Consider the following 57,671-nt stretch of genomic DNA (forward strand, 5'->3'; position numbering starts at 1 on the left):
CAGGACAATCCGAAGCCCCACCAACCACGCTCGCTCAGCGTTTACGCCGCGAGCCGATCCACTACTGCCAGAACAACTCCAACAGCTACAAAAATTACGCTGGACGACCAACACTCATGCAGGTAAGGGCGCCGTGTCATCAAGGGTGGCTACGGTGCGTGCTGGAGCGCGGGCAGCGACGGCCCCAACCGCGCGTTCTCTGCGGCAGGAGAGGTCGGCCGGCGTAGCAGACGATAAGGGAATAACGTGGGTTGTGGTCGTGCACAGTCAGGGCGGCGGCCCGTAAACCCGTCGGCACTAGCGCGACTTGAGGACGACAATTACCCTGCGCCAGTGGATGTTACGACGTTCGTTGTGCCCTTCTGCGCGGCGCTCACCTTCGTGGGGGTCTCTATTCGCCGCGCCGGCCGGAATCCCGCACCGGGCATGCTCAACCGAGCTGTAAAAGGCGCCGTACTAGGTACCTTGGTGGCACTCGTCCTGGCCTGGCCGATCATTTCGCAGTACCAGCAAGAGCTGCGAGCGACCCCGCCGCACTCGGCACCGGAGCTCACTGGTGTGCAGATCAACGGCCTGGCTGCCTACGTGGCGGTCGTACCCCTGGCCGGCTGGGTGGGCCTACGGATGCTCGCTGTCCGCCCGGTATGGCTGGCCAATCTCGGCGCCTGGGGCCTCACCGGCATCGGCCTGTTCATTATCGCGGGAATCGGCGGCAGCGTTGGCGGTCAGCTCTGGGTCTACGCCGTGCTCGGTTTTCTCTCCTTTGGCGTAGCCGCCGCCGTGCCGCCGTCACCACAGTCATTGCCGAAACCATCCTTCTTACATGCCTGAACGCACTCTCGTCGGCAGATCCGCGCACGCCATCACCGTCCCGCCGGTACGGAGCGTGACGACGGCTCGGCGGCCGGCCCGCACGGACGGCGGCAAATGAGTAGATCGCCTCCCAGCAAGGTCCGGTGGCCACCGAAGGCGAGGGACACATTGATCCCCATTCGGCGCTGGTTGCGGGGAGAGGCGGACAACGGCCATGTGGGCGTGCGGTTACAAGGCGGACCTGAGGCAGGAAGGGCCAGCGGATCAGTTCGTCCGGAACTATTGATTAAGTTTGCAAGATCGGCGCCGCTATGATGCGGCGTGAAGTTTTACATGACGGTGTTTCTCGCTCCCACCAGCCAGGAACTCGTCGTTCCGGCGCTGACGGCGGCACTCGCCCCGTTCGACTACAACGACTATCTCCGCGAGCCGTTCGACCCGGACGAGGCATGGGACCGATGGCAGCTGCCGCAACGAAACACGCTGCCGCTGCGACCCGAGCACATCGACGACGCACGCGCCCTACGCGTCGGCGATGGCGTTCAGGACGAGGTCGTGGTTGCCGCCCCCAAAGGGATAGTCGATTTCGACGCGCTTCGTCAGTCTTCCCGGGGCCACGCGGCAGGCGCCTGGGATGCGTGGGCCAAGGTCGTCAGTGCTTATCCCGGAACGTTGCCGCGCGGGCACTTCGAGGAGCTCCACGACGATCCTGGGAAAGCCCAACGAGATTGGATCCTCCAGCCGGCCGTCCAGGAAGTCGCGCAGGCCGCGGCCACTCAGGAACACCCGTACTTCAACTTCTCGCTCCTGAACGCGGATCCCGTCGCGGTCTTCGCCGGCGGCCGCGACCGTTTCCTTGCCCGCGCGGCTGCCGAGGCCATCGCGACGCATGCCTACCTGACGTTGGACGGGCGATGGCTCACCCAGTACACCGATGATCGAGGATGGGACACCCATATCCTGGAGATGGCCGATTACCTCGATTCGCTGCCGGACGAGGGTGTAATCGCCCGCGTCTGGTGCCATATCTGAGGCGCCGCATTGTTGTGGCGCACGGCAGTCCCGGACGAGTTTCCTTGAGGGGTTCGGTAAGCCGTGCAGCTTCAACGCGGCCCCGGCAGCGCGCCCCGTCGGGATTGTCATCCGCGAGTCTGCTTGATGAGCAGGGCGACGAATCTAGCCAGCCCTTCGGCGGCGCGTGGGTCGGACGCAGGCCAGCGGGTCATCAGCAGTGGTGCCGCCCGGTCGAGCACCACTGCTTCGCGCGCAAGGACGAAGTACAGCGCAAGCGCCGCCGATCGCGCATTGCCATCGGCGAACGGGTGGAAGTGCAGCACATCGAGGTACACCCGCGCGGCCCGCGACGGCAGCGGTATGGCCGGGTCGGTGGCTTCGGCGAGACATGCCTCAAACGCCTTCGGCAGCTCATCGCAGTACGGGTAGCGCTCCAGGCCGGCCCTTGCCCAGGCGGAGGTCGTACGGAACGGTGCAGTGGCCACCGCAAGTACCCTCTGTTGCCAAGCTTCAAGGCGCGCGAACGTGAGGGCGCCGCCCTCGGCCGCATCCACGCGCACGAGGTCCAACGCGGCAAGGACGCGCTCGGCGCCGTATTTTCGTCTCGCGAGGTGCTCGGCGACGCCGTCGCGTGCGGTGCGCGCCGGTCCGGAGGCGTGTTCGGCGGCGCGCTCCCACCGGGCCATCTGCCGCACCTGCCGCCAGATCGCGAGGGCGTCGGGAACCGGTGGTGGCTGAATCCGCGGCGCCCGGGCGGCGGCGGGTAGCTCGGTGCTGCGCCACTTCGGCCAGTCCTGCGGCCAGGTGTCGGGCCACGTGTCGTCCGGCGGCGACGTGATGCCGGTCAGCCTCGCCGCTACTGACTCCGCAGCGTCGGCCACCTCGGCACCCAGCGGTGACACGGAGCTCCAGAACCGCCCACCGATCGCCTCGTCGATGATCGCGTCGTGGTCCTCGCCCGGCACCTCGGCGACGGCGAGGAACCACTTCAGGGCCAAGGTGCAGACGGGGTACCAGTGCTCGTCCGCGCCGGATCGCGCCGCCACCGTTGCGACCAGGGAGGCAACTGTGGCCTCCCAGGCGACGGCTGCCACACGGGGGTCGGCGGGTAGCGGTAGGTATCGGGTGAAGATCTCGGCCAGGTCCTCGAGGAACATCCGCCAGTCCAGCAGCGCCCCGGCGACGGCGCCGAGCGTCTCCTCCGGCGTTGTGATCGAGTCCCGCGCACCGGCCCACCGCAGCACCAGCGCGCCGTCAGCCGTATGGCCTGCTATCTCGGCGAGCCAGCCGCTGGCCCAGGAGCCATAGCGTTCGACGAGGGCGACAGTCATCTTCCGCTGCCAGTTCCAGCGTGCCAGTTCGGCGGCGTTGTCGAAGCCGCGGACCGGGTCGTTCCGGTATGGCTCGGGCACACCGCCCGCCGGAGCCACCGCTCGCACCACATCAAGCACGGTGTCCGGATCGAACGGATGTCGATCCGGGTCGACGTCCGCCCAGGTGAGGGCGTCAATCCGCAGCCGCGGGTCGGGTGCCTCGATCGTCATCGCCGGCCATCCTGCCACGGTGCCCCCAAGGCAGGCGACCTGATATCGACCCAGCAATTCAGGTCATCGGCCGACAGCCCTTCGGCGTGTTCGTGGAGATCGATGGCGTGTCCGATCGACTTCTGCCTCGCCCAGTATGACTTATTGCAAATGATAGGCAACTACAAAATATTGGCCTTAAGGGCGGGGGTGTTGCTAGGCCGTGACCCACCCGCCCGGGGGCGGCGCGTGCGCCGTTGTCGACACCGAAGGGCGTTTCGGCCCGCGATGATCCACGCCACCGGAACGCCCTTCCCCGGATGCCGCAACCCGACCAGCCGCTGGACGATCGCACCCGCGAACGGCACCAGACGGTCCATGCGCTGCAAGGCCAAGGCCATGGCCTGCTGGAATGCGCTCGAAGGGCGGCTCGGGCACCGTGCGGGCGCGAGGCTCCCCCACTGCGGGGCCTTCACCTCCGTGGAGTCCTTGGCTCAATGTTTGTTCGTCGGCCCGGGGCGACGTCCGCACGGTGCCCCGGAGCAGGCGCCGTGCGGGTCACCGGTCACATGACGATGGCCGTGTGCGGGCCGGGGTACGTCTTGACGAGGGGCGGGACCGTTCGCCGCCGGGTCGGGGATGTCTTCTTCGCTATGGTCAGTTCCCTAAAAGGGTGGCAACAAGCCGGCGACGACCGGCACGGCTGTAGCGGCTCCCAGCCGTTCCAGGATCCATGCTGCGAAACCGATCGTCACGGTGGTGGCCCCATAAATCGCGATTACGCGTGAGGTGGGCATCGGTCGAGGCTGCAGGTCCCCGGTGACTTCGCTGAGTAGCTCGTCCGGTAGCAAGGCTCCCGGGCGTTCTTGATCCATGCCGGCAAGGATCTGCGCGACGATACGGGCGCTCTGCTCGATGGTGTCCTGGTCGTCACGGCTGTGCGAGCCCGTCGTCGCCTGCCGTACCGTCGCGGCGACCTGATGCAGGTGACGCTGAGTCTTCTCGTTCAGGCCGCTGCAGTCGAACGGGAAACCCCACGTCGCGTACATGTCGAGCCGTCGAGCCAGCGCCATCGACGTGGCGGCCAGCAGCTGTTTGCGTGTCCTGCTCCGCCTGGTCTGCGGAACATTGGCGTTGGCGCTGAGAAGCAATGCTTCGAGAGCCTCGCTGATGACCGCATTGCGGGAGAGCTTCCGTTCAGCCAGGCGATGGTCTATGTACCCAAGCCCCCTGCAGCCACGAGGATCACCACGGCGAAAACGCTGGGGCAAGGTCGGCGGTCGCCTCGTCGAGCTGTCCTAACCATTCCAGACCTGACACGCGTCGGCCATGACGACGAGCAGGTGTTGCAGCTCGCGGTGTACGGCGTAGAGAGTCAGGCCGGCGCGGACGATAGCCCCTGGCTGGTTCACGAACGCGATTCTTGGCTGCTGCCCCACCGACCCAGCACCGCGAGTAACTGCTCCTAACACGATCTCGGTTCGGTCCAGTTGATCAATCTGCGCCAACAGATCAGGACGCAGGCGAGGCTGACGAAGCCGTCGTGGATATCGAGACGGCGTTCCCAGCGCACGGCGAGGCGGCGGAACTGGTGGAGCAGGGCGAAGGTCTGTTCGACGACGTAGCGCAGCTTGCCCAGGCCCTTGATGCCCGGCGTCTTGGGCTTGGGAATGATCGGTTCGGTGCCGCGTTCGCGGCAGGCCTGGCGGAAGGCTTGGCTGCTGTATCCCTTGTCGGCCAGCAGTGTGTCAAAGCGGCGCCGGGGCCGGCCCGGCCGGCCGGCGATCGGCGGGAAGCAGTCGAGCAGGTCGAGGGCACGGCTGATGTCGGGCACGTTCGCACCGCTGGTCAGCACGTAGATCGGGGTGCCGTTACCGTCGCAGATCTGTGATGTTTCGACCCGGGTTTGGCGCGGTTGACCGGCGACGGGCCTGTCCCGGCACCCCCTTTTTCGCGTCGATGTGACTACCGTCCATCGCCGCCCTCGACCAGTCGATCCGGTTCGCCGCGTTCAACCTGGCCAGCAGGATCTGATGCACCTGGTCGAAGACTCTCGCCTCGGTCCAGCGTTCCAGGCGCCGCCAGCAGGTCATGCCCGAGCCGAAGCCGATTTCCTGCGGCAGGTCTTCCCAGCCGATGCCGGTGTACAGCACGTACAGGATGCCCTGCAGGCAGAGCCGGTCCGGGATCGGCTTGGGTCCCGGCGCCTTCTCCGGCCACGGGGGCAGGACCGGCTCGATCAACTCCCACAACGCGTCGTCGATGGTCCACGGCTTGCTCACGACCAGGGAACGAGACTGATCTTCACCTCGTAGCGCTGATCAGCATCGATTCAGCAGATCGTGTTAGGAACTTTTATGGCTGCCGACAGGCCTCGGCGGTCGCGGCGAGCAGGGTGATCGGGTCACGGACGTAGCGCCAAGCGGTGGCCACGCCTACCTGGAAGCTGGCGGCCAGGCGGGTGAACGTGTCGTCGTTGCGCAGGGGGGTCGGGGCGAGCAGTGCCTGGCGGGCGGGGTCGAGGCGACGCCAGTGCGATCGTCGCTGCTGACGATGGGCGCGGATCAGGTCGGCAAGGTGGTTCAACGATCGGTTGGGATCGTGGCGGGGGTAAGACAACAACGAGGCTCCCGGAAGGGCATCATCTGGGGTCGATTGCTCGTCTTACCGGGAGCCTCACCTCACCCGCAACCCACTCGGGAAGCGCCTTCAGCTGCGCGAACCCAGTTGGAAAACGCTCAATGGAGTCCGGCGGCGGCACCAAGAGGATCATCCCGTCGCCGCGGTCGAGCACCTCGACGCAGGCCAATCCGGGCGGACCCGGCGCAGAACGGCATGGCCGACCTCGTCCCCTACCGCGCCAGAGCGTCGTAGGTTCGGGTGCCGAACTGTCCGCCGCGATAGGAGAACCAGGCGCCGATCGCGATCGCGGATCCAACGGCGAAGACTAGTGTTACGGCAAGGGCCACCGGCGCCGCGACCACGACGCCGACCCCGGCCACGACGCCGAGCCCGAAGGCAGCAACTGCGACGCCGAACGACATTCCCACCGAGGCACCCACCGTCCCGCCGATGAAGCTACCGGCCTCGCGGGCCGCCACTCGCCCGCGCTGGCCCTCCGGAGCGTTGAGGACTTCCCGGACACCGAGGCCGCCGCCGACGGCAACGCCAATGGGCCCCACGAACCGCCCGACCTTAGCGATCGTCTTGATCACGCCGCGGCTTTCGCCCGCGGCCACAGCCACCCGGCGGGCGATCTCGTAGGCGGAGCGAGTGCTGCTCTTGGTGCCGCCCTCGACGCGGGGCAGGCGTGTCGAGTATTCGGCGGCTCGTTCGACGAAGTCGGGCGACTTCTCGAGCAACTCCGACAGCGCCCGGCCCCCGGGCGACAGGCGTTGCTGAGTGGCGAAGCGCCGGACGTCCCGCAGCTTCGACACGGTCTTAGCTGCCTCCCACGCCTCAACCGCGTTGCCGGCCTTCGTTGCGGCCTCGATTCCCTTCTGCGCGGCCTGCGAGGCGGCACGGTTCTCGGCGACGTAACCACCACGCTGGTTTGAGTCCCACCACGTGACCGCGGACTGCCCGGTGGGGCGGAGCACTCCTTGATCCTCGACTGGAGGGGCCGCCTCGCTCTTCTTGCCGGGATGGAACTCGCCCGAGCCGTGAATGATGATGTGCACGCCTCCGCCGGCATCGGTGTAAATGTCCGGGCCCTCGCACACCTCACCCGCGGGCGCTGCCGTGTCCTTGGACAGCCCAGTCCGGTCGGTGTGCCGAACAGGGTTGTTCCCCGCGTACGTGTACAGGTTCACCCCGTCGACCGCGCCGGCTGGGTCACAGCTGATCCAGCGTCCGGAGGCAGGGGCGTAGTAGCGGGCGCCGTGGTGGCCGAGGCCGCTCTCCTCGTCCCGCTCTTGGCCGGTGAACCGATACCGCTTGAATTTGAATCCGCCGAACGTCGTCTCGCCAAACGGCGAGTACTCCTCGCGATTGACCCACTCGCCAGTCTCGTCGGTAGTCACTACGGCGCTGCCCAGGTGGTCGCCGAACTCGTAGCGCACTGGTGGGCCCGCTTCGTGGGGGTACGCCGGTCCGGCACGGACCGTGGCGACCTGGCTGGCGTCGTCCATGACGTGCAGCAGCGTGTTTCGCATGCCGGACCACTGGTGGCGTTCGAACACGGTGCCGATGTAGACGGTGCTCTCGTCACCGCCGCGGCGGACCCACTTCTTCACCCGTTCGCCGTCCGCACCGTACAGGTAGCGCGCCGAAACCGACGTCCCTGCTCCGGCGAAGATACGGAAGGCAACCAAGCGGCCGGCGTGGTCCCACTCGTATGCGCGAGACTCACCCTCGCTGACGAGGTTTCCCGTCTCGTCGTAGCCGACGGGCATGGTCGTCGAGCCGGTCAGCACGCTGGTGAGCCGGTTGCCGGCCGCGCCTGCTTGCTGACCGGGCTGGGCGCCGCCGCAGCCGTACCGGCGGCGCCAGGCCGCACCGGTCGTCGGCACGTGGCGCAGATCGATGAGATTTCCCGCCGCGTCGTAGATGTACTCCTCCCGGTACCCGGTGGTGAGGTCGGGTGCATTGCCCTGGTTCGGCGCATTCGGCGGACGGGCGTACGGGGCCTCGTAGGTGCCACAGTCGATGGTCGCGCACTCGCGGCCGGTCGCGGCGGCCAGGCGCCCGAAACCGTCGTAGTGGAATCTGCGGATCAGCCGGTCGCGGCCGTCGGCGGTGTTGGCGACACCGCAGCCCGGGGTCCGATCCTCGATCGTGGCTACGTTCCCGGCCAGGTCGTAGGTGTAGGTCAAGTCCTGCACCGCGGCGCCTGATCCGGTCCACGTATCGCCGGCGGCGATGGCACGTTCGGTCCGCATCCGAACCAGCCGAAACGTGTCCGGGTCGTAGGCGTACCGGGTCATCATCCCGTTGCCGAGCACGCGAAGAACGCGCTGGCCGCGGGCGTTGCGCGCGAGAAGGCGTACATCATCGACCGTGTCCCGGCGCACCGATACCAGCGCGCCGGAGCGGCCGTAGGTCGCGCGCAGCCGCGCCCGGTGCCCGTCAGTGTCGATCGGGGTGGTGATCTCGACGGCCCGGCCCAGTGCGTCGTGCAGGGTCGTGACGTGCTCGGCCAGTGGGTCGAGCACGGTGGCCGGGTGAATCGTGGACCAGTCGGCGATCCAGTCCCCGTCGACGGCCGCAAGCGTGTTGTCGCTGACGACCTCCCGGACCTCCTCGGTCACGGCGCCGGTGAGGTCGTACCTTCCGGCCGTGATCCGGCCGGCCTCGTCGAGGTGGATCCACAGCCTGCCGAGACGCCCGTCGGCGCGCGCGGCAGCCCTGTCCGGATCCTCCTCGCCGTAGGCGCGGCGTTCGCGCAGCGTCATCGGCCCGTCGGCCCGGTCGCGGGCGAACACCTCAACCGGGCGGTTGAGCGCGTCATAGGTCCGCAGGGTCTGCGCCCCGCGCGCATCCCGCGTGTGGCAGAGGTTTCCGGCCGCGTCGAGTACCGAAATGCGCCGGCCTGCGTCCAGGGCATCCGTGCGTAGCGGCCGGTCGAACAAGTCGTACGCGCGGCTCAAGGCGGTGCGTCCCAGCTGATCGGTGATCGCCAGTAGATTGCCGCGCAGGTCGCAAGAGGCGCGGGTGATCTCCGTCGTGGCGTCGCGGGCGATAGTGCAGACTGTCCGGCCGAGCGCGTCCTGGACGGTTGTGGTGGGCGTGAAGTGCAGTCCGACCCGAACGCGGGCGGCGAGAGACGCGCCGCTCGCGTCGACGCTCAGTGGCGCGAGGTCGTTCTCGTCGTAGCCGGTGACGGCCCACGGCGTCGGCTCGTAGTTGTCGGGGTCGGTGAGGTCGTCGGGCACGCCGAATACCGTCCGGCGCTGTGAGCCGTCAGGGTTGAGCAGCCGGACCGGCCGGTTGACGGGGTCGTAGGTGATCCGCACCGATCTCAGTCCGGGCGGGCCGGTGCTCTCCTCGTACGCGCCACCCGTCGACACGAACGGTTCGTACTTCTCGACCACCCGGCCTTTGGCGTCGTAGACCTGCCAGCCGCTGACGACGACCCGGTGCGGGTCTCGGCCGCCGACCGCGGACCTGTCCGATGCGAGTCCGATGTCGTCGAACGCGAGTTCGTCGGCGGAGGCGCGCTGCTGCACCACGCGGCCAAAGCCGTCCAGGTACTCCCAGGACTCGAGGGCCTCGTCGGAGATTCGGTCCTGGATAGACGCAGTTGCCCGGCGCCGCTGGACATTGTTCGGCGCGGTGCGGCGCTGCCTTGACCACCCCGTCTACTCTCCGTCGATCATCGGTTCAGGCACACCGAAATCATCGTCGCGGTGCTCCCACGAGCTGACGCGAACGGCCGTTGAGTTGCTCAAACATTCTCGCCGACGGGAACTACGCCGCTCCCCTCGTTGCACAAGGTCTCGGCTCGTTTCTGGAAGACCGCCCGGCCGGGAGGACCGGCCTCCCATCGGAGCCGGGGAGTCCCTCAGTAGGGAGCACGTCCGGAGCACAAGGCCGCCAGCCGGTCAGCCCAGCGGAGTCCATTCACTATCTCGCTGCACCCCTCGCCAGCGAGGTATTCGCCCCCGGGGGCAGGCGCTCAGAGCGGAGCGCAGGCATCCGTAAGAGCAGGCTCGCGGGCATCACAGAGCCGACGGCTCTAATCCTGGCTTCAGGTTGACCGGGGAGAATGAGCGGCAAAAGCTTCTACTGGAAGGGGGGCGGGTCGCGTGCGGATCCTGATCGCGGATGATGACGCTGCCATCCGTGAGTCGCTGGAGCGGGTGCTCCAGGTCGAGGGTTACGACACCAGCACCGTCGCCAACGGTCTCGCCGTGCTCGAGGGGGTCGCTGGGGCCGGCGGTGACTCGCTGGATCTGCTGATCCTCGATGTGATGATGCCCCGCCTCGGCGGGTTGGAGACCTGCCGCCGGTTGCGGGCCGCGGGCCGTGATGTGCCGGTGCTGATGCTGACCGCCCGTGACCGGGTCTCCGACCGGGTCACAGGGCTGGACGCGGGCGCTGACGACTACCTGCCCAAGCCGTTCGCCACTGAGGAGTTGCTGGCCCGGGTGCGGGCCCTGCTGCGCCGGCGCACACCGGGCGACGGCGAGTCGCAGATCCTGTCGTTCGCCGATGTCCGGCTCGATCCCGACAGGTTCGAGGCGTGGCGCGGCGGGCGGCCGCTGCGCCTGACCCGGACTGAGTTTTCCCTGCTGCAGGTTCTCCTGCGCAACGCGACCCGGGTCTTGACCCGCGATGCGCTGTTCGAGGCGATCTGGGGCTTCGACATGAGCACCACCGCCAACAACCTCCAGGTATACGTGAGCTACCTGCGCCGCAAGATGGAGGCCGAGGGTGAGCCGCGATTGATCTACACGCTGCGCGGCCTGGGATACACGGTGCGGGAGACTCCCCCGTGAGCAGGCACGCCCAAGGGGAACCGCGTCGGCTGACCCGATGGTGGCGCCGGCGGTCCCTGCGGACCAGGATGACGGTGATCGCGGCGACGGCCATCGCGGTCAGCGTGTTCGTGGCCTTCCAAGTGGCCAGCGAGCTACTGGACTGGGAGCTGCGGAACACCGCCGAGGATCAGCTACGCGCCGACTCCCACTTCCTGGCGATGAACGCGGAGCGCGCCGGTCTGGCGCAAGTCCATCTACCGCCGTATCCGGGATCCGGTCGGCTGGTGCGGGTCATCCTGCCCGACGGCTCGACCAGGACGCCGGTCGGCCAACCCGCGCTGCCCCCGGTCAGCGAGCACGCAGGGCGCGTGGCGCAGGGCGCGTCAGCCGACCTGATGGAGTCGAAGGATAGCGACGAAGACGGCCACCGCATCTACACGCTGCGGGCGGGAGACGGCGCGGTGCAGGTGGCCCTCGTCGCCGACGACAGCCCGATCAACCGGTTCGGGCTGGGCATGTTGCTGATCGGGCTGTTCTGCGTGGTCGGCGGCGCCGTTGTCGGGCGGACCGTGGCGCGGACCGGGTTGGCACCGGTGGACCGGCTGACCGCCGCCGCGGTACGTGTCGCGAACACCCAGGATCTCGACGCCGACATCCCGGATGAGGGCGGTGGGGAGATCCGGCGGCTGATCCAGGCGATCAACGACATGCTCGCCGCGCTCCGGGACTCCAGGCGTGCCCAGCGGCTGCTCGCCGAGGACGCCGCCCACGAACTCAAGACCCCGCTCACCAGCCTGCGCCTCAACATCGAGTTGCTGGTCCGGCTCGACCGGCGCGGCACCCTGGAGACTGCCCTCTCGGCGGAGAGCCGGACCCGGCTGCTCAACGATCTCGGCGCCCAGGTGGCCGAGTTGAGCACCCTTGCCGCCGAGCTGACCGACCTGGCACGCGGTGACGTCAGCGACGAGACCACCGAGCTGCTCGACCTCGCCGACGTGGTGGTGGCCGCCGCGGCCCAGGCGCATTCCCGCGTGCCCAACATCGAGGTCGCGCTCGACGTGACCTCCGTATGGGTGAGCGGGCGTCCCGCTGCGCTCCAGCGAGCGGTCCTCAACCTCATCGACAACGCCGGCAAGTGGTCCCCCGCGGACCAGCCGGTCCAGGTCCGGCTCCGTGCCGAGGGCGCGTCGGCGGTGCTCGAGGTCGACGACGCCGGGCCGGGCATCGCCGCCGCCGACGTACCGCGGGTGTTCGACCGGTTCTACCGTGCCGACAGCGACCGGGCGTCGCCGGGATCCGGTCTTGGGCTGTCGATCGTGCAACGGGTCGTCCACGCCCACGGCGGCCGGGCCGCTGTCGCCCGCTCCGCACGCGGTGGCGCGCTGCTTCGGGTCGACCTTCCGACTGCGGCCGCGACCGCGCGGCGCGCCACCGGGGAGGACACCGCGGCGTGCTGACCCGCCCGCGCCGCGGCCCAGGACAAGGGCCCGCCACCGGGCAGGACATCACGGTGCGCCGACTCCAACCCGGCGTGCAGCGCAGGACCGAAGAGCGGCGACCGCCGGCCCAGGACGAGATCCGGGACGGACCCGCAGTCCCCGTCCCGGATCTCGTCCGTGCCGCCGTGCTCACCGTTGCAGCGCGAGCTCCTCGTCGTCGGTCAGCGAGTGTCGCTCTCCCGGCGACGCCGCCGTCGGACGGGACAGCCGGCTCGGCCACCAGATCCGCCGGCCGATCAGCAGGGTGAGGGCGGGCACCAGGACCGACCGCACCAGCAGGGCGTCGAGCAGCACGCCGAAGGCGACCAGGAACCCGACCTCGATCAGCATCACCAGCGGAAGCGATACGAGGACCGCGAACGTGGCCGCCAGGACGAGACCGGCCGAGGTGATGACGCCACCGGTGGCGGAGAGGGCTTTGAGCATGCCCTCCCTGGTGCCGAGACGCACGGTCTCCTCACGGGCCCGGCTGGCCAGGAAGATGTTGTAGTCGACGCCGAGCGCCACCAGGAACAGGAATGCCAGCAGCGGCACCGAATAGTCGACACCCTTGAACCCGAGGATCGTGTCGAAGACGAACACGCTGCCGCCGAAGGCTGCGGCGAACGAGACAATCACGGTGGCCATCAGGACCAGCGGGGCCACGATCGCGCGCAGCAGCAGCCCGAGGACGATCAGGACGACGGCGAGCACCAGCGGGATCACCAGCTTCTCATCGCGGCTGGTGGTCACCTCGGTGTCGAAATTCTCCGCACTCGGCCCGCCGACGATCGCCTGCGCCCCGTTCACCGCGTGCACGGCGGCGCGTACCCGCTTGATCGTCTCGTACTCTGCGGCGGTGTCCGGCGAGTCCGTCGGGAACACGGAGATGTCGGTCCAGCCGCCGCTGGTCTGACCCGGGACGGCCACGGCCACACCGCGAGTGCCCTTGACGACGTCGAGCACCCGCTCCTGGTACGCCGGCCGCGTGTAGATCGTCATCGGCTGGCCACCTAGCTCCGGGAAGTGCTGGCGCAGAACGGCGAAGCCGGTGACCGACTCCGGCGCGGACAGGAACTGGTCCTGCTCCCGCAGGGCGCCGGTGTTGCCCACCAGCCCGACGGCGAGCACACCGAGGATTCCGAACGAGCCGAGCATCGCCAGCCACCGGCGGCGGCTGATGGTGGTACCAAGCCGTCCCCACAGCCCCGGCTTCTCCTCCACCGCCGCGCTGAACCGCGGGATGGCCGGCCAGAAGATCCGCCTGCCGAGCATCACGAGCACCGCCGGGAACAGTGTCAACATGGCCGCCAGCGCGCACAGGATGCCTGCTGCACCGATAGGGCCCAAGCCGCTGGTGCTGTTCAGGTCCGCGACGAGCAGGCAGAGCAGGCCCGCAACCACGGTGGCCGCGGACGCGACGATGGCCGGCGCCGCGCCGCGTAGCGCGTGCACCATGGCGACCCGGACGTTCTCGTGGTGGTGCAATGTCTCCCGATACCGAGCGATGAGCAACAGCGCGTAGTCGGTGCCGACGCCGAATACCAGAATCGTCAGCAGCGCCGAGTTCTGGTCGTTGACCACGATGCCGAAGCCCTTGACGAGCAGGTAGACGGTCGCCATCGCGGTCAGTGCGGCTACGCCCACGACCACCAGCGGGACGAACCACAACACCGGGCTGCGGTAGGTGAGGACGAGCAGGACCGTGACGACGATGACGGTGGTGAGGAAGACCTGGAGGTCGATGCCGTCGAACACGGCGTCCATGTCGCCGTCGACCGCGGCCGGGCCGGTCACCTCGAGTTCCAGGCCGGCGGGGCGGTCCTTCGCGGCGTCGCGCAACGGGCCGACGAGGGTCTCCGCTGCGCCGTAGGTTGTGCTCACGTCGAGGGTGAACATCATCGCCTTGCCGTCGGTGGACAGACTCGCCGGTGGACCGTCGTCGTCCTCGCCGGCCGCCGCCGTCTTCGGCGGGTAACGCTTGGCAAGGGTGTTGTAGTGCCGCTCGACCGTCGCACGGTCGGCGTCGGTGAAGCCGTCAGCGCGGTGGTACACGAAGACGAACGTGTTGTCCTCACCGCCGGGGAGACTGTCCTCCAGCACCGCCACCTTGGTGGACTCGGCGCCGGCCGGCAGGGTGTCCACGGCTCTGTCGGTGGTGACCGAACTCAACTTCCCGCTCAACGGCACCATGACCGCCGCCAGCGCCAGCCACAAGCCGATCACCAGCCACGGCACCCACCGGCCCGCCAACCGACCGGGCGGCGCTTCCCTGGACGGCGCTGCGTTGACTGCCATCAATAGCCTCCTGACGAGTTGCATCGCTTGCCTGAGACCGAATTCGTACCGAGCGAATCTGAGACGACCGTTAATCCGCGGCTCAGGCCGGTTGGCAAGGCCCAGGCGACACAGCCGTCGGACCGGATGAGCAACGCGGCACGGCTCTCGTGCGGGTGCCGAACGGCGCTCCGGGAGTAGTACGGCGGTGCCGCCTCCCTCCCGAGAATGACGACCGCGGTACGACGAGCCAAGACGGAATCGGCCCTAGCGTTCGGGCTATGAGGAAACCTGACAGTCCACGGTGGAAGTTCGCGATAGGCGGCATGACGCTGGTGACTGCATTCGCTGCAGTCGCCGCCTGCGGGTCGGACGCCGGCAACCATGCGGCGCCCCCAGCGGCCGGCCCGCACAGCGCGCACGCGGGCGCGTCGTCGGCTCCGCCGCAGCCGCTACGCGCCGGCGAGCGGTTCCTTGACCTGGCGATGGCCGAGGCCTACACGCCCACGCCGCCGGAGGGCGGTGGCTCGGACGAGTACCGGTGCCAGATGATCGATCCGGGCCTGACCAAGACGGCGTTCCTCACCGGCACTCAATTCGCACCAGAGAACGTCGCCATCGCGCACCATGCCATCGTGTATGCGGTGCCGCCGGGCGGCGCTGCCGCGGTGCGCAAGCAGGACGCGAAGACCCCTGGTCTCGGCTGGCGGTGTTTCGGCGGAACCGGCGTGGCCGGCGCCGAGGTCGAAGAGGGGGACGCGGCGTGGGTGGACACCTGGGCACCGGGTGCCACCGAGACGCTGCTCGACCAGGACGCCGGCTACAAGCTGGAGCCGGGCGGCCTGCTCGTCCTCCAGATTCACTACAACCTGCTCGCGACCGACGGAAAGCCGACCGGGTCGGACCGCTCAGCGGTGCGGCTGCGGCTGACGGACGGCACGCCCCAGACCAGGGAGCTCGAAACGTGGTCCGTCGACGCGCCAACCGAACTGCCCTGCGCCGCCGACGAGTCGGGTCCGCTCTGTGACCGGGCGGCCTCGATCGCGGACGTGACGAAGCGGTTCGGGTCGGAGGTCGGCGGAATGGCGGACGATCAGGTGGAGGAATGCGGCCGGGGCAAGCCGAAGCCCGGTAACACCCAGACCTGCGACCACGAGGTGGAGGCGCCGATGACGCTGTTCGCCGGTTTCGGCCATATGCACATGCTCGGGCGGTCCATCAAGGTCGAACTCAACCCGGGGACGCCGAAGGCCAAGGTCATGCTGGACGTGCCGCAGTTCGACTTCGACAACCAGCGGCTGGTCAAGTTGCCGTCGCCGGTGGAGGTCGTTCCGGGGGACACGGTGCGGGTGACGTGTACGCACGACGCGGGGCTGCGCAAGCTGGTGCCGCAGTTGAAGAAGCTGCCGCCCCGCTATGTGGTGTGGGGTGACGGCACCAGCGACGAGATGTGCACGGGCATCATGACGGTCTCCCCCCGCGAGTCCTGAGGAAGCGTCGAACGTGTGTGAGCTCACCGATGTCGACGAGCCGATAGAGGCTCTGAGCTCATACACGTCCGCACTGAACGGGCGGTGACGTGGGCGGCTGCAGCCGGACCGGCAGCGGAGCGGCTCGGAACTACGGTCGCGCCCTCGACGGACGCGCGAGATGAAGTGCTAAACCGGCCGGGTGAGTCTCAGGTTGTAGGCGAAGATGACGGCCTGGATCCGGTCCCGTGCGCCGATCTTGGCGAGGACCCGCCCAACGTGGGTCTTCACCGTCGACTCCGACAGCGTGAACCGTTGCGCGATCTCGCCGTTCGTGAGGCCGTGGCCGATGGCGACGAGGACCTCGCGCTCGCGGTCGGTCAGCAAGTCCAGCCGGGCATCCTCCCGCATGGGCCCACAGAGGTCATCGTCGAGCTGGTCGGCGAACGCGTCGAGCAGGCGCCGAGTCAGTGCCGGTGCGACCACCGCGTCACCAGCGGCGACGGCCCGGATGCCGGCGAGAAGTTCGTCCGGGCGGATGTCCTTGAGCAGGAAACCGCTCGCCCCGGCCCGCAGCGCGGCGAACGCGTACCGGTCCGAGTCGAACGTCGTCAGCACTAGGACCCGCGAACGCCCACCGGCAGCGACTATGCGCCGGGTGGCCTCGATCCCGTCGACGCCCGGCATACGGATGCCCATCAGCACCACGTCGGGACGCAGCTCGGTGGTCCGCCGAACGGCCGCGGCGCTGTTCTCGGCCTCGCCGACGATCTCGGTGTCGGGGGCGCTCTCCAGCAGCATGCGAAACGCGAAGCGCCGCAACGGCTGGGCGTCCGCCACGAGCACAGAGATCATGAATGGCTGCCTTTCAGGGTCGCGTGGACAGGTTCAGCCGCCGTCCGATGCGGGGCCGGCGCTGACTATGCCCCGTAGAGCGCGGGCATTCGGTCATGACGGCGAGGTCCCGACCCGCGTCGCCCGGCGGTGCTCAACTTCATACTGAGCGAACCTGAGACGACCGTTAACGGGTCTTCTGACGTTTTCGTGGGCCGGTTTTCATGCTCGCCCGGGCAGAGGTGGGCAGAGGCCGCCACGGCAGAGCGTGGCCATGGTGATCAACCGCTCCGTGAGAGCGGGGAAATCATCTCCATCAAACCCGGTGCGGAACACAAGCTGAGCTAGACGTCGACGAGTACACCTATTGATCTCGACAGTGTTTCCTCAAGTGACGAACTCTTCCACGCTGCCGAACGCCTTGGCCTCGTTGTAGAGCTGGCCGGTGGTCAGGCACTCGATGTCGTGGTCGCTCATGCCCGTCGGGCCGAGGACCGCCGGCGCCTCTTCCGCGCTCAGCTCTTCGAGCGCGATTGGCAGCCCGGTCGCGTCGCGCAGCGCCTGCACACGTTCGGCGGCGCTGATGGGCTGGCCGGCCACATCGACTCGGCGGCCGTCGAAACGGTCGTCGAGCACGACATGGGTGATGGCCTCGGCGAGGTCGCTCTCATGGATCATCGGCATCCTGGCGTCGGCGTACGGCACCCGGATGGGCCGCTGCCGTGCGATCTCGCTGACCCAGCTTCCCGCGGCCAGGGATACACGCCGGTCAACGTCGCGGCCATCACCGCGGACGGGACGATGTGGGTCCACGCCATACCGGACCGCTCCACCACTACCTCCACGGCCAGCCAATGCCAGTATTCCGGTGGCAGCGCGATCTCGATGTCGGGGCCGTGCGACGACAAGTCCACCACCTTGGCGACACCACGGGATCGGGCGAGATCGAGGGCGCCGTGGACAGTGGCCGGGTCCGCCCCTGCCAGAAACACCGCGCTGACCCCGTCGAAGACCGCGGTGACGGCCCATCGCGGAAACCCGGTCCGACTTTCCGGGCGGCGCGGTGGAGAAGCGATCCATCGATGCCGCCGCCTGTGCCATCAGAGGATTATCCTTCCCGCACGATCCGGCGCAGGCCGGCCGCCGCAACGGCGAGCCAGCCGACGTAGGTCCACACCATGACCCGCTCGGCGAGACCGGTGACGGTCGACCACGCTCCGACCGCCAAGGAGGGGCCGCCCATCACGTCGAAGAACGTGATCATGAATAGCACGAACGCGGCCACAGACAGCCTCGCCGTAACGGCCAGTCCACCGGCGACCGGACGCCACCGGGGATCCCGGCGCCACACCCGGCTGAGCACGACAACGGCTGCGGGCAGTGTCGTGAAAGCGAGCAGCGCGGCGACGCCGTGCAGCGTGCTGGCCATGGTCGGCGGTTGGTCCCACTGGCCGGGCGGGTCGGTGGGGAACACGCCGGCGACCAGCAGGCCGGCGGTCCAGACACCGAGCAGTGCTAGACCGGCGCGGCCACCCCGGGTGTACGCGGCAGCCAGCCACGTCAGCGTCCCCGAAGCGGCAGCCATGACCAGCGTGCCGAGCGGAATCAGCCACCCGCCGTGCGGAGCGTGCACGTAGTGGCTGATCATCGCCTCGGCTGGACTCCAATCCGGGTTGATCAAGTCGGCTACGGCAAAGCCGATCAGCGGCAAGGCCAGCCCACCTGAGACGCTGTCCACGGCGATCCGGCGGCCGGTACGCGGCGAGGGCGGCGCCGTGGCCGGATGGACCGACTGCGATCCACGAGATGGCGACGACATACTGGCCGGGTCGGAGCTGAACATGGAGCCTCCTCAATCGGGGATGCTCCGACGCTATGGAAGTCCCGGCCTGTGCCGCGTCGTCCTGCGGATGTCACCTGGATCGAAGCCAACCGGGTACCGCCTACACCAATTGGTGTAGGCGGTACCCATTTCCTGGCACCCCAGCCCGACAGCCGAGTACCGGGTCAGTCACCACCGGTGTCACCCGACAACAGCGCTGCGGCGGCCAACTCGACGCCGAGGTGGGCGTTGTAGGCGTCCGACCAGTTCGTGCACCGCGATGACTTTCTCCTGCGCGGACTCCGGATGAGTGACCTGCCAGCCCACCACCCGCCGCGCTTCGTCCTGGGTCCACCGGCGCGTTCCGGTGCGTTCGTTCAGCGGCGGCTGTTCGATCTTCGCGAACCGCGCTTCGGGATCGGCCATCGCGGCGAGGATGCCGTGGATGTAGTGCGGCACGGCTGCCCGGCGCTGTTCGGCGGGCCACCGCGACGAGATCCACCGCCACCGCCCGTACGGTCGATCGTGCACCCGGTGTCGTCGGCGAACATCTGCAGCGTCTCCGTGAACGAGTACGCGACTTCGCTGCGGGCCGGATGGCTGCCACCATGCGGCTGCAGAGGTTCGAGATCTTTACCGACCGCCAGGACCGGTGAAACGAATCTGGCCTGCGGCGATTCATAAAGTACATGTCCATGACGACGTGGATGGGGCAGCCGCTGCAGTTCGTCCGGGTGGCCCTGAGGACGGGCGGTCGGCAGATGGAACGGAGGGCCGCGCCTCGAACTCGCCAGTTACGCGACGTAATGTCAGGCGGAACCGCCAACATCCGGATCGGCCGATGGTCGTGCCCACCTTTGGCGTCGTCGGGATCGCCGGTACTGTGCGTCAGGTGCTGGACGTGGCGAAGGGGATCGCGGGAAATCCGGCCGCTGACACAGGGGTGCTGCTGCGCCTGCTGAACTCGGGTGTGCATTCGCTGTATTTCACGGTGATCTACCGGAGGGATCTTCCGGTAGCTGTCTATGACGCCGTGGTGATACATGCCGATCCAAAAGTGCGTGGGATCCTTGCGGATTGCTGGAATGCCCCGGCCAAACAGCGGGCGCGGCTGGCGAGTGATCCGGACCCGGCTGTCCGCGCTGTTGTGGCGATAGGGCCCGAACCGTTCCGGATGGTCGTGGAGCCGCTGCCCGAGGAGATCTACGTGCAGCCAGGGATCCCGACCGCAAAGTCAGGCTCTGGCTGACCGAGACACGGATGCTGCCGCGCGTGATCCACCTGCAGTTGCTGGCCGATGACGACCCGAAGGTACGGCTGTCCGCGCTGGGCAGCTGGCGTAGGTCGCTGCCTACCCATCTCGCCGACGCGTTGCGAGTCGACCCGGATCCGCAGGTGGCACGTCTGATGGCCGAGCGGATGAACCCGCTGGCCCCCACGCCGCTGGCCGATCTCGTCAACGATGCGAGCCCGCAGATCAGGCTAGCCGCAGCGCAGCATCCCGATCTGCCACCCCTGCTCGTGGCCGTGCTCGCCACCGACACCGATCCTGGGGTACGCCTGGCTGTTTCGATGCGACCCGAGCTCACCGAGGAGCAGCGCGCCGCGATCGACTACGAGGTGCGTCCCGAAGACCGGCTGGTGATGCCCGATGCGATCCGTGACCGCCTCGACGACATCGCCCTGGTCCGCCGCATGGCACGCTCGTCTCACACCGGCCTGCGACGTTTCGCAGCGTGTAGCCCGCATCTTCCACCGGATCTGGTGGAGGTGCTCGCCGATGATCCGGACTTCGCGGTCCGGCTGCTGCTCTGCGAAAACCAACCCACAGTCTCGGACGAGTTGTTGCTTCGCACGTACCTGGAGGCGAAGGTCGTCACAAGTAGCTTCTTGCCGATGCATCCCAACTTCCCGCGCTCGAAGCTCTCGGCGGGCGCCACATCTGACAGGCCCGAGTTGCGCTCGCTCGCTCTGCTGGACCCCGCCACCACAGCCGAACAGGCCGAACGGCTCAGCCACGACCCCGACCCGCACGTGCGTGCACTCGCAGCTCGCGACCAGCGCCTCACACCGAACCGGGTCCATGAGCTACTGACCGATCCACACACGGCCCCGTGGGCCGCGAGCAACCCCGTGCTGTCGATACCGCACATGCTCGAACTCCTGACCCAGGCCGGCATCGCCTGGCCAGGAAGCACCCAGCGACGAACACCCGGTCGTGCACGCCGCGGAGCCTGCCGGTAGAGGGCTTCGTCAGCCGGGACCGGCACGCGGGTATGGTCTGCGCGTTTGCCCTGCGGTGCGGCCGTGGGCGGCGCGGCCGCTGACCCGAGCCCGTAGCAGGCTTGACGGCCGGCGTGGTGTGCGTCAGCGGGTCCAAATGCGTTGCAGGCCGGTCGCGATGGCGGTGATGTCGGTTTCAGCGGCGTTGCAGCTGACCGCGATGGCGGTGCGACGGTCGGCGGTGACTCCGAACAGGGTCGCGTAGCCGGCCCACCCGCCCTCATGGCTGAGGGTGCCGTCCGAGTTGACGGCGATCCCCGCCGCGTATCTCGGTCCGGCGGGCTGGCCAGTCGGCACGGCGCGGTCGAGCTGGGCCTTCAGGAGCGTCTCGCCGCCGACGGCGCCGGTGCGGTAGTTGTCGGCCCAGCGGACCAGCTCGCCCGGGGTCGTCTGGACGGACCCGTCGCCGATCTGGGTCCATGCGGATCCAGCAAGCTGCCAGGTGCCGTCCGGTGACTTCGCATAGGGCAGGGCGGTTTCCGGGCCGCGTGCGGCAGGCACGAGTGTCATCGCGAGCCGCAGCGGGCCGAAGACCTTCGCAGCCAGGAACTGTGGCAGGGACTGGCCGGAGACGGCCGCCACGACTTCGGCGAGCAAGACGTAGTTGGAGTTGGAGTAGGCGAACGTGCCGGAGGTGGGTGGCGGTGACTTCGCGATCGCCTCGAGAGCCTGCCGCTGCGTCGCTGGGTCGGTGAGGGTATGACCGGCGGCGGTGAGCAGGTGCGTGTAGTCGGTGATGCCGCTGGTGTGGTGGATGAGGTGGTCGATCGTGACGGTCCCGGCCCAGCCGGGCAGGCCCGGCACGTGCTTCGCGACCGGGTCGGTCAGGTCGAGGTCGCCGGCACCGGCGAGCAGGAGGACCGCGGTGGCGGTGAACTGTTTGGAGACTGAGGCGATGTCGAACACCGACGTGGTGGTGAGAGGGCGTCCGGTGGTGGTGTCGGCGACGCCGCGAGCACCGGACCAGGCGACGACGCCTTCGATGCCGACGGCGGCGGAGCAGCCGGGCTGGTCGGTCTTCAGCAGCCGTTCCATGAGCTCACCGCTCTCGGCGGGCCGGTCCACGGCGGCTAACGTCGCCCGGGCCGCCTCCGGCGCCGACGTCGTGGCGCACCCGCCGGCGGTGAGGACACCGGCCATCGCGACCGTGAGAAGGCGGTACTTCATGAGGAGGTCCTCTCAGTGGGAAGGTTTCGCCGCAGCACGGAATGGGCCGCCGCGAATGCCGCGGCCGATCGGCGCTGGAGGACCGATCTCAGTGCCCGGTCAGGACCTCACCGGCGGCGGCGGTCAACGCGCCACGGTCGACGCCGAGCACCTTCAACGCCCGGGCCACGGTGCCGCGCTCCTGGTCGCCGGCGGCGGCGACGACATGCGCCCCGCGCAGCGGTGACCGGCGGCCGGCTTTCGCGAGCCGCACCGCAGCCTGGAAGACCTCCTGCCCGGGGGCGGTCAGCCGGTAGAGCCCGCCGGCCGGGGCGGCCTCCGGCAGGGGCCGGCTCGGACCTGCCGCCAGGACGCCGATGTCGCGCATCGCCTGCCGGTGCGCCTCGTCGATCGCCGCCTGGAACTCCGCCGGGTCGGTGCCGGCCCGCTCGAACGCCCGCCGGGCCGTGCCGTCGGGCAGGTCGAGCGCGGCTAGCAGGAGGTGCTCCGGGCCGGGCAGGCCGTCGCCGGCCCGCTGGGCCTGGGTCTCCGCGGCGGTCAGCAGCATCTTGATGGTGCGCATGTCCTGGATGGCGCGGGGAAGCTTCACGTGTCGTCCCTTTCCTGTGCGACCTTCTGGGCGAGTTTCTTGTGGGCCGCCTGGGCACTGATGCCGAGCGCCTGGCCGATGTGAGCCCAGGTCCACCCCTGCCGGAGCGCCTGGTCGACCGCGGAGCGCTCCAGCTGGCTGGCGAGGCGTCGCAGCGCCACGACCGCGGCCAGCGCGGCCTCCGGGTCCTCGGGTGACGGAAGCTCGACCATGTCATCAACTTTAGTTGATAGGGAGATCATCCGTCAACAAAAGTTGATGACCTGGATTGGTTCGGATCTGATCGCCCCAGCGACAGGATTGGCCAGAAGTCCCCCCAGGCGGGTGCAGCGCCTACGCCTCAGACCGGCGCACCGCCTTCATCGCCGAACACCAACGACGCCCCGGCCGGGTTGGCCCACACCCGGCCTGGACGCCCCAAATCCTGCGCCTGCTGGAGAAGCACGACGTCCCGGCACTGTTCTGCATGATCGGCAATCAGGTCCTCGGCCACGAACCCACCGCCCGCGACGTCGCCACCTGATCGCCAACCACACCTGGTGCCACCCGATCAACCTGGACAAGCTGCCGTCCCACACGGTGCTCAACGAGATCCACCGAGCCCAAGACAAGATCTACAGCACTACCGGGTTCACCCCGAGCCTGTTCCGCGCCCCCCCCGGCGACGCCTAGTCCTAGGGGCTATCAGAAATCCGGAACGGCCTCTCCAGATAGGAGATCAATTCCCCGCGCCACGCCTCGATGAAGGCGTCGACCGGCCTCGTCGTGGTCACGCAACAGCCGCAGCACCGTCGCGGGGGACGGGTGCTGGCCCTTTCATCTTGCCCTTGGTGATGACCAGCTGGGCGGCGATGTCGCGCAAGCTCAGCTCCTGGGCGCGAAGGTGCAGGGCCATCGGCAGCATGGTGTTGTCCGTGACGCTGGCCCCGCCAATGGTCTTGCCTCGGATCCGCGCGGACTCGCGCCCTTCCAGGGTCTTGTCCCGGATGTACTCGCGTTCCATCCCCGATAGGGCTGTCAGGTTCCGAGGTCGCCTGCACGGGATGTCCGCGGTCCTCTGCACAGGTTCACCATCTATCGAGCGTGGGGCCGCAGTGGCCGTCTCGAATCCGGGCTCAGGTGGCGCGGTAGGCGGTGAGGATGCGCATGGTCTCGGTCGCACCGTCGTGGACGACGGCGATGTCGTGGTCGGTGAAGGTCCGTGGAGCGATGTCGATGACGCAGTGGGCGCCTAGGACGTGGCCGGCGTCGTCGATCAGGGGGGCCAGGGCCGCAACCTACTGGCACGCGTCGCTGACGGCGCGGTGGTGCCGCTGCCGATACGCTCTGGCGCGGTCGCGTTCAACCCGCGCCGCGACGCAGGGGACATGACCGTGATGACGGTGGATGGTCCGACCGGCGACTTGGTCATCTACGACTACGACCTGTCGAACGACAGGCTGACGCAGCGGAGCAGGTTGGCCTCGCCGACGGGATTGCCGATGCGTGTCCGGGAGCTGGCGATCTCGGCACGCGGCGAGGCCGCCGTCACCGCACCCATCGGCGTCGCTGGTCTCGACCAGTTGCAGCGGGATGGTGTTCACATCGCGGCGTATGTCGACATCGATGCGGGTGAGATCGAGCCGGTGCTCAGCGTGTCGTTCCGGACCCCCGGCGCCCAGCGGCGGCACACCAGTCCCCGGTGGTGCGACGATCGTGGACTGGTCGACGCGACACCGCTGAGGATCGCGGACCGCCTGTCGGAGCAGGCCACGGCGAGCCGCTGCTCGCCGGACTCGCCGCAGATATCCAACGACCTCGCCGACCGGTGGCTCGAGGGGATGAACGGCATCCAGACAGCTTGGCGGTCGGGCGCCATTCCCGACCACCGGTTCGCGCAGGAGTTCGTCCAGTACTCCCTGAGCTGCATGGCATTGGACCGAACTCGGACGGAGGAGGTCCTAGCGGCCGTGCGGCAGCGTGCTCACCGCGACCTCGCCGCTCGGGAGGTGATCCAGCGGATCATGACCGAGTCCCGAGGGTGGGTCGGCCCGTCGTCGGTGGGCATTCCAACGCCAGAGTCCGCGCCCGTCCCGGCACCGGACCAGGACACTGCGGCAGCGGTCGAGCGAGCGGCACTCGACCTGGTGGCCGCCCGTCACCACGCCGAGGCCGCCGACGCGATCCGGTCCCTGCTCGCCATCGCGCAACGAGCGCGGCAGTTGCCGCCGGATGTATGGCGATGGCTGGCGACTCTGGCAACTGCGGCTATGGCCCACGGCGAGTATCTGCTCGTCGTTCGCATCGCGCTCGCCACTTGTCTCTGGCACACCTTCTTCCTCCCCCAGGACCCCATGCTGGGCAACTTGAGGCTGCCTTCGGCAACTCGGCCGGAGCTGCTGCCGTTGCTCGCTGACGGCTTCGAGGCGGCCACGCACCTCCACCAGCGTCAGATCGTCGGCGAGGACGGCGACGCCAGCTTCGACGCCGAGGCCGTTCGCCACATGTGCCAGGAGCTGCTCGCCGAGCTTCCACTCGACGAGTTCCTCACAAGCACGCGGCGGCCGACCGCACGCACCGGCGAGCTTCCCGTTGCGCTCGATCCGCGCCTCACCTCCTACCGGAAGGAAGAAGCCGTCAGGCCATGGTCGGCGCGGGCTTCGCGCTCGGATACGCCGCCATGCGGAGCCGCCCCTCCTCGGACCGCAGCCACAGCAGGAGCTTCTCCCAGTAGTCACCGACCGGCGCGTCCCAGTCGGTGAACCCGTCGTCGGTCAGGACGGCTTGCAGGAAGCCGAGGAAGTCGGCATCGGATCGCACCGTGTCGGCCAGCCGATCGAGCTCCCGGTAGGCATGCCCCGACGCTCCCAGCGCCGACGAAGGCGATCGAATCGTCTTGCGAACGCACGGTCTCGTCGAGGCCGACCATCTCATCCTTCGAGGCTCCGTAGAAGAAGCGATCCACGTCAGCCACCGTGACATCCGGTGCCGCCAGCGCTGCCAGACCGGGTTCCGTGTCGAAGACAGGAGCCTGACTCGGCCACCGTGGTCCACCTCCGTGTTCTTCGTGTGCCTCTTCTTCGAAGTGAGTCGATCCTGTCTCACCCCTTCGTCTTCGGCCTCTTCGTACGAATCGGCCTTGCGGTGATCTGGTGAGCGAGCAGGCGGCGGCTGTCGAGCGTAGACGTCCGCCCACCTTCCTCGAAGGTCCGGATCGGCGGGATCCGCTCGGTCAAGGCGCCGCTCGTCGCCGTCTCGGCTCAGCCTGCCGCTTACATGATCAGCTTGTCTCCCCTGTTTCTGCCAGGAACGCGTACGCGGCCGGATCTACACCGGCTCTTTCCGGAAAAGTGCCCAGCAGACAAGCACCCGACCGATTCTGCTGAACCGTCCGAGGAGATATCCGTGCGCACCCCCTCTCGCGTCCCGGCCGCCGTGGCTGTCCTCTCCGGGCTGCTGCTGACCTCGGCCTGCGCCACCGCCGACAACCCCTCGGGCGCGGCCGCCCCGGCAGCCTCCGGCGCTCCCACCGCCGCGTCCTCGCCGGTGGCGCCGCCTTCGTCCCCGGCCTCCCCCAAGTCGCCGGCTTCCACCTCGTCACCCACCAGGAGTGGCAGCGGCAGCGGCAGCGGCAGCGGCAGCGGCAGCGGCGATGGTGTCTTCAGCGGCACCCGTCAGGTCAACCTGCTGCCCAAGAACAGCGAGGCGACCCTCGGCGTGGTTCAGGGCGGCAAGATCGGGCTGTCCGAGGCGTTCGGCGACGCGGAGCTGTTCGTGCTGACCGCGGTGAAGCCCGGCGGCGACCAGTACTGGATCCGCACGGCCAAGCTGCGCAAGGGCAGCGAGCCGTTCTGCCTGTCGGCCAAGCTCGGTCCCGGAGGTGCGCCTGCTGCAGTGCTGACCACCGCGTGTGACGCGTCGGCAGCCGACCAACTGTTCCGGTTCCGCAAGACAGGCGAGTCGAACGGCAAGCCCACCTACACGATCCGGACCGGCGAGGACACGTACATCATCCAGGACCCTACCGGCAAGATCGCCTCGACCGGCACGGGCGTGGCCGCGGTGACCATCGGCGAGGGCACCCCCGACATCGACACCCCGTTCGTGCTCGCCGACAAGGGCAAGGCGTCGATGCCCGCCCTGGATTGACGGTCCCGGCGCTGCCGGCCGCCCTCACAGGATGTGCGTCGATGATCGCATTCCGTGCGGTGGCTGCTGCCGGGTCGTGACGGGTCGAAGAACAGAGGGGCTCGGCTACGAGTGCCCCGGTGGATCGCCTCGTCCAGCCAGGCCTACTCGTCGAATCCGGTGCCCGTGACGTCATCACGCACCACCGGGACAGGCGTAGAGCTCGACCAGCCGGTGCCGAGCCGCCTGCAGCCGGTCGGCGGCAACGGCAAGGAACCGAGCGTCGAGTTGCCGCCCCAGATCGATGTCGGCGGCCAGCACAGCGCGGACCCGGGCCGCGTCGAGCTCGAGCGCGCGAACGTCCTCGGCGACGACCGCGCCGAACCGCCAGCGGTGCGGTGCCAGTAGCCACGACCAGCCCACCATCGCGCCCGCACCGAGCCGGTCGATTACCACGTCACCCCGTCCCGGGACATGCAGGTCGAGCGCCACGGCGCCGGAGTGGACCAACCAGAACCGGTCCGCGGGCCCGTCCTCGTGGAACAGCCGGTGCCCGGTGACCAGGTGCACCGGCCGGGCGTGCGGGGCAAGGCGGTGCAACCAACCGGCGGGCAGGTCGGCGACCAGCGGGTGCATCGCAAGAAGGTCGAAGACGGACAGCGTGCTCATGCCCTCACGCTAGGAGCACACCCGGCTCGCCGGGCAGGGCCGGAGGACCCGACCTCCACGGCCCGCCGAGACGGTCCGCCCGCGTCGCCGACGGATCAGGACGAAAGACCCTACTCGTGGCTGCCCACCGAGTTTGATCATGTGACTACGTCCCGGGTTCAACCCGCGAGCGAGGACATGGAGGAGGCGTCATGACACGCAGCGACCAAGTCACCAGCCCCCAGGTGCACACTCACGGCACAGTCGCGCCAGAGGCCACCACGTACGCCGTACGGAAGCTCCAGGCCGCGCTGTACCACGCCCCGGCCCCCGTGCTGCATTCCCGGCTGACCCTCGACGCGAACGCCCCAGGCGACCGGGTGGAGGCCCACATCGACGTCAACGGTGTCGCGGTGCATGTGCACGCGGTCGGCGAAAGCCTGCAGGAGGCCACCGACGCCATGCAGGAACGCCTGCGCTCACGGCTGCGCCGGATCCGCCGCCGGCCCACCCAGGGACCACGCGCGCCCGAACCGGACCCGGCGTGAACCGAGCCGGAGCGGACCACGGCCCGGGGTGACCCTCGGGCCGTGACCACCGCGATGATCGCCGCCATCAGCAACCCGGGCACCGTCGCCGACCGCGGCGGTCACCACTCGGCGCTGCCCCGCCCGTCAAGGCAGGGTGGCGGCCCACTTCGCCGACGTCGAATCCACACGCCTCCCACGAGTGTGGAGCACCGGCCGGAGCGCGTCGGCCGGGGTCGGTACGTGCTCACGGATGTACGCGTGCGGCTGGGATGGCCTCGGCGAGCGCTGCCACGGCGCCGTTGACCGGAGCCGGATGGGTCACCGTCACCCGCGCGACCAGATCGGATTCGGCCGTCTGTCGTTCGGCGACGGCGCGAGCGGGGCCGCCCGGACGCGCCGCTCGGCATTCCCGCATTCGGTCATGTCCGCCGCAGCAACGCCTCGGCCGACGGCGCACTCCACTGGGCGCGCTGCTTGATCCCGAGCAGCATTCGCCGTTCCATGATCAGGCTGCCGGGCTCCATGACGGCCCGCCCGACCAGCCTGCGCGGCCAGGTGGCGCCCGGCACCAGGATCCGGTTGCGGCTGATCAGCCGGGCCTTCAGCCACCGGGTGGTCAGGTGGAGGATCCACACCCAGGTGCCGTCGGTCGAGCGGAACGCGATCGTACGCTCAGGATCGCAGATCTCCACCCGCATGCCCGGGCCCTTCGGCCTCAACGGCAGCACATCGCCCACGGCGAGATGTTGGAACTGCGGCAGGATGTCGTCGGCGCTGTGCACGTCCAGAGCAAGTAAGTTCTCGATCCAGTCGTACGTGTAGGCGCCGCCACGCCCTCCGCCCATCTGCACGAGCCACGGCCACACCGCCGAAGGAGGCGCCGCGATCGTGATCGCCCGGGTGGACTGTATGTCCGGGTCGGGCAGCAGGTCGTCGCCGGGGAGTGTCAGTGCCGTCTCCTCGCCGGTGGCGCCGTAGGTGAGATACCAATGCCGGGCGAGCGGCGAACAGGCCGTGGCCGCTGCCATCAGGGTCGCACCACCGATCCCGGTCCATCCCGTTGTTCTCATGACTCCACGCTCTCCCTCCGGGTTCTCGGCCGGCGCGACGACGTCCGAACTGCCGGAACACCTACAGCCTGCTGGGGGCCGCCAGCGTCTCGTCGTCGAAGGAGTACGCGAGGGTGGAGGTCACGGTGACCGCCCCGGGGACCTGACGGACCAGACGGTCGACGAGGCCGGCATCCGAACGGCGATACACGGCGCCGGAGACCGTCACGACGCCACCTGCCACGGCCACGGTGATCGCGTTGGCCTCGTCAGCCAGAAACGGCCGTAGCACGCCGGTCTCGATGTCGGCGCGGATGTCATCGTCGGCGCGCAGATGCACCCTGAGCAGATCGCCTCGGGTGACGATGCCGACCAGGCGCCCGCTGCCGTCGATCACCGGAAGTCGCTTGACGTGCTTTTCGTCCAGGCGTCGGGCGGCGGCCGTGATCGAGGTGCCGAGCGACACGACGACCGGCGGCGCGCTCATCAGATCCACGGCCGTACGAGCGGTCGCCTTGGCCCGGTCGGCCCGGTGCCGCAGTCCGTCGAGCAGCCCGCGTTCCCCGCCGCCGGCATACTCGATCTTGCGCAGGAGGTCGGCCTCCGACACCACACCGATCACCCGCCGCGCGGCGTCGACGACCGGCACCGCGCTGAACCGGTGCGCCGTCAACAGATCGACCAGGTACCGGTAGGACGCGGACGGATCGACCGAGATCACCTCGGTGGTCATCACGTCGTCAACGGTCCAGTTCTTCATCATCACGACCTCCTCGAGGATTGCCATCTGGAAGCTAGGCCCGCGCACCCCGCGCCGGCAGGGCCGACAGTCCCGCACGGACGGGAAGATGGGCCCGCGAGCGGCCGCACCGCCGATCTGCTGGTCGCCCGCCCCGCCGGTCCGGCTGAGCGCGGGGCACAGGTCCCGTCGTTTGCGGGCCGCTCGGCCCTGATCAACGACGGCTCTCCCGGCGAGGCTGAGGGCCGGAATGAGATCAGGGAGAGAAATCATGCGTGCAGCGGTCGTCACCAGCTTCGACCAGCCCCTCGACGTCTTGAAGGTGCCGGTCCCCGAGCCGGGCGACGGGCAGATCCTGGTCCGCATCGAGGCGAGCGGGCTGTGCCACACCGACATCCACGCCGCCCGCGGCGACTGGCCCGTCAAGCCCACCCCGCCGTTCGTGCCCGGCCACGAAGGTGTCGGCATCGTCGAGCAGACCGGCTCGGGCGTCACCGCGCATCAGGCCGGTGACCGGGTCGCCGTGCCCTGGCTGGGCTACGCCTGCGGCGCCTGCGACTACTGCGTCACCGGCTGGGAGACCCTGTGCGAGGCGCAACTCAACACCGGCTACGCGATCGACGGCGGCCACGCCGAATTCCTGGTGGCCGACGCCCGCTTCGCCGTCGCGGTGCCGGCCGGCATCGACCCCGCCGAGGCCGCGCCGCTGACCTGCGCCGGCGTCACCACGTACAAGGCGGTCAAGGTCGGCGGGGTCACGCCGGGCGACCGGGTGGCGATCTTCGGCATCGGCGGACTCGGTCACCTGGCCCAGCAGTACGCGCAGATCTTCGGCGGCGAGACGATCGCGATCGACGTCACCGAGGAGAAACTGGCCCTGGCCAAACGGCTCGGCGCCGCCCACACGATCAACGCCGCCACCACCGAGCCGGTCGCCGCGATCGAGGCGCTGGGCGGCGCCGACGTCGCCGTGGTCCTCGCCGCCGACCCGAAGGTCCTGGAGCAGGCGCACGCGTCACTGCGCCGAGGTGGCCGGCTGATCCTGGTCTCGCTGCCGAAGGACAACGCGATGTCACTGCCGATCTTCCAGACCGTCCTCAAGGGCATCCAGGTGATCGGTTCCATCGTGGGGACCCGCGCCGACCTCGCCGAGGTGTTCCGGCTGCACGCCGCCGGCCGTACCCAGGTCTTCTACGAGACCCGCAAGCTGGAGCAGATCAACCAGGCCATCGAAGACGTCCTCGCCGGCCGCGTCCCGGCCCGCCTCGTCCTGCTGCCGTAAGCCCCTCCCCCAGGGGCCGACGAGATCGCGCCCGCACCCGGAGGTCCCGGCCGTACACGGCACCGGAGGGCGCGCAGCGCCATGATGACCGCTGCTCGCACTCCGGTCACGGCGGCACCGCCGGCCGGCGCGTCCGACCTGCTCGCCCGTCGCAGGGGTGCCGGCGAACGGGACCTCCGGCCCGCCCGGGAAGGTCCTGCCGCCCTGCCAGGAGACATCGACACAGATGACACTAAAGGAAAGGAGTCCAGCGATCGGCGTCGCGCAGCTGCGGCACATCCTCGACCAGTACCCGACACCGTAACGAGGCCGCCATGAAAGCGCTCATCGTCTACGAATCAATGCTCGGCACCACCGAGGCGATCGCCCGCGCCGTCGCCGAACGTCTGGAGATGAGCTTCGACGTCACCGTCGCCGACGTACGCACCCTGCCCGCGGCCGGCGACACGGATCTGCTCATCGTCGGCGCTCCGACGCACGCGTTCAGCATGAGCCGCCACCGGACCCGCGCGGATGCGACGTGGCACGGCAGGCGGAAGGCCCGCGCCCCCGAGATCGGGATCCGGGAGTATCTCGACTGCTCGCCCTGGCTGACCGGGATCCATGCGGCAGCGTTCGACACGGCACTGAGAAAGCCGTCCCTACCCGGATCAGCCGCCCGCAAGGCCTACCGGCGGCTGGACGGGCTCGGCTGCCACATGCTGACCGCCGCGAAGTCGTTCTATGTCACGACCGCCACCGGACCCCTGCTCGACGGCGAGCTGGAACGGGCCCGCCGGTGGGCCGACACGGTCGCGGCCACTGTGCTCGCCGTCCGGCGCCCAGCGTCGACCATGTGAGGGTCTCTTCTGCCGACGGCCGATGCCTCGACGCGTCGGCCGCCGCCGACGGCCTGCGACCAGGCGCGCAGCGTCGGCATGACTGATCCGACAACGGGCCCTTCGGCCCTAAACAGCGAGCTGCCTACCAGGCACTTTTAACGAGACTACGTAGCGTGCCTCACCTACCGAGGCACCCGCCCAGCGAATCCGGCCGCCGGCCACGACCGGCCCGATGCCGCCGCACCGACCGGCGGCGTCGACCAGCCGAAGGGAGAACGAGCAATGAACGGCTACGACGACACCGACCTGCTCCGGGCCGCCTCGGCCGGGATCCGCGCGCCCTCGTTGCACAACAGCCAGCCGTGGCAGTTCCGGCTGCACGGCGACGCCATCGAAATCCTCGCCGACCCGTCACGCCAACTGCAGGTCGCCGACTCCGCCGGCTGGGCCCTGCGGCTGGCGTGCGGCGCGGCGACCTACAACGCCCGTCTCGCGCTGGCGGTCTCCGGCCGCCCCGCCGACGTGCTGCTGGCGCCCGACCCCAGCCGACCCGATCTGATCGCCCGGCTCACACCGGGCCGGGAACGGCCACCCACCTACACCGAAACCGATCTGTTCGCCGCCGTCGCCCGCCGGCACAGCCACCGGCTGCCGTTCTGGCCGGATCCGGTCCCCGCCGACGTACGGGTCCGGCTGATCGAAGCGGCCCGCAGCGAACATGCCTGGCTGGATCTGCTCGTCGGTATGACCGCGCTGACCGGATTCTCCGAGATCGCCCACAGCGCCGACCGGGTCCTGCGCCGTGACCTGCACTACCAAGCCGAAATGATCACCTGGGCCGAAGCCGACACCGCATCCGGCGGTGTCCCGTCACGCGCCGCGGCACCGGTCACCGAACACCAGGATCTGCTCCCCCAGCGCGCCTTCACCGACCGGCAGCGGGCCACCGGCCGCGACTACGAACCCGAACCCCTCGTCGCCATCCTCGGCGTCGCGACCGACCGGCGACTCGACCAGATCATCGCGGGCCAGGCGCTCCAGAAGGTGCTGCTCACCGCCACCGACGCCGGCCTGTCCACCTCGATGATCTCTCAGCCGATCGAGGTGCCCGCCGCCCGCGACCAGCTACGCCGGTCCCTGGGCCGATCCGGGTACCCGCAACTCGCCCTGCGCATCGGCTACGGGCAACAGGCCGGTCGGCCCACCCCCCCGCCGCGACCTGTCGGAGGTTCTGGCGCCGGCCGTCGAATGCCAACCGTGCTGACCGCCGTTCCACCCCGGTAATCATGGAAGTGGCAGCGTGATCGCGGGTTCGCCGCTGACCCAATCGGCGGGCAGAACGGCTACAGCGTCGGCGCCGGCCGCACCGTGCAAACCGGCCGAGCCGGTGCCCGGCACTATTTCGCCGCCGTGTTCGAGACATCGGACGGGCGTGATTCGTACGCCGTGAGGCACCAGCCTGGTGGCGCCGCTGACCAGGATTCGGCGCGGCACGGCCGGCGACTGTCCGGCAAGAGCCCGTAGAACGGGTTCGAGAACGGTGAGCGCCGCGACGAGGCCGGCGTAGGGGTTTCCGGGCAGGCTGATCACCCACCGCCCGTCGGGCAGAACGGCGAGGGCCTGCGGGTGGCCGGGCCGGCAGGCGACGCCGCGGACGTGCCAGACCGCCTCGCCGAGGTCCAGCTTGATGACGGACGAGCGGATGCCGTCCCGGGGCTTATCCGAGCAGCAGGTGACCGTACTCGGCCATGATGGTGAGCGCCAGGGCCAGCAGCCAGATCACCACAATGACAACGTCGAGGTCGGCGGCCAGTGCCGGGCCAGAGCGTTTTGCAGGCGGGCCGGTAGGAACAAGTTGTCGTCGCGGATGTTGACGTGGGTCAGGGTGGCGAACACCAGGGTGGAGACGGTCACCAGAAGGCACAACGCGCCGATGTGAACATCGACTGGTGGGACTACCCGGCTACCTACCAACCATCCTCGATCTAGCCACGGAGAACGACAGCAGCTGGCGGCTGCTGCGAGAGAAACGGTTCGGCCTCGATCTGCTCACCGTGTCCCTCGCCAAGGACGGCTCACCGCCGCCGAACCAGCCGGCGGTGTCACCGTGTTTCGTGCGGGTGCTCGCCGAGCAGGCGGGTGGCCAGCACCGCCGCCTGGGTGCGGCGCTCCAGGCCGAGTTTGGCGAGCAGGCTGGAAACGTAGTTCTTCACCGTCTTCTCCGCCAGGAACATCCGGCCGGCGATATCCCGGTTGGTGAGCCCTTCCGCGACCAGTTCCAGGATCTCGCGTTCCCGGTCAGTCAGGCCGGCCAGCTCACGAGGTTGTTCCACACCGTTACGGATCCGTTCGAGGACACGCTGAGTGACCACTGGGTCCAGCAGCGACTGCCCGGCGGCGACCCGGCGGATCCCGTCGACCAGATCATTGCCGCGGATCTGCTTCAGCACGTAACCGGAAGCACCGGCCATGATCGCGGCGAACAGCGCCTCGTCATCCTCGTACGAGGTGAGGATCAGGCCTTTGATCGACGAGTCGACGGCGCGCACGTCACGACAGACGTCGATGCCGCTGCCGTCGGGAAGACGGCCGTCCAGCACCGCGACGTCGGGGCGCAACGCCGGTATCCGCCGGGTCGCCTCCTGCGCGGAGCCGGACTCGCCGACCACTTCGATATCGCCGGCGGCCTGCAACAGGTCGGCCAGTCCGCGGCGGACCACCTCGTGGTCGTCGAGCAAGTAAACGCGAATCATAAGCACTTCATACCGCCCGGTCGCCGGGCGCCGCAAAGAAGGTCCCCAAACATTCGACCGCCACCGCTCGCGGCAGGGCCTGGCACCGGAGGCCAGGGCAGGGAACGCGGGCGCCGCCGCATCGCGACACCACGGGCGGGGCTTGCGCCGCGCCCGTGGTGTCGAGTCGTCAGCTGGGCTTCGGCGCTCCGGGCCGGGCGTAACGCGTCCAGGTGACGCCGACACAAAGGACCGCGAAGGCCAGCCCGATGAGATAGAACACGGTCGGGGACATGATGGTCAGACCGAACCCGAAGAAGAACGGCCCGAACGCGGCGATCGCGGCGGTCCAGCCGATGACGCCGCCGGCCTGCCGGCGCTCGAAGATCATCGGCATCTGCTTGAAGGTCGAGGCGTTGCCGATGCCGCTGAACAGGAAGATGGCGAGCATCCCCCAGAGGAACCGGTAGAAGCCCGCGTCCAGGGCCTCGGCCGAACTGGTGTCGGGCTGCAGGGCCGTGAGCGTGTACCCGATCGAGGCGATGATGCCGATCCCGGACACGAGGGTCCACCGGGCGCCGCCGAACCGGTCGGTGAGCGGGCTGAACAGGACGCGGGCGGCAGCGCCGACCAGGGGGCCGAGGAAGACGAACGTGACCGGGTCAGGGATCGAGTAGCCCGCGATGAGGAGTTTGGCCGCGGCGCCGGCGCCCTGCACGATGTCGGGGTTCCCGGCCCCGTACAGGTTCTTCATCAACAGCCCGAACTGGCCGGACAGACCGGCGAAGGTGCCGAAGGTCATGACGTACAACAGCGTCATCCACCACGTGTCGGGGTTGCGGAAGATGTCGAACTGCTGCCGGATGTTCGCCGTGATGGGCACCGAGCGCAGCATGGTCCAGGCGAGCACCGCACCGACCACGATGAACGGGACGTAGATGTAGGCCGCGTTCTGGTACCAGACCTCCTGCGCGGGCTTGCCGGGCGCTCCTGCCATCGGTTGGGACCCGCCCAGGAACCCGATCATCGAGAAGCCGATGATCCACGGAGTCGCCAGCTGGACCAGCGACACCCCGAAGTTGCCGATCCCGGCCTGCAACCCGAGCGCGGTGCCTTGCTTGCGGCGCGGGAAGAAGTAGGAGGTGCTGGGCATGAACCCGGAGAACGCCCCGCCGCCGATGCCGGACAGGAAGGAGAGGGACAGCAGCATCCAGAACGGTGTCGTCGGGTCCTGCACCTGGACCCCCCATCCCACGACCGGGATGAGCAGCAGCACGGTGGTCAGGGCGACCATCTTGCGGGTGCCCATCATCGGCGGCAGGACCATCCAGACGAGGCGCATCAGTCCGCCGGCCACGCCCGGCATGGCGGTCAGCCAGTAGAGCTGGCCGGTGGTGAGATCGAAGCCGAGGTTCGTGAGTTTCGGAGCGATCGCGGACGCGAGGAACCACGATGCGAAGCACAGGGTCAAGGTGAAGGTGCTGATCCAGAGGGTCCGCCAGGCCAGGTGGTGGTCCCAGGTGTCGGGGTTCTCGGGATCCCAGGATTCCAGCCATTCGCGGCCGGCGGGACGGACCGCGCCCGGAGGTGTGGAGAGTTTGATGTTCATGCGCGGGCCTCCTCGGGCTCACGGATCGCCACGCCGGTGGAAACGACTGCTCGCCCGGCAGGGCTGGGTTTCTCGATATGTGTGGCCAGCTCGGGTGATTCGTGGTGGAGCATGTGCACGACGGTCAGGTGCATCCAGATCGCGCACGCGGCGGTGACCAGGAACAGCACGAGGAAGGTGCTCGACGGCAGGCCGGTCCACGCCTTGGTGTAGGCGAACAGCGGCGGCAGGAAGAATCCGCCGAGGCCGCCGAGCATGCCGACCAGACCGCCCACGGGTCCCACCTTCTGCGGGAAGTACTCAGGAATGTGCTTGTACACCGCGGCCTTGCCGATGCCCATGGCGCAACCGAGCAGGACGACCAGCACGGTGAACGGCACAACGCCGAGGTGGTAGGCGAGGTGGGTGGACTCGGTGCCGTCCGGGTGGGCGACGACGAGGTGGCCCGGAGGCATCATCAGGATGCCGGTGCTGAGCAGCATGACGCCGAACGTCCAGTACATGACGCGACGGGCGCCGACGCGGTCGGACAGCGATCCGCCGAGCGGGCGCAGCAGCGATGCCGGGAAGATGAACAGCGCCGTCAGGTAGGCCGCGGTCTGCAGCGACACCCCGAAGTTGTCCATGTAGTAGGTCGGCAGCCAGGCGGCGAGCGCCACGTAGGCCCCGAACACGGCGACGTAGTACAGACTGAACCGCCACACCCGCAGCTGCTTCAACGGCTTGAGCTGCTCACGCAGCGGGATGCCCTGGCCGGGCCTGCGGTCCTGGCGGGGCGTGAGGAACCAGGTCGCCGCCGCCAGGACGAGCAGCAGCACGGCGTAGACGACCGGCACGAGCCGCCAGCCGCCCTCGACGAAGCCGAGGTAGGTGGCGCCGGCGGTGCCGGCGATCAGCGGCGGGCCGATGAACTTGGTGATCGAGGCGCCGACGTTGCCCGCGCCGAAGACACCCAACGCGAAACCTTGGCGCCGGCGGGGCTGCCACGCCGAGTTCCAGGCGATGCCCGCGGAGAACGAGTTCCCGGCGAAACCCACCAGGAAGGCCAGCACCAGCAGCATCGGGTAGGAGTCGGCGAGCGAGACGAGGTACGCCGCGACGGCTGTCGCCAGGAGCATCACGGTCATCACCCGGCGCCCGCCCAGCCGGTCGGTCACCATCCCGGCGGGCAGCCGCCAGAGCGAGCCGTTGAGCACAGCGACGGCGATGATCCAGGACAGCTGCACCTCGGAGAGGCCGAACTCCTTGCTGATCGGCTTGCCGAGAATGCCGAACATCAGCCACACCGCGAACATCACGGTGAAACTGACCGTGGACAGGACCAGGACACGGTGGCGACCACGCTCGCCAGAGCCCGACCGGTCGCCGGCGGTCACCTCGGACATCGGATCGTGGGGGGCTGGCTTGACGGACACGGTCGCTACCTCGCTGAGGGATCTGTTGTGCGCCTACGAGGTCGTCGTCGGCGCGTCTGCTCGCTCAGCCTGGCGTGGAAGATCGGCGGGAGGTAGGGACCTTCTACCTGTCTGCGAGGGACCGAGTCTCGGCCGGCAGGGACGAACCCGGGCCGGATGACCTGTCGCACGCGTCCCGCCGCCGCGGGCGGCTGCATGCACGAGGTGAAGCCGCCATTCGACGCGTCCCCGAGGGTGACCACCCCGTCGACCGCGCCGGCCACGTCACGGCGGAATGCCCCGGTCCCGGCGCACGACGAGAAGCTCGGTGGCACGGCACGGCACGGCACGGCACGGCACGGCACGTGGCCATTTCCTCAACCGAGGCCTGTGACCAGCGCAATCACACCGTTCGCCGCGTCGAGCAACTGGGTGACGAACGCCAGAACGATGATGCCGATGGTCAGCCGACGGCGCATCCTGGCAGAGCGTCCGCTTGTCTCTCTCATGGCTCGAACTGTGCGGCCGCCGCCGGATGGATGCGCATCGCCGGCGTACCGGTACACGAATGGAACTGCGGTCCCTGGGCGTGCAATACCGTGGGTAGGCATCGAAGGGAGACTGCGATGTCACGATTGGCCAGTCCCGACCGCAGCATCGGCGGCCGCATCCGGGCACGTCGGTTGATGAATGCCTGGAGCATCCGGCACGCCGCCGACCGGGCGGGCATCTCACACGCTTCCTGGAGCCGCATCGAACGCGGACTGCAGGCGGCCGACAACCGTTTTGTGCTCGCCGACATCGCGTCCGCGCTGGAATGCTCCATCGAAGACCTGACCGGCACGCCGATACCCGCGACTGACCGGCGGGCCGCCGCGGCACAGGCCGGCGTAGCCGCGCTGCGGCGCGCCTTGGTCGAGATCAACCCGGCCGACAACGGCCAGGTGCCACGGCGCCCGGCCGTCGAACTGGCCCGCGATCTCTCCTTGATGCGGCAACTGCGCCACGACTGCGAGTACGACCGAGCGATCGCGTTCGCCCCGCGCGTCGTCAGCGACCTGTGCGCGGCCTGCAAGGGGCCCGAACGAGGAGCGGCTCTACGAATGCTCTGCGAGGCGACCTTCCTGGCCTCGTCGTTGCTGCGCTCGCTCGGCCATCCCGGGGAGGCCTGGATCGGCGCGCAACGCTGTCAGGACGTCGCCGGCGAGACCGGCGACCCCGTTCTGCTGGGGCTGGCCGCGTACGCCCAGGCCTGCTCCGCCATCAGCTGCGGGTCCCGTCAGGAGGGCCTGGCGATCGCGGAGCGCGCGATCAGCGCTATTGATCCAGGGATGGTAGTGACCGGCGTGCTGCACCTGGTGGGCGCGGCAGCCGCCGGCGATGAGGGGTGGGCCGCAGAGGCGGCCGCCATTGCCCGCCGTACGGGCGAGACCACCACACACGCGCTCTCCTTCGGCCCCGCCAACGTCAGCCTCTGGCGGCTGAGCATGAGGCTCGACGCCGGCGATCCCCGCCACGCGCTCGCCATCGCGCCGACGGTCGACTCGGTCGTCGCCCAGGTGAAGTCCCGATCGGTCTTCTTCCACGCGGACTTGGCCCGGGCATACGCGGGCCTACGCTCCGACGACGCCGCGATCCGGCACCTGCTTGTCGCGGAACGCGTGGCCCCGCAACACGTCCACTCCTCACCGCTGGTGCAAAAGACGGCCAGAGCGCTCCTCGACCGAGCCCAGCGCCGAACCGGTGGCAACGCTCTGCGTGGGCTCTGCGAACGCATGCAGGTGGCCCGCTGAGGATCGGCACACCGAGCATCGCGTGGACCGCCCCGAAAAAGCTCTTCGCTGCCGCTGGTCACACTCGCAAGGAATCGGAGACGCCGTGCCGGGAATCCCAGCTGACCGGCGAGCTCGGGCCCCTGGCAGAGGCGTGGCTGACCGCCGTCGGTCACCGTGCCGGTGGCCGACCTGCCCCGAGCGCTGCTGATCTGCTCGATCCTCCCACCGCGCCGCTGGCGGCTACCGCGGGCGGCGGGAATCGGCGGAGCCGGCGGGCCCTTCGTCCTGGCGACGGCTGCCGTACGGCCCTCACCCGATGGGGCCCCGCAGCGCTTGACTACAGGTGTGCGCCGGTGTTTTCGCCGCCGTGATCCGACTCGAGGAGCAGATGTGTTCACCACCGTCGAAACGCTCGCACAGCAGCCGTTCCTGGCCGGGTTGACCGACCACCAACTGAGTCTGCTGGCACCGATGACCAGCCGATCGATGTTCCATGCCGGGAACCGGATCTTCCGTGAGGGAACGCCGGCCGAACAGTTCTGGCTGCTCACCGATGGCTGTGTCTTCCTCGACACCGAGGTGCCCGGTTACGACAACTTCGTGCTCGAGACCCTACGGTCCCCGGCAGTCCTGGGCTGCTCCTGGCTCTTCCCGCCGTATCGCTGGAACTTCGGTGCCGTCGCGCTCAGCACCACGCACGCGCTGACGTTCAACGGCTCGCTGGTTCGCGCCCTGTTCCAGAGCGATCCGGGACTGGGATACGAGCTCACGACCCGGTTCCTGCAGGTCATGGGTGGCCGCCTGCACGCGGCCCGTCGCCGCCTGGCGGACTGCCAACGCGCGAGCGGCCACCACGGCGACCTCTGACAGTCGCGCGCCGTAAGCTTGTTTAACCTCCGACGCCCACCCGGCGCCGCGGCGGAGCAGCCCGCTGCGTCGTCGATGGCGACTGCAGCGAGACCGGATTGCTTGCCGGCGTGGGCAGAGACGGACCAAGGGCCCGTTTTCTGCGGCGATTCCGTACGTTTGGTTCTGACGGTCGTCAGTGGCCCCACTCGGACCGGCTTAAGTTCTAACGGTCGTCGCAACACCTGACCCGTTCAGGAGTTGCCGTGCCCAAGCCCCGTCGTCCGCGTAAGCCACCAGGTGCCGGCCCGGAGCAAGCGAAACGTGATCACTACCTTCGCCTCATGGCGCAGGGCATGAACAACTCGGCAGCCTGCCGGGAAGATCGCCGATGGGCACCGGGCCGGCAGCTCGATCCGATCCATCGCGGAGCAGCTGGGCAGGGCGCCGTCCACGATCAGCCGAGAGATCAACCGCAACAGCGACCCGGAAACCCGCGACTACCACCCCTTCGCCGCCCACCAGCGTGCGGCGGCCCGCCGCCCACGACCGAAGCCGGCAAAGCGGCGAACCAACGCGGAGTGCGCGACCTGGTCCAAGAGTTGCTGGATCAGCGGTGGAGCCCAGAGCAGATCTGCCGGACCCTGCCGTTGCAGCATTCTGACCGGCCGGAGCTGCGGCTAACATCCGAAACGATCTACCAGGCGTTGTATCGGCCTGATCGCGGCGGTCTGACGCGCGGTCGGTTGCCGTTACTGCGCACGGGTCGTACCTATCGCAAGCGTCGTCGCAGCCGCGGGCAGCGGACACCGCGGTTCACCGACCGCTCGAAGAGCATTCACGACCGGCCCGCCACCGCCGAGGACCGCGCCTTGCCCGGTCACTGGGAAGGTGACCTGATCATGGGTGCCCGGAATCGGACCGCCATCGGCACCCTGGTCGAGCGCAGCACCCGCTACGTCCTTCTCGTCCACCTGCCCAGGGCGTCGAGATGGGCCGGCATGCCGAGTTCACGGCAGCCACGAGCACGCCGGTCTACTTCTGCGACCCGACCAGCCCGTGGCAGCGCGGCTCCAACGACACCCCCGCTCAGCGGTTCACCCGTCTGCTCGCAGAAGCCGCATGATCACACTTACTGATCGGCCGATGACAGTGCGGCGGTTCGCGTCGAGATGAAACTGCATCCATGTCTGCGAGTGGTATTCCACTTCGTTTCAGTTGACGAACCCGCTGCTCGACGTCAGGTCATGCCATTCAGTGCCAGGCGCCGGAGGTACTGGCTCAGCCTCTCGGCGAAATGGTTTTCGGCAGCGAGCCCGATGTGCCAGTCCGGACGTACGACAAGGAGGGATTCTTTGTCGGGAGCGACGCCGTAGATGGCCTGTATCGCGTCAGCGCTCAATGGTGACTCGTTTCGGACGTCGAGTACACGGCAGGCATTCGCCGGGTTGCGTTGTCCCACAATGTCATTGCAGCCTTTGACCGCTTCGTCACCGAACGCGAGAGCAGTGATTTCCGCGTCTTGCAGGAATTCGAACAACCGGGGCCGTGAGCCGTCCGGAAGGCTGAGGGGCGCGTCCGGGGCTCGGTCACCAGCGCGTAGGGTGCCTGGATCCGGTCGGGTCTCCTCGCTCAGCCAGAGTCCGCGATAGTTGTTCCGGAGCTGGAATACGTCTGCTACCTCGCTCTGGTTGTCGGCCGCCGCCTTCAGCCCGTTCATCAAGCGTGCTGCGATGGGGTAGCGCTCTTCCTCGTAGCTGTCCAAAAGGCGCTCCGGAGCGCCTCGCAGCACCATGGCGAGTTTCCATCCGAGATTATGTGAGTCTTGGACGGCGGTGTTCAGCCCTTGACCGCCTGCTGCCGGAACGGCATGCGCGGCGTCACCGACGAGAAACACCCGGCCGACCCGGAATCGGCTCGCAAGCCGCTCATTCGTTCGGCTGACGGTGATCCAGGGCGCGTCGTCGAAGGTCACCGCGACACCTTCGGACCGCTCGTCGAACAACCGTTGGAGCGTGGCCAGCTCGAGAACAGGCATGTTCTCGCCGGGCAGGAGAGGAGCGACGAACTGGTAGGTGTCAGTGCCCGGCAGCGGGCAGATGGACACCCGGGCCGCTGGATGGTCGGGGTGCGACCAGTTGTGCCAGTACGAGCGGTCCAGCCCTGTCGTTCGAACGTCCGCCGTGAGGAACCGCTCATCGTCTCGAGTCACCCCGTCGAACGCGACGCCGAGGATTTTCCGTAGGGTACTAGCCGCGCCATCAGCGGCGACGACGAAGGATGAGCGGAGACGTTCGGTCTCGCCGAGTCGACGGATCGTGGCCGTGACTCCGGCTCCGTCGTCGGCGAGCGCGATGAGCGCCGAGTGATACTCGATTTCCACGCCGAGTCGCCGCAGAGCGCCCCGCAGGATCTCCTCGGTTCGCCATTGCGGGATCATCCAGGTTTCAGGATAGGGAACAGCCGGGTCTGCGGCCGGCTGACCGATTCCGAGCAGTTCGTAAATCGACTTCTCCCAAGCCACACGGCCCGCTCGATAGTTCCGCCAGGGTGGGAACGGTCCCCCGGAAGTCAAGACCTCCTCGACGACGCCGAGCGACTCGAACACTTCCAGCGTTCGAGGCTGGATTCCTTTCGCCCGCGACCCGGACGCCGGCGCCGCGGCCTGCTCGATGAGACGGACATCGACGCGACGACGCGCGAGTTCGAGCGCGGCGACCAGACCCGCTGGACCGGCGCCGACGACCAGAACGGAAAGACTCACCGAGGCAGTATGTCGTCATCCCGCAAATGAGCCAACTGATTATCCAGTCAGCCAACTCGTATATCCGCCGTCGCGGTTCTCACGCTTCCCGAACGACTTCTGCGGCGAACGGGTATCACAAGCGCAAGTAGCTGGCCTGAATGTGGCCTGAACGTCCCAGTGAGGCGGACGATCCCGCCGCGATAAAACAGCGTGCTGATCTCTGAGGCCGCGGCTGAGACGTCCTCATTTGCCGCCGAGCGTGCGCAGGCGACTCGCCGGGCCATGACGCTCGGTGACCGGCCTCCTTACGGTCAGACGTGCTGAACTGGCACCCCTCTAAGGCGTGCTTCATAAGCAGGTCAGAGCCATCCTGGAGAGGCGCGACCGGACCCGGATCAAGGCATGCGTGTCGCACTCTATGCCGCCGTCCGTGCGCGCCGACCGTGACTCACCGTAGCCGCCAGCTGAGGCGCCGAACTCGATCTCTTGCCAAAGAGAGTACGTTGCCGCGTCGCAGCATCCGGACTGCGTCACCGAGGCAGGAGGATCATCACCAATGATCCAAGTCGTTAGGATTGATAGCCTCCTGCTGTGACCATGCGGGCGAGCTTTGAGCTTTGGGATCAACGGCAAATGATGGCCAGACGCGTGCGGGACGATCTGGTAGCTGCCGCCGGGCTACCGGACCCACCACACCCACACCCTGGAACAGAGAGGTTCGCATGATGGAGTCGACGTCGCTGGCCGGGCTCACCGAGCAACACCTGGCGATCGCCCGGCAGGCGCCCAACGGCCGCAGTGCCCACACCGTGCACGGCGGGCACACCAAGACGCTGCGGCAGACACTGATAGCTCTGGCCGGCGGTCAACGCCTCGACGAGCACGAGAGCCCGGGTGAGGCCACCCTGCAGGTGCTGCACGGCCACGTCCGGCTGCTCGCCGGCGCCGAGGAGCAGAGCGGCGCCAGCGGGGATCTGCTGACCATTCCCGGCCGCCGGCACAGCCTCGAAGCCGTCCATGACAGCGTCGTCCTGCTCACCGTCGTCAAGACCGATCAGCAGTGACGGCCGGATGACGTCCTGCGCGCTCAGTGGGCCCGCCCTCCGGGCACCGTCGTCAGGACGCTGCCGCGCAGCGGGCGGGCACGGCACGACTCACGAAGTGGTGACCCGGAGCTCGCGGTCGGTGAAGTACGCGGCGGCGGCGGCCAGCTGCTCAGCGGTCGGCGGCTCGGTGTCGGCCAACGGGTAGCGCAGCCCGAGCTCCTCGTACTTGGCGACGCCGAGGCGGTGGTAGCCGAGGATGTCGACCTGGTCCACCACCCCGCCACGTTCCACGCTGCCCCAGCGGGCGGCTAGGTCGGCTACCCCGGCGATGTTGGCCGGGTCGTCGGTCAGGCCGGGTACCAGCACGAACCGGATCCGCATCCGGTTGCCGCGTTCGGCGAGCCGGTCACCGAACACGATCGTCGGGTGCAGGGCGACGCCGGTGACCTTCCGGTACGTGGCGGGGTCGGAACTCTTCACGTCGAGCAGCACGAGGTCGGTGTCGTCCAGCAGCTGCTCGGTGGCGTGGGCGCCGAGGAACCCGGAGGTGTCCAGGGCGGTGTGCATGCCTTGCTGCTTGCAGCGACGCAGATAGGCCTCGACGAAGTGGCTCTGCAGCAGCGGCTCCCCGCCGGACACCGTCACCCCTCCCCCGGACGCGCTGATGAACGCCTTGAAGGTGAGCATCTTGGCGACCAGGTCGTCGACGGTGACGTGCTGGCCGTTGCGGCCCTCCCACGTGTCCGGGTTGTGGCAGTACAGGCAGCGCAGGTGGCAGCCGGCGAAGAAGGTGACGAACCGGGTGCCGGGACCGTCGGCGGCGGTGACGACGTCCCACGAGTGCACGGACCCGAGCAGCGCGCCGTGCGGTGCCGGGTGCGTCCCGACCGGGGTGATCCCCAGGTCGGGACGCTGGATCGCGGGTTCGTTCACAGCGCGCCGTGGAAGGTACGGGAGATGACGTCGGCCTGCTGCTCCCTGGTCAGCCGGACGAAGTTGACCGCGTAACCGGAGACCCGGATGGTCAGTTGCGGATAGTTCTCCGGGTGCGCCATCGCGTCTTCGAGGGTGGCCCGGTCGAGCACGTTGACGTTCATGTGGAAGCCCCCGGTGGCGGTGTAGCCGTCGAGCACCCCGACGAGGTTGCGGACCTGTTCGTCACGGCCGTTGCCGAGGCCGTTCGGGGTGACCGTGGTGGTCAGCGAGATGCCGTCCAGCGCGTGCTCGTACGGCAGCTTCGCCACCGACAGCGCCGCGGCGACCATGCCGTGCGAGTCCCGGCCGTTCATCGGGTTCGCGCCAGGGGCGAACGGCTGCCCGGCCCGGCGGCCGTCGGGGGTGTTGCCGGTGTGTTTGCCGTAGACGACGTTCGACGTGATCGTCAGCACCGACTGGGTGTGCACCGCGTCGCGGTAGGCCGGGTGCTTACGGATCTTGGCCATGAACGACTCGACCAGCGCCACCGCGATCGCGTCGACACGGTCGTCGTTGTTGCCGTACGCCGGGAAGCCGCCCTCGATCGTGTAGTCGACGACCAGGCCACGCTCGTCGCGGACCGGCCGGACGGTGGCGTGCTTGATCGCCGACAGCGAGTCGGCGGCCACCGACAGGCCGGCGATCCCGCACGCCAGCGTGCGCAGGACGTCGGTGTCGTGCAGGGCCATCTCGATGCGCTCGTAGGCGTACCGATCGTGCATGTAGTGAATGATGTTGAGAGCGTTGACGTAGGTCGCGGCCAGCCACTCCATCATCGTGTCGAACCGCCGGACGACGGTCTCGTAGTCGAGGACGTCACCGGTGAGCGGGGGCAGGGCGGGGCCGACCTGGGCGCCGGAGTTCTCGTCACGGCCGCCGTTGATCGCGTACAGCAGTGTCTTGGCCAGGTTGACGCGGGCGCCGAAGAACTGCATCTGCTTGCCGACCGCCATCGCCGACACGCAGCAGGCGATCGCGGTGTCGTCACCGAACCGGGGCCGCATCAACTCGTCGGACTCGTACTGGATGGCGCTGGTGTCGATCGACACTCTCGCGCAGAAGTCCTTGAACCCCTGGGGCAGCCGCGGCGACCAGAAGACGGTCAGGTTCGGCTCCGGCGCGGGACCGAGGTTGTACAGGGTCTGCAGGTACCGGAAGCTGGTCCGGGTCACCAACGGCCGGCCGTCGGCACCGATGCCGCCGATCGACTCGGTCACCCAGGTCGGGTCCCCGGAGAACAACTCGTCGTACTCGGGGGTGCGCAGGAACCGCACGATCCGCAGCTTGATCACGAAGTCGTCGACGAGCTCCTGCGCCTGCTCCTCGGTGAGCCGGCCCTCGGCGAGGTCACGCTGCAGGTAGATGTCGACGAACGTGGAGGTGCGGCCCAGCGACATCGCCGCGCCGTTCTGTTCCTTCACCGCGGCCAGATACGCGAAGTACAGCCACTGGATCGCCTCACGACCGGTGGTCGCGGGCGCGGAGATGTCGTAGCCGTAGCTCGCGGCCATCTGCTTGAGCTCGTCCAGAGCCCGGATCTGCTCGGACAGTTCCTCACGCCGGCGGATGGTGTCCTCGGACATCGGCGCCACGGCGCACGCGTCCTTGTCGGCCTGCTTCGCGGCGATCAGAGCGTCGACGCCGTACAGCGCGACCCGCCGGTAGTCGCCGATGATGCGGCCCCGCCCGTACGCGTCCGGCAGACCGGTGATGAGGTGTGACTTGCGTGCGGCGAGGATGTCGGGGGTGTAGGCGTCGAACACGCCGGCGTTGTGGGTCTTGCGGTACTTGGTGAAGATCTCCGCGACGGCCGGGTCGGGCGCGTACCCGTACGCCTTCAAGCCGCCCTCGACCATCCGCCAGCCACCGTTCGCAATGATGGCCCGGCGCAGCGGCGCGTCGGTCTGCAGCCCGACGATCAGCTCCGCGGCCTCGTCGATGTAGCCGGGCCGGTGGCTGGTGATCGTCGACGGCGTGACCGCGTCCACATCGTAGATGCCGCGCTCGCGCTCCGCCGGGAACATCGCCGACAGCTTGGCCCAGATGCCCCTGGTGCGGTCGGTCGGCCCGGCCAGGAACGCGGCGTCACCGGTGTACGGCTGGTAGTTCGCCTGGATGAAGTCACGTACGGCAACACCGGCCCGCCAGGCGTCACCGGCGAATCCGCGCCACGGGTCCCGGCTGGTGGCGGTCGCGCCGAGAACGGATGCGCTCATGTCAGTCTCCAGGTCGTGTAGTGAGGAACCGGGCGCCGCAGCGGCCTGCTACGTCGTGACCGGTAGGTGATGGCCTCTCACCTTCAGATTTCCTGACCGCCGCCACGTCGCACAGGGTCTTAGTGCTCGGTTCGCAGGGTCGATTTTCCGGAGAAGGCGCTGCAGCCCTCAGGCCGATCGGCGGGGTTCGGTCAGCGCCGGGTGGACGCCGGGTGGAGACCGGCCTCGCGGACGGCGGCGGGTGTGGGTTGTGCCGCCGGTGCCGGGCCGCGGCGGCCACGGTAGACGACGTAGGGACGCCACAGGTAGGCGAGCGGCGCGGACCACACGTGCACGAGGCGGGTGAACGGCCAGAGTGCGAGGAAGAGGAATCCACCGAGGGCGTGCAGTTGGAAGACCAGCGGCGCGCCGGTCATCAGCGCGGGGTCGGGCTGGAACCAGAAGACGCCGCGGAACCAGACCGCGATCGTCTCCCGGTAGTCGTACCCCTCACCGAACAGGTTGATCACAACGGTTCCGCTCATGCCGAGCACCACCATCGCGGTCAGGGCCGCATACAGCACCTTGTCCATGGTCGTGGTCACCCGCCGGATCCGGCCGCTGACGAACCTCCGTGCGATCAGCAGCGCCAGGCCGGCGACCAGCATGACGCCGGTGATGGTGCCGCCGGTGACCGACACGACGTGGTAGGTGTGTTCGGAGATCCCGATCGCCTCGGTCAGTGTCGCCGGGATGAGCAGGCCCATCGCGTGGCCGCCGATCACCCCGAAGGCGCCCAGGTGGAACAGCGGCGAACCGAGCCGCAGCAGCCGGCTTTCGAGCAGTTGGCTGGTGTGAGTGGTCCATCCGAACTGGTCGTGCCGCCAGCGCCAAACGTGCCCCGCGACGAATACCGCGAGACAGGCGTAGGGCAGGGCGATCCAGAGCAGGGTGCTCATCGTGAGACCTCCGCGGAGGAGCAGGCGGGGTAAGGGGAAAGGTCCGGGCCGAGGCCGACGCTGTCGAGACCCACGGCTTCCACCGGCGGGCCCTCGGAGGCGAGCGCCGACACGGCGGCGCGGTCGGCGTCGGTGAGATCGGGCAGGGCGGCGCAGACCGCGTCCAGGATCAGCGCGTACGGCGTACTCGTTTCGTGCAGGGCCGCGCGAAGGAGTTCGATGCCTTGCCGATGCTGGCGCAGCGGGGCCTCCCCGTCGCCGGGTCCCACCGTCGCCGCGAATTCCAGGACGACCGGCAGCAGGTCGGGCAGTTCCCCGTCGGCGAGGTGGAGCCCCTGGGCGCGGTAGCGCTGCTTGAGCATGAGCAGCGCCATCCCCCGTTTGCGGGTGTCGCCGTGCAGGTAGTAGGTGAGGTAGAGCCCGGAACGCCGGCGCAGGTCGAAGGTCTCGACGTAGTGTCGCTGAGCCTCGATCGGGGTGGCGGCGATCAGCCACTCGACGAAGCCCTCGATCCCGTCGATGCCGGCGGCGGCCTCGCGTAGTTCCGGGCCGGCGGCGAGCAGTTCGGCGTCCGGATAGGTGAGCAGCAGTGACGCGAGCTGGAAGGTCCGGGCCCGGTCGGCGGCGGGCACGGGCCCGGCGGTGAGGCGGGCGCTCATGACCGGCCCCGCATCGGGTTGATGGTCAGGCCCCGGCGTCCGTCACCGCGCCGGGAGAACAGGCCCGGCCGTCCCGGGCGCACTTCTTCGGCGTCGACCAGGTGGAACCGCTCGACGGCGGCCTCGCCGCCCATGCCCGGCCCGCCCTCGCAGTCGAGGGAGCAGTCCGGCTGTGCGGCGGCCTGTGCCTCGAGGGCGGCGGCGTCCTTGGCGTGCGCGGCCGGGATCACGTACCGCTCGTCGTACTTGGCGATCGCGAGCAGCCGGTACATCGCCTCGACCTGGGCGCCGGTCATGCCGATGCCGTCCAGCAGTTCCTGGGCCACCGTCCCGTCCAGGGTCCGGGCCCGCATGTATGAGCGCATGGCCGCCAGCTTCATCAGGACCCCACCGGCGGCTTCGGCGTCGCCCGCGGTGAACAGCGAGGCCAGGTACTCCACGGGGATCCGCAAGTCCTGGATGGTGTGGAAGACGTCGTCGGCATCGCTGTCGTCACGACCGGCCGCGCCGACGGCGTCGAGCACCGGCGACAGTGGCGGCACGTACCAGACCATCGGCAGCGTCCGGTACTCCGGGTGCAACGGCAACGCGATCCGGTATTCGGAGATCAGCTTCCAGACCGGCGAAGCTTGGGCGGCCTCGATCCACTCGTCCGGATGGCCGGCGTCGCGCGCCGCCCGCTGCACCGACTCGTCGAACGGGTCGAGGAAGACGGCACGCTGCGCGTCCAGCAACTCGGACTCGGGCACCGACGCGGCGGCCAGGACGGCGTCCTCGTCGTACCAGAGAATGCCCAGGTAGCGCAGGCGGCCGACGCAGGTCTCGGAACAGATGGTCGGCTGCCCCGCCTCGATGCGGGGAAAGCAGAGGGTGCACTTCTCGGCCTTGCCGGTGGCGTGGTTGACGTAGACCTTCTTGTACGGACACGCCGACACGCACATCCGCCAGCCCCGGCACCGGTCCTGGTCGACCAGGACGATGCCGTCCTCCTCGCGCTTGTACATGGCGCCGGACGGGCAGGCCGAGACGCAGGCGGGGTTGAGGCAGTGCTCGCAGATCCGGGGCAGGTGGAACATGAAGGTCTTCTCGAACTCGAACTTCACCTTGGCGGCGGCCTCGGCCGGCATCCGCGCGATGTTCGGGTCCTCGGCGAAGGTGTTCCCGCCGAGGGAGTCCTCCCAGTTCGCTCCCCACTCGATCTTCATGGGCTCACCGGTCAGCGCCGAGTACGGCTTCTTGACCGGGGTGTCGGTGAGCCCGGCCGGGGCGTTGACCAGGATGTCCTTGTCGAAGGTGGCCGGCTCGTAGTAGTCGTCGATGGTGGGCAGGTCCGGGTTCGCGAAGATCCGGCTGAGCCGTTTGACCCGGCCGCCGGAGCGCAGCACCAGGCGGCCTTTGCCGTCGAGTTTCCAGCCGCCCTTCCAGCGTTCCTGGTCCTCGTAGTGCTTCGGGTAGCCGATGCCCGGCTTGGTCTCGACGTTGTTGAACCAGACGTACTCGGTGCCCTCCCGGTTGGTCCAGGTCTGCTTGCAGGTGACCGAGCAGGTGTGGCAGCCGATGCACTTGTCCAGGTTCATCACCATGGCGACCTGCGCTCGAATGCGCATCAGTACTGCACCTCCTGCGTGCGGCGGCGGATCACGGTGATCTCGTCGCGCTGGCTGCCGATCGGGCCGTAGTAGTTGAAGGCGAAGGTGAGCTGGGCGTGCCCACCGGCCAGGTGGGTCGGTTTGATCAGCAGCCGGGTCATCGAGTTGTGGTAGCCGCCGCGTCTGCCCGACTTCTCGGCCTTGGGGACGTTCACCGTGCGTTCGGGCGAGTGGTACTGGAAGACGGTGCCCTCGGGCATCCGGTGGGACACCACGGCGCGGGCGACGACGACGCCGTTGCGGTTGTGGGCCTCGATCCAGTCGTTGTCGGCCACACCGATCTTCGCGGCGTCCTGGCCGCTCATCCAGATCACCGGGCCACCCCGCGACAGCGCCAGCATCAGCTCGTTGTCGTGGTACATCGAGTGGATCGACCATTTGGCGTGCGGGGTCAGGAACCGTACGGTCACTCCCCCGTCGACGGCGTCGCCGGGCTTGCCGAAGTGCCGGGCCATGTTGAGCGGTGGCCGGAAGGCCGGTAGCTGTTCACCGAGTTCGGCCACCCAGTCGTGTTCGACGAAGAAGTGCTGGCGGCCGGTGATCGTGTGCCACGGCTTGAGCCGTTCCACGTTGATCGTGAACGGTGAGTAGCGGCGGCCGTTCTTCTCCGAGCCGGACCATTCCGGGCTGGTGAAGACCGGCCGCGGTCCTTCCTGCGTCTCGGCATAGCTGATCCGGTCGTTCTCGTGTCCCTCGATCAGGTCCACGAAGGGCCGCCCGGTGCGTTTCTCCAGTTCGGTGAAGCCAGCCTGTGCCAGCCGTCCGTTCGTGGTGCCGGAGAAGGCCAGGATCGCCTCGCACATCCGGTCGGCGGTGGCCAGTGAGGGCCGGCCGCCGATCACCCCGTTCTGGTGCTTCAGGTATTCGATCTCCGGTTTCACGTCGACCGTGATCGCCTTCGTCGTGGTCCCGAGTTTGTCGAGCAGCGGGCCGACCGTGCGCATCTTCTTCCCGAGCAGCGTGTAGTCCCGCTCGATCTCGATCAGTTTCGGCATGGTCCGGCCCGGCACCGGATCGCACTCGCCGGACTTCCAGTCGCGGACCCGGCCGCTCGGCATGGCCAGCTCGTCCGGGGTGTCGTGCTGCAGCGGGGCGGCGAGCACGTCCGTCCGCACGCCGAGGTGGGTGACGGCCAGCTCGCTGACCTTGTCGGCCAGAGCGAGGAAGGTGTCGTAGTCGGTGTGCGCGTCGCCGGCCGGTTCGACGGCCGGACTGAACGCGTGCACGAACGGATGCATGTCGGTGGTGGAGATGTCGTGCTTCTCGTACCAGGTCGCGGCCGGCAGGACCAGGTCGGCGTGCAGACCGGTGTTGGTCATCCGGAAGTCGATCGTGGTGAGCAGGTCGAGCTTGCCGATCGGCGCCTCGTCGCGCCAGGTGACGTCGCGGGGGCGGTGTCCCGGCTCGCACTCGCTCGCGGAAGCGGCGCCCTCGACGCCGAGCAGATGACGCATGAAGTACTCGTTGCCCTTGCCGGACGAGCCGAGCAGGTTGGCCCGCCACAGGGTGAGGCAACGCGGGAAATTGGCCGGGTCGTCCGGGTCCTCGGCCACCGGTTTGAGCGTCCCGTTGCGCAGCGACGTGACGATGTGCTCGGCCACCGGCACACCGGCGGCCGCGGCCTCATCGGTCAGGTCCAAGGGGTTGCGGTTGAAGAACGGGTGGCCCGGGCTCCATCCCATCCGCTGAGCGGCGGCGACGGTGTCGGCGAACGCCATGCCGGCGAAGCGGCCGGTGCCCAGCGGCGAGGAGAGCTCGTCGGCCGGGATCCGCTCGTAGCGCCACTGGTCGGTGTGCAGGTACCAGAACGGGGTGCTGGCCTGGTGCCGCATCGGCCGCTGCCAGTCGAAGGCGAAGCTCATGTGCTGCTGGCCGGTGATGGGACGGGCCTTCTCCTGGCCGACGTAATGCGCCCAGCCGCCGCCGTTGACGCCCTGACAGCCGGTCAGCGTGACCAGCGAGATGAAAGCCCGATACGTCATGTCGGAGTGGAACCACTGATTCGCCCCGGCGCCCAGGACGATCATCGACCGGCCGTTGCTGCGTTCGGCGTTGCGGGCGAATTCACGCCCGATCCGGGTGGCCAGCATCGCCGGCACGCCGGTGATCCGCTCCTGCCAGGCCGGGGTGTTCGGTGACTCCGCGTCGGCGTAGCCGAGCGGCCACTCACCCGGCAGCTCGCCCCGGCGCACTCCGTACTGGGCCATCACCAGGTCGAAGACCGTGGTGACGGCGTGACCGGCGATCCAGCGGATCGGCACGCCGCGGCGGATCGTGGTACCGCCCTCGGTCTCGCCGACATCGAACCGGGCCAGGTCGATCTCGACGGCCTCGCCCGCGGGGTCCAGGCCGATCGCCGGGACGACGTCGCCGAGGTCGAGGTTCCAACGGCCTTCGCCGTCGCCGGCGTACCGGAAGCCCAGCGAGCCGTTCGGGACGACCGGGTCCCCGGTCCGTTCGTCGATCAGGACCGTCTTGTGTTCACCGCCGGTCTCGCCGAGATCGGCGGCGGTGAAGAAGCGGTCCGCCGCCCACGCGTCGCCGGTGCTCCGCAGGGTAACCAGAAACGGCAGGTCGGTGTACTTGCGGACGTAGTCGGTGAAGTACGGCACCTGACGGTCACGGAAGAATTCGGTCAGCACGACATGACCCATCGCCATCGCGAGCGCGCCGTCCGTGCCTGGATGTGGGGCCAGCCAGTCGTCGGCGAACTTGACGTTGTCGGCGTAGTCCGGGCTCACCGCGACGACCTTGGTTCCCTTGTAGCGGGCCTCGGCCAGGAAATGCGCGTCCGGCGTGCGCGTCACCGGGATGTTCGAGCCCCACATCATCAGATACGTGGCGTTCCACCAGTCGCCGGCCTCGGGCACGTCGGTCTGGTCACCCCAGATCTGCGGCGAGGCGATCGGCAGGTCCGCGTACCAGTCGTAGAAGCTGAGCAGGGTGCCACCGAGCAGCGCGTGGTAACGGGTGCCGGCCGCGAACGACGCCATCGACATCGCCGGAATCGGCGAGAACCCGACGACCCGGTCCGGGCCGTACGTCTTCGTCGTGTACACGTGCGCCGCGGCCATCATCTCGATCGCCTCGTCCCAGGTCGCCCGCACGAACCCACCGCGTCCCCGCTGCGCCTTGTAGGCTCGCGCCTTCAGCGGCGTCTCCACGATCTCGGCCCACGCGAGCACCGGGTCCCCGAGGCGCTGCCGCCCCTCACGGAACATCTCGGCCAGCACACCACGGACGTACGGGTGCCGCACTCGCGACGGTGAGTACTCGTACCAGGAGAAGGACGCGCCTCGCGGGCAGCCCCGCGGCTCGTAGTCCGGCGAGTCCGGCCCGGTCGTCGGGTAGTCGGTCGCCTGGTGCTCCCAGGTGATCAAACCGTCCTTGACGAAGACGTTCCACGAGCAGGACCCGGTGCAGTTGACGCCGTGGGTCGACCGGACGACCTTGTCGTAGCGCCACCGGTCCCGGTAGAACGACTCCCAGTCGTTGTCGCCGAGCTGGTGCAGCGTTCGGCCGTGGTCGCCGACCGTCTCGCGCTTGAGGAAACGGCGGGCCGTGAGGAGCGATGCGGTGCCGGGAACGGCATCGGTCGCGGGTTCTGGTGACACGGGGCCACTCCTTAGAGCGATGAACTTCGACGGCGAGACCGTCGGCGCCCGCGGTGGCGGGACTCGTTCAGCGTCGTCGGCCGGAGGCTGAAGATCAGGAGGACGTGGTCCCGAGCGCGGCGGGACCAAAGTCCTGACTCTGTCGTCCAGGAACAGTGAGCTGCTGTCTCGGCCGACGCCGTAGCGTCCTCGTGAGGGCTATGGCCGTTCTCCTCACCCGGAAGCCGAGATGAACGTCCTCAGGAAGCTGACATGTGCCGTCGGCCCGCACTCAGGCCAGTGGTCTCTCCCCGGCGGTCGATGCGAAAGCGTGCGCGTCTGCACCACCTGCGGGACGATTGACGAGGTGGTTCGCCACACCTGGGCGCCCTCCATGGTGAGGACCAGGATGGTCGGGTGCGGTTCGAACGCCTCGCCGGCGCGCCGCTGGGCCAGCGCCTCGGTGAAGTCACGCGTCGGTACGGATTCCAGCGCGTCCCAGGGGCCTGCCGCCCGCGAGGGGACACCGTCGTTCCGTACGCGATCGCCGGTCCATCGGGCCAGCTCGTCACGGTAGCCCGGTCGCCGGCGCAGTCTTTCGTCCGCCAGACGAGCCAGGTGGAGAACGGCATCGCGGCCCGCGGGATTGGCCACGGCGAGCACGGCTCCCTCACGACGAGCAGCGTCGCGGAGCCGGTTCAGTGCCTCGCGCGGGACGGGTATCTGCGCGAAGGGCGACCGGTTGGTGTGCCGATACGGGACAGCGGCGGCGAGCGTCTCCGCAGCCGGCGTGACCGGTGACGGCCGGCCGACGGTCACCCGCGCGACCAGGTCAGGCTCACCGGGGTCCGGGAACAGCGTGTAGTCGGAGCGCAGACCGCTACGCCGGATCGCCAGACGCAACGTGAACAGGGCGGCGCCCACGCTGATCAGTTGTTCGCGCCCGTCCGGGTCCAGCACATGCAAGCGACGCGAACGCGTCGGCGTACACATCGACGAGTCCACCGTGAACCCGGAACCTCCACGGTTGGCTGTTGTGCAGGGACGGCGCGGCCGTCGCGGTGCACACGCAGCCGAGGAGGACCGCCCGCACCGGCGATGTGGCCGTGGTGGTCATCGTTGCCTCCTCAGGGAGCCTGCCGTAGGCCACGCGGCCGGTTCCGGAGAGCGGGACGCCGAACCGGCCCCGCCGGGAGCCGCCGTCCCGTCTCCACACCGGATCCAGCGGACTCACCCCCAGACTGTCGGGGCACGCCCGCCCTGCCCAGGGCCGTTGAACCCGATCACGCACCGGCTCGGTGCGCCACTTCTCGCAGCCTGCGCCGACGACCCCCGGCACGGACTGTGGGCACCGACGGCCGGGCCGTTCGGCCCTGCCGTCCACGCGACGGCGGTCGCGACGATGAGGACATCAACGATCGATGTGGAGGTGACGATCATGTCATTCGTCATCATCGCCGTCCTGCTGCTCCTGGGCGTGCTCATCGTGGCCGGTCCGATGCTCGAGAACCTCATCGACCGGATCTGGCCGCCCCGAACCCGCCAGCACCGCTGAGATCACACGGGACCTTCGTCCCGTCCAGATCAGGCAGATGGCCCCGGTATCCGCGCTCCTGACAGGTACAGGCTCAAGGCACAGACATCAATGAAGGAGGACACCATGACAACCATCGGACGGAACACCGCCGCTCAGCTGGAGCACGTCGAGGCGCCCGGCTCCATGCTCAGCAAGACCGCCGCGAGGGCGCTGGCCGTGCTGCGCATGTCCACCGGCTTCGTGTTCCTGTGGGCGTTCTTCGACAAGCTGTTCGGGTGGGGCTTCGCGACCACCGCGGAGCGCGCCTGGATCAACGGCGGCTCGCCCACCAAGGGCTTCCTCTCCGGCGTCGAGGTCGGCCCCGGCTGGCTGCAGACGTTCTTCCACGACATCGCCGGCGACCCGTGGGCCAACTGGCTGTTCATGCTGGGCCTGCTCGCCATCGGCCTGGCCTTCGTGCTGGGCATCGGCATGCGTCTCGCCGCCGGCGCCGGCGCGCTCATGATGGTCCTCATGTGGGCCGCCGAATGGCCGCTCGACAAGACCACCAGCGCGGGCGAGCCGAGCATGTCGACCAATCCGATCGTCGACTACCACATCATCTACGGCATCGCCGGCATCGTCCTGGCGCTGGCCTACTCCGGCCACACGTGGGGCCTCGGCAAATGGTGGGCGTCCCTGCCCATCGTGCAGAAGAACCGCTGGCTCATCTGACGCCATGCGTACTGTTCGACGGGACACCCTCGCCCGGCCGCGACCAGCGCGGCCGGGCGATCCGGCTTCTCCGGGCGAGTCATGGCGCGGCGCCAGCCGCCGGATCGTCGCACCACCATCGGAGAGCGAGAACTCAGCAGCCGATGTCGCGGTGGCGCAACCCGGCCCAACCCGCACCGACGACCGCCGCCGCGATCCCGGTCAGGATCAGCACGGGCAGGACGGCCGGATGGTCCAGCGGCACCTGCGGGGTGTGTGCGAACGGGGACGCCCGCCGCGACCATGCCGGCAGGTCGAAGGAGTCGGCGAAGAGCGCCACCACCGCGCAGTACCCGACCACCACCCAGGCCAGAACGGCGGACCATCGCGGCCACCACCCGATGGCCAGCGCCGCCACGGCGACCACCGACCACACGGCCGGCAGCTGGTACAGCGCCACGCCGATCAAGCGAGGCACCTGGCCAGCGTCATCGACGGTCAGCCCGTACCCGGCGCCGGTGCCGGCGCCGGCCGCCAGCAGCACCAGCGCGCTACCGGCCAGCGCCACGCTGAGGTGGCCGCCCAGCCAGGCCAGCCGGCTGGTCGCGGTGGCCAGCACCGGCTCGGCACGGCCCGACGTCTCCTCGGCTCGCGCCCGTAGAGCGGCGGTCACCCCGTACGCGGCGGCGAGCAGCGCGCACATGCCGACGGTCAGCGCCAGGTACGCGTCGACGATGTCCGACGCGCCGCCCGGCAGGAACTCGGCCACCGCGGGGTTGTCCCGGACGTAGCTCTGGATGCTGTCGCCGATCGACCCGTACGCGACGCCCAGCAACGCCAGGCCGACCACCCAGCCGGTCAGCGCGCCCCGCTGCAGCCGCCAGGCGAGGGCGTACGCGTTGCGCAGCGACCGGCCGGCGGTGGCCCGTCCGAGCCGTGGCGGCACCAGGCCCGCGCCGAAGTCGCGCCGCTGTTGCAGCGCCACCGCGCCCGCGAGGAGCAGCACGGCGGCGGCCACCGGCAGCAGCAGCGGCCACCACCGGTCGCCGGTGTATGGAAAGGTCCGCTGGCCCCAGCCGATGGGTGAGGCCCAGGACAGGGCGCCGTCGCCGGTGTCGCCCGCGGCCCGCAGCGCGTACGCGGCGCCGAGCACCGACGCGACCGACCCGTAGACCGCACGGGGGCTCTCGAACACCTGCGCCGCGACGGCGGTCAGGGCCGTGAAGGTCAGCCCGACGGTCGCGATGCCGGCGCCGAACAGCACCGACCCCGCGGCCGGCAGCCCGGTGCCGGCGGCCGCGGCCAGCACCAGGACGCCGACGATCACGTCGGCCAGCGCGGCGACGGCCACGGCGGCCGCGAGCGGGGCGTGCCGGCCGACCCGGGCCGACCTGAGC

At 69.0% G+C, this 57,671-nt stretch carries 47 protein-coding genes and 3 pseudogenes (1 of these 50 running past the window's edge); 20 read left to right on the forward strand and 30 right to left on the reverse strand.

Annotated features, from left to right (window positions below):
- Nucleotides 1-333: 333 nt before the first annotated feature.
- Nucleotides 334-831: a hypothetical protein gene (locus tag QLQ12_RS08765; protein WP_282758508.1), complete on the forward strand. Its 498-nt coding sequence runs from the start codon at nt 334-336 to the stop codon at nt 829-831.
- Between the two features lie 303 nt (nt 832-1,134).
- The gene (locus QLQ12_RS08770) at nt 1,135-1,845 is read left to right on the forward strand and encodes a hypothetical protein (RefSeq protein ID WP_282758509.1); all 711 of its coding nucleotides are present in this window, start codon (nt 1,135-1,137) and stop codon (nt 1,843-1,845) included.
- Between the two features lie 107 nt (nt 1,846-1,952).
- Here QLQ12_RS08770 and QLQ12_RS08775 read toward each other — a convergent pair whose 3' ends face one another.
- From QLQ12_RS08775 to QLQ12_RS08795, 5 genes and pseudogenes are all read right to left on the reverse strand, one after another.
- A complete protein-coding gene (locus QLQ12_RS08775; protein ID WP_282758511.1) occupies nt 1,953-3,257 on the reverse strand; it encodes a Fic family protein in 1,305 nt (434 codons plus the stop codon).
- A gap of 758 nt (nt 3,258-4,015) precedes the next feature.
- The gene (locus QLQ12_RS08780; protein WP_282758513.1) at nt 4,016-4,621 is read right to left on the reverse strand and encodes a hypothetical protein; all 606 of its coding nucleotides are present in this window, start codon (nt 4,619-4,621) and stop codon (nt 4,016-4,018) included.
- A gap of 194 nt (nt 4,622-4,815) precedes the next feature.
- A pseudogene (locus tag QLQ12_RS08785) lies at nt 4,816-5,632 on the reverse strand (IS5 family transposase).
- 91 nt (nt 5,633-5,723) lie between these two features.
- Nucleotides 5,724-5,972, reverse strand: a pseudogene (locus tag QLQ12_RS08790) (transposase family protein); the annotation flags it as partial.
- Between the two features lie 230 nt (nt 5,973-6,202).
- Nucleotides 6,203-9,520: an RHS repeat-associated core domain-containing protein gene (locus QLQ12_RS08795; RefSeq protein ID WP_282758514.1), complete on the reverse strand. Its 3,318-nt coding sequence runs from the start codon at nt 9,518-9,520 to the stop codon at nt 6,203-6,205.
- Nucleotides 9,521-10,096: 576 nt separating this feature from the next.
- On the opposite strand from QLQ12_RS08795, the gene QLQ12_RS08800 reads away from it, so the two are divergent.
- Both QLQ12_RS08800 and QLQ12_RS08805 read left to right on the forward strand, forming a co-directional pair.
- Nucleotides 10,097-10,789: a response regulator transcription factor gene (locus tag QLQ12_RS08800; protein WP_282758515.1), complete on the forward strand. Its 693-nt coding sequence runs from the start codon at nt 10,097-10,099 to the stop codon at nt 10,787-10,789.
- A gap of 68 nt (nt 10,790-10,857) precedes the next feature.
- Complete coding sequence (locus QLQ12_RS08805) at nt 10,858-12,228, forward strand: HAMP domain-containing sensor histidine kinase (protein ID WP_282758517.1); 1,371 nt, start codon at nt 10,858-10,860, stop codon at nt 12,226-12,228.
- Between the two features lie 171 nt (nt 12,229-12,399).
- Here the strand turns inward: QLQ12_RS08805 and QLQ12_RS08810 are convergent, their stop codons facing one another.
- Entirely contained in the window at nt 12,400-14,547 is a 2,148-nt protein-coding gene (locus QLQ12_RS08810) for an MMPL family transporter (RefSeq protein ID WP_282758518.1), read from the reverse strand.
- Nucleotides 14,548-14,852: 305 nt separating this feature from the next.
- Between QLQ12_RS08810 and QLQ12_RS08815 the strand changes: the two genes are divergently transcribed.
- Complete coding sequence (locus tag QLQ12_RS08815; RefSeq protein ID WP_407651445.1) at nt 14,853-16,016, forward strand: monooxygenase; 1,164 nt, start codon at nt 14,853-14,855, stop codon at nt 16,014-16,016.
- 168 nt (nt 16,017-16,184) lie between these two features.
- Here QLQ12_RS08815 and QLQ12_RS08820 read toward each other — a convergent pair whose 3' ends face one another.
- The 4 genes from QLQ12_RS08820 to QLQ12_RS08835 form a co-directional block, all read right to left on the reverse strand.
- Nucleotides 16,185-16,850, reverse strand: coding sequence for a response regulator (locus QLQ12_RS08820; protein WP_282758521.1), 666 nt, complete (start codon nt 16,848-16,850; stop codon nt 16,185-16,187).
- 366 nt (nt 16,851-17,216) lie between these two features.
- Complete coding sequence (locus QLQ12_RS08825) at nt 17,217-17,534, reverse strand: Rossmann-fold NAD(P)-binding domain-containing protein (RefSeq protein ID WP_282758522.1); 318 nt, start codon at nt 17,532-17,534, stop codon at nt 17,217-17,219.
- A 403-nt stretch (nt 17,535-17,937) separates the two neighbouring features.
- The gene (locus QLQ12_RS08830) at nt 17,938-18,672 is read right to left on the reverse strand and encodes a DUF998 domain-containing protein (RefSeq protein ID WP_282758523.1); all 735 of its coding nucleotides are present in this window, start codon (nt 18,670-18,672) and stop codon (nt 17,938-17,940) included.
- Between the two features lie 180 nt (nt 18,673-18,852).
- Complete coding sequence (locus tag QLQ12_RS08835; protein WP_282758524.1) at nt 18,853-19,182, reverse strand: DUF6192 family protein; 330 nt, start codon at nt 19,180-19,182, stop codon at nt 18,853-18,855.
- A 310-nt stretch (nt 19,183-19,492) separates the two neighbouring features.
- Between QLQ12_RS08835 and QLQ12_RS08840 the strand changes: the two genes are divergently transcribed.
- Nucleotides 19,493-19,900 (forward strand): hypothetical protein, encoded by a 408-nt coding sequence (locus QLQ12_RS08840; RefSeq protein WP_282758526.1) that lies wholly within the window; start codon nt 19,493-19,495, stop codon nt 19,898-19,900.
- Nucleotides 19,901-19,923: 23 nt separating this feature from the next.
- The gene (locus QLQ12_RS08845) at nt 19,924-20,895 is read left to right on the forward strand and encodes a HEAT repeat domain-containing protein (protein WP_282758528.1); all 972 of its coding nucleotides are present in this window, start codon (nt 19,924-19,926) and stop codon (nt 20,893-20,895) included.
- A gap of 123 nt (nt 20,896-21,018) precedes the next feature.
- On the opposite strand, the gene QLQ12_RS08850 is transcribed toward QLQ12_RS08845, so the two are convergent.
- The 3 genes from QLQ12_RS08850 to QLQ12_RS08860 all read right to left on the reverse strand — a co-directional run bounded on the left by QLQ12_RS08850 (nt 21,019) and on the right by QLQ12_RS08860 (nt 22,902).
- Entirely contained in the window at nt 21,019-22,101 is a 1,083-nt protein-coding gene (locus tag QLQ12_RS08850) for a serine hydrolase domain-containing protein (protein ID WP_282758530.1), read from the reverse strand.
- Between the two features lie 88 nt (nt 22,102-22,189).
- Nucleotides 22,190-22,690, reverse strand: a complete 501-nt coding sequence (locus QLQ12_RS08855; protein ID WP_282758531.1) for a Clp protease N-terminal domain-containing protein — start codon at nt 22,688-22,690, stop codon at nt 22,190-22,192.
- On the reverse strand, nt 22,687-22,902 hold the full coding sequence (locus QLQ12_RS08860; protein ID WP_282758532.1) for a helix-turn-helix domain-containing protein: 216 nt from the start codon (nt 22,900-22,902) through the stop codon (nt 22,687-22,689). The genes QLQ12_RS08855 and QLQ12_RS08860 overlap by 4 nt, the downstream gene beginning before the upstream one ends.
- A 221-nt stretch (nt 22,903-23,123) precedes the next feature.
- Between QLQ12_RS08860 and QLQ12_RS47025 the strand changes: the two genes are divergently transcribed.
- Together QLQ12_RS47025 and QLQ12_RS47030 are read left to right on the forward strand one after the other, a co-directional pair.
- Nucleotides 23,124-23,213 (forward strand): hypothetical protein, encoded by a 90-nt coding sequence (locus QLQ12_RS47025; protein ID WP_407651446.1) that lies wholly within the window; start codon nt 23,124-23,126, stop codon nt 23,211-23,213.
- Nucleotides 23,213-23,362, forward strand: a complete 150-nt coding sequence (locus QLQ12_RS47030; RefSeq protein ID WP_407651447.1) for a polysaccharide deacetylase family protein — start codon at nt 23,213-23,215, stop codon at nt 23,360-23,362. The genes QLQ12_RS47025 and QLQ12_RS47030 overlap by 1 nt, the downstream gene beginning before the upstream one ends.
- Nucleotides 23,363-23,459: 97 nt before the next feature.
- Here QLQ12_RS47030 and QLQ12_RS08870 read toward each other — a convergent pair whose 3' ends face one another.
- Nucleotides 23,460-23,693, reverse strand: coding sequence for a hypothetical protein (locus tag QLQ12_RS08870; RefSeq protein ID WP_282758534.1), 234 nt, complete (start codon nt 23,691-23,693; stop codon nt 23,460-23,462).
- Between the two features lie 235 nt (nt 23,694-23,928).
- Here QLQ12_RS08870 and QLQ12_RS08875 point away from each other — a divergent pair, with 235 nt between their 5' ends.
- Both QLQ12_RS08875 and QLQ12_RS08880 read left to right on the forward strand, forming a co-directional pair.
- Entirely contained in the window at nt 23,929-25,431 is a 1,503-nt protein-coding gene (locus QLQ12_RS08875; RefSeq protein ID WP_282758536.1) for a hypothetical protein, read from the forward strand.
- 643 nt (nt 25,432-26,074) lie between these two features.
- Nucleotides 26,075-26,818: a hypothetical protein gene (locus QLQ12_RS08880; RefSeq protein ID WP_282758537.1), complete on the forward strand. Its 744-nt coding sequence runs from the start codon at nt 26,075-26,077 to the stop codon at nt 26,816-26,818.
- A 174-nt stretch (nt 26,819-26,992) separates the two neighbouring features.
- On the opposite strand, the gene QLQ12_RS08885 is transcribed toward QLQ12_RS08880, so the two are convergent.
- Nucleotides 26,993-27,466 carry a Crp/Fnr family transcriptional regulator gene (locus QLQ12_RS08885; RefSeq protein WP_282758538.1) on the reverse strand — a complete coding sequence of 158 codons (474 nt, stop codon included), beginning with the start codon at nt 27,464-27,466 and terminating at the stop codon, nt 26,993-26,995.
- Between the two features lie 191 nt (nt 27,467-27,657).
- Between QLQ12_RS08885 and QLQ12_RS08890 the strand changes: the two genes are divergently transcribed.
- Nucleotides 27,658-27,993, forward strand: a complete 336-nt coding sequence (locus tag QLQ12_RS08890) for an HPF/RaiA family ribosome-associated protein (protein ID WP_282758539.1) — start codon at nt 27,658-27,660, stop codon at nt 27,991-27,993.
- A gap of 401 nt (nt 27,994-28,394) precedes the next feature.
- Here QLQ12_RS08890 and QLQ12_RS08895 read toward each other — a convergent pair whose 3' ends face one another.
- Together QLQ12_RS08895 and QLQ12_RS08900 are read right to left on the reverse strand one after the other, a co-directional pair.
- Nucleotides 28,395-29,045, reverse strand: coding sequence for an SRPBCC family protein (locus tag QLQ12_RS08895; protein WP_282758541.1), 651 nt, complete (start codon nt 29,043-29,045; stop codon nt 28,395-28,397).
- A gap of 61 nt (nt 29,046-29,106) precedes the next feature.
- Nucleotides 29,107-29,811, reverse strand: a complete 705-nt coding sequence (locus QLQ12_RS08900; RefSeq protein ID WP_282758543.1) for a CBS domain-containing protein — start codon at nt 29,809-29,811, stop codon at nt 29,107-29,109.
- A 223-nt stretch (nt 29,812-30,034) separates the two neighbouring features.
- Between QLQ12_RS08900 and QLQ12_RS08905 the strand changes: the two genes are divergently transcribed.
- The 3 genes from QLQ12_RS08905 (at nt 30,035) to QLQ12_RS08915 (ending at nt 33,150) form a co-directional block, all read left to right on the forward strand.
- Nucleotides 30,035-31,045, forward strand: coding sequence for a zinc-dependent alcohol dehydrogenase (locus QLQ12_RS08905; RefSeq protein WP_282758545.1), 1,011 nt, complete (start codon nt 30,035-30,037; stop codon nt 31,043-31,045).
- 314 nt (nt 31,046-31,359) lie between these two features.
- Nucleotides 31,360-31,884 carry a flavodoxin family protein gene (locus QLQ12_RS08910; protein WP_282758546.1) on the forward strand — a complete coding sequence of 175 codons (525 nt, stop codon included), beginning with the start codon at nt 31,360-31,362 and terminating at the stop codon, nt 31,882-31,884.
- Nucleotides 31,885-32,148: 264 nt separating this feature from the next.
- The gene (locus QLQ12_RS08915) at nt 32,149-33,150 is read left to right on the forward strand and encodes an Acg family FMN-binding oxidoreductase (protein WP_282758548.1); all 1,002 of its coding nucleotides are present in this window, start codon (nt 32,149-32,151) and stop codon (nt 33,148-33,150) included.
- 495 nt (nt 33,151-33,645) lie between these two features.
- Here the strand turns inward: QLQ12_RS08915 and QLQ12_RS08920 are convergent, their stop codons facing one another.
- From QLQ12_RS08920 to QLQ12_RS08935, 4 genes are all read right to left on the reverse strand, one after another.
- Complete coding sequence (locus QLQ12_RS08920) at nt 33,646-33,780, reverse strand: hypothetical protein (RefSeq protein ID WP_282758550.1); 135 nt, start codon at nt 33,778-33,780, stop codon at nt 33,646-33,648.
- Between the two features lie 188 nt (nt 33,781-33,968).
- Nucleotides 33,969-34,619: a response regulator gene (locus QLQ12_RS08925; protein ID WP_282758552.1), complete on the reverse strand. Its 651-nt coding sequence runs from the start codon at nt 34,617-34,619 to the stop codon at nt 33,969-33,971.
- Between the two features lie 169 nt (nt 34,620-34,788).
- Entirely contained in the window at nt 34,789-36,207 is a 1,419-nt protein-coding gene (locus QLQ12_RS08930) for an MFS transporter (RefSeq protein WP_282758554.1), read from the reverse strand.
- Nucleotides 36,204-37,622, reverse strand: coding sequence for an MFS transporter (locus tag QLQ12_RS08935; protein WP_328518270.1), 1,419 nt, complete (start codon nt 37,620-37,622; stop codon nt 36,204-36,206). The genes QLQ12_RS08930 and QLQ12_RS08935 overlap by 4 nt, the downstream gene beginning before the upstream one ends.
- 518 nt (nt 37,623-38,140) lie before the next feature.
- Here QLQ12_RS08935 and QLQ12_RS08940 point away from each other — a divergent pair.
- The 3 genes and pseudogenes from QLQ12_RS08940 to QLQ12_RS47360 form a co-directional block, all read left to right on the forward strand.
- Nucleotides 38,141-39,394, forward strand: coding sequence for a helix-turn-helix domain-containing protein (locus QLQ12_RS08940; RefSeq protein WP_282758556.1), 1,254 nt, complete (start codon nt 38,141-38,143; stop codon nt 39,392-39,394).
- Between the two features lie 372 nt (nt 39,395-39,766).
- Entirely contained in the window at nt 39,767-40,243 is a 477-nt protein-coding gene (locus QLQ12_RS08945) for a Crp/Fnr family transcriptional regulator (RefSeq protein ID WP_282758558.1), read from the forward strand.
- 363 nt (nt 40,244-40,606) lie between these two features.
- Nucleotides 40,607-41,348 (forward strand): annotated as a pseudogene (locus QLQ12_RS47360) (IS30 family transposase); the annotation flags it as partial.
- A gap of 114 nt (nt 41,349-41,462) precedes the next feature.
- Here QLQ12_RS47360 and QLQ12_RS08955 read toward each other — a convergent pair.
- A complete protein-coding gene (locus QLQ12_RS08955; protein WP_282758562.1) occupies nt 41,463-42,986 on the reverse strand; it encodes an FAD-dependent oxidoreductase in 1,524 nt (507 codons plus the stop codon).
- A 704-nt stretch (nt 42,987-43,690) separates the two neighbouring features.
- Between QLQ12_RS08955 and QLQ12_RS08960 the strand changes: the two genes are divergently transcribed.
- Nucleotides 43,691-44,032 (forward strand): cupin domain-containing protein, encoded by a 342-nt coding sequence (locus QLQ12_RS08960; protein ID WP_282758564.1) that lies wholly within the window; start codon nt 43,691-43,693, stop codon nt 44,030-44,032.
- A gap of 90 nt (nt 44,033-44,122) precedes the next feature.
- Here the strand turns inward: QLQ12_RS08960 and pflA are convergent, their stop codons facing one another.
- The 7 genes from pflA to QLQ12_RS08995 all read right to left on the reverse strand — a co-directional run bounded on the left by pflA (nt 44,123) and on the right by QLQ12_RS08995 (nt 55,010).
- Nucleotides 44,123-44,947 carry a pyruvate formate-lyase-activating protein gene (pflA, locus tag QLQ12_RS08965; RefSeq protein WP_282758565.1) on the reverse strand — a complete coding sequence of 275 codons (825 nt, stop codon included), beginning with the start codon at nt 44,945-44,947 and terminating at the stop codon, nt 44,123-44,125.
- Nucleotides 44,944-47,205: a formate C-acetyltransferase gene (gene pflB, locus QLQ12_RS08970; protein ID WP_282758567.1), complete on the reverse strand. Its 2,262-nt coding sequence runs from the start codon at nt 47,203-47,205 to the stop codon at nt 44,944-44,946. The genes pflA and pflB overlap by 4 nt, the downstream gene beginning before the upstream one ends.
- A gap of 191 nt (nt 47,206-47,396) precedes the next feature.
- The gene (gene narI / locus QLQ12_RS08975) at nt 47,397-48,143 is read right to left on the reverse strand and encodes a respiratory nitrate reductase subunit gamma (protein ID WP_282758569.1); all 747 of its coding nucleotides are present in this window, start codon (nt 48,141-48,143) and stop codon (nt 47,397-47,399) included.
- A complete protein-coding gene (narJ, locus tag QLQ12_RS08980) occupies nt 48,140-48,802 on the reverse strand; it encodes a nitrate reductase molybdenum cofactor assembly chaperone (RefSeq protein ID WP_282758571.1) in 663 nt (220 codons plus the stop codon). Before narJ ends, narI begins: the two co-directional genes overlap by 4 nt.
- Entirely contained in the window at nt 48,799-50,409 is a 1,611-nt protein-coding gene (narH, locus tag QLQ12_RS08985; RefSeq protein WP_282758573.1) for a nitrate reductase subunit beta, read from the reverse strand. Before narH ends, narJ begins: the two co-directional genes overlap by 4 nt.
- A complete protein-coding gene (locus QLQ12_RS08990) occupies nt 50,409-54,065 on the reverse strand; it encodes a nitrate reductase subunit alpha (RefSeq protein WP_282758575.1) in 3,657 nt (1,218 codons plus the stop codon). The genes narH and QLQ12_RS08990 overlap by 1 nt, the downstream gene beginning before the upstream one ends.
- A 213-nt stretch (nt 54,066-54,278) precedes the next feature.
- Nucleotides 54,279-55,010, reverse strand: a complete 732-nt coding sequence (locus QLQ12_RS08995) for a nitroreductase family protein (RefSeq protein ID WP_282758577.1) — start codon at nt 55,008-55,010, stop codon at nt 54,279-54,281.
- A gap of 694 nt (nt 55,011-55,704) precedes the next feature.
- Here QLQ12_RS08995 and QLQ12_RS09000 point away from each other — a divergent pair.
- On the forward strand, nt 55,705-56,295 hold the full coding sequence (locus tag QLQ12_RS09000) for a DoxX family membrane protein (RefSeq protein WP_282758578.1): 591 nt from the start codon (nt 55,705-55,707) through the stop codon (nt 56,293-56,295).
- Between the two features lie 133 nt (nt 56,296-56,428).
- On the opposite strand, the gene QLQ12_RS09005 is transcribed toward QLQ12_RS09000, so the two are convergent.
- Nucleotides 56,429-57,671: the 3' portion of an ABC transporter permease gene (locus QLQ12_RS09005; RefSeq protein WP_282758579.1), read on the reverse strand. The gene runs 335 nt beyond the window's last position; only the last 1,243 of its 1,578 coding nucleotides appear in the window; its start codon lies beyond the right edge, outside the window; it ends in the stop codon at nt 56,429-56,431.

Source organism: Actinoplanes sandaracinus, assembly GCF_030009775.1.
GTDB lineage: Bacteria > Actinomycetota > Actinomycetes > Mycobacteriales > Micromonosporaceae > Actinoplanes > Actinoplanes sandaracinus.

Bases quoted from the DNA above. Each gene is read 5' to 3' on its own strand.
- QLQ12_RS08805 (WP_282758517.1), top strand. From the start codon at position 10,858: ATGACGGTGATCGCGGCGACGGCCATCGCGGTCAGCGTGTTCGTGGCC.
- QLQ12_RS08810 (WP_282758518.1), bottom strand. From the start codon at position 14,547: ATGGCAGTCAACGCAGCGCCGTCCAGGGAAGCGCCGCCCGGTCGGTTG.
- QLQ12_RS08815 (WP_407651445.1), top strand. From the start codon at position 14,853: ATGACGCTGGTGACTGCATTCGCTGCAGTCGCCGCCTGCGGGTCGGAC.
- QLQ12_RS08820 (WP_282758521.1), bottom strand. From the start codon at position 16,850: ATGATCTCTGTGCTCGTGGCGGACGCCCAGCCGTTGCGGCGCTTCGCG.
- QLQ12_RS08830 (WP_282758523.1), bottom strand. From the start codon at position 18,672: ATGTTCAGCTCCGACCCGGCCAGTATGTCGTCGCCATCTCGTGGATCG.
- QLQ12_RS08840 (WP_282758526.1), top strand. From the start codon at position 19,493: ATGGTCGTGCCCACCTTTGGCGTCGTCGGGATCGCCGGTACTGTGCGT.
- QLQ12_RS08850 (WP_282758530.1), bottom strand. From the start codon at position 22,101: ATGAAGTACCGCCTTCTCACGGTCGCGATGGCCGGTGTCCTCACCGCC.
- QLQ12_RS08860 (WP_282758532.1), bottom strand. From the start codon at position 22,902: ATGGTCGAGCTTCCGTCACCCGAGGACCCGGAGGCCGCGCTGGCCGCG.
- QLQ12_RS08870 (WP_282758534.1), bottom strand. From the start codon at position 23,693: ATGGAACGCGAGTACATCCGGGACAAGACCCTGGAAGGGCGCGAGTCC.
- QLQ12_RS08885 (WP_282758538.1), bottom strand. From the start codon at position 27,466: ATGAGCACGCTGTCCGTCTTCGACCTTCTTGCGATGCACCCGCTGGTC.
- QLQ12_RS08890 (WP_282758539.1), top strand. From the start codon at position 27,658: ATGACACGCAGCGACCAAGTCACCAGCCCCCAGGTGCACACTCACGGC.
- QLQ12_RS08895 (WP_282758541.1), bottom strand. From the start codon at position 29,045: ATGAGAACAACGGGATGGACCGGGATCGGTGGTGCGACCCTGATGGCA.
- QLQ12_RS08900 (WP_282758543.1), bottom strand. From the start codon at position 29,811: ATGGCAATCCTCGAGGAGGTCGTGATGATGAAGAACTGGACCGTTGAC.
- QLQ12_RS08905 (WP_282758545.1), top strand. From the start codon at position 30,035: ATGCGTGCAGCGGTCGTCACCAGCTTCGACCAGCCCCTCGACGTCTTG.
- QLQ12_RS08910 (WP_282758546.1), top strand. From the start codon at position 31,360: ATGAAAGCGCTCATCGTCTACGAATCAATGCTCGGCACCACCGAGGCG.
- QLQ12_RS08915 (WP_282758548.1), top strand. From the start codon at position 32,149: ATGAACGGCTACGACGACACCGACCTGCTCCGGGCCGCCTCGGCCGGG.
- QLQ12_RS08925 (WP_282758552.1), bottom strand. From the start codon at position 34,619: ATGATTCGCGTTTACTTGCTCGACGACCACGAGGTGGTCCGCCGCGGA.
- QLQ12_RS08930 (WP_282758554.1), bottom strand. From the start codon at position 36,207: ATGAACATCAAACTCTCCACACCTCCGGGCGCGGTCCGTCCCGCCGGC.
- QLQ12_RS08940 (WP_282758556.1), top strand. From the start codon at position 38,141: ATGCGCATCGCCGGCGTACCGGTACACGAATGGAACTGCGGTCCCTGG.
- QLQ12_RS08960 (WP_282758564.1), top strand. From the start codon at position 43,691: ATGATGGAGTCGACGTCGCTGGCCGGGCTCACCGAGCAACACCTGGCG.
- pflB (WP_282758567.1), bottom strand. From the start codon at position 47,205: ATGAGCGCATCCGTTCTCGGCGCGACCGCCACCAGCCGGGACCCGTGG.
- narI (WP_282758569.1), bottom strand. From the start codon at position 48,143: ATGAGCACCCTGCTCTGGATCGCCCTGCCCTACGCCTGTCTCGCGGTA.
- narJ (WP_282758571.1), bottom strand. From the start codon at position 48,802: ATGAGCGCCCGCCTCACCGCCGGGCCCGTGCCCGCCGCCGACCGGGCC.
- narH (WP_282758573.1), bottom strand. From the start codon at position 50,409: ATGCGCATTCGAGCGCAGGTCGCCATGGTGATGAACCTGGACAAGTGC.
- QLQ12_RS09000 (WP_282758578.1), top strand. From the start codon at position 55,705: ATGACAACCATCGGACGGAACACCGCCGCTCAGCTGGAGCACGTCGAG.